This is a genomic window from Bacillus sp. FSL W7-1354, from assembly GCF_038002405.1.
Taxonomy (GTDB): domain Bacteria; phylum Bacillota; class Bacilli; order Bacillales; family Bacillaceae; genus Bacillus; species Bacillus paralicheniformis.
The window spans coordinates 1884969-1942639 of the sequence record NZ_JBBOCL010000001.1; the positions used below are offsets into that span (position 1 = coordinate 1884969).

Annotated in this window: 58 protein-coding genes and 1 riboswitch (2 of these 59 cut by a window edge); of the genes, 11 read left to right on the plus strand and 47 right to left on the minus strand. The window is 47.4% G+C overall.

Translation table 11 applies throughout. The annotated features are described in order from the left end of the window. The 4 genes from MKZ04_RS09590 to MKZ04_RS09605 all read right to left on the minus strand — a co-directional run. A protein-coding gene (locus tag MKZ04_RS09590) for a mannose/fructose/sorbose PTS transporter subunit IIB (RefSeq protein WP_050820721.1) crosses the window boundary here: on the minus strand, nt 1-439 show its 5' portion. 53 nt of this gene lie to the left of the window's left edge; the window shows 439 of its 492 coding nt (coding positions 1-439); it begins with the start codon at nt 437-439; its stop codon lies beyond the left edge, outside the window. After that, nucleotides 439-876 (minus strand): mannose/fructose/sorbose PTS transporter subunit IIA, encoded by a 438-nt coding sequence (locus tag MKZ04_RS09595; protein WP_020452356.1) that lies wholly within the window; start codon nt 874-876, stop codon nt 439-441. The genes MKZ04_RS09590 and MKZ04_RS09595 overlap by 1 nt, the downstream gene beginning before the upstream one ends. A 200-nt stretch (nt 877-1076) precedes the next feature. Further along, the gene (locus MKZ04_RS09600) at nt 1077-3863 is read right to left on the minus strand and encodes a sigma 54-interacting transcriptional regulator (RefSeq protein WP_050820722.1); all 2787 of its coding nucleotides are present in this window, start codon (nt 3861-3863) and stop codon (nt 1077-1079) included. 405 nt (nt 3864-4268) lie between these two features. Beyond that, entirely contained in the window at nt 4269-4727 is a 459-nt protein-coding gene (locus tag MKZ04_RS09605) for a hypothetical protein (RefSeq protein WP_043054414.1), read from the minus strand. A 120-nt stretch (nt 4728-4847) separates the two neighbouring features. On the opposite strand from MKZ04_RS09605, the gene MKZ04_RS09610 reads away from it, so the two are divergent. After that, nucleotides 4848-5108, plus strand: a complete 261-nt coding sequence (locus MKZ04_RS09610) for a YrhK family protein (protein ID WP_023855347.1) — start codon at nt 4848-4850, stop codon at nt 5106-5108. Between the two features lie 82 nt (nt 5109-5190). Here the strand turns inward: MKZ04_RS09610 and catA are convergent, their stop codons facing one another. Then, the gene (gene catA, locus MKZ04_RS09615; RefSeq protein WP_043054415.1) at nt 5191-5841 is read right to left on the minus strand and encodes a type A chloramphenicol O-acetyltransferase; all 651 of its coding nucleotides are present in this window, start codon (nt 5839-5841) and stop codon (nt 5191-5193) included. Nucleotides 5842-6058: 217 nt separating this feature from the next. On the opposite strand from catA, the gene MKZ04_RS09620 reads away from it, so the two are divergent. Beyond that, nucleotides 6059-6619 carry a bifunctional transcriptional activator/DNA repair enzyme AdaA gene (locus MKZ04_RS09620; RefSeq protein WP_023855349.1) on the plus strand — a complete coding sequence of 187 codons (561 nt, stop codon included), beginning with the start codon at nt 6059-6061 and terminating at the stop codon, nt 6617-6619. A gap of 4 nt (nt 6620-6623) precedes the next feature. Further along, nucleotides 6624-7193 carry a methylated-DNA--[protein]-cysteine S-methyltransferase gene (locus tag MKZ04_RS09625; protein WP_043054416.1) on the plus strand — a complete coding sequence of 190 codons (570 nt, stop codon included), beginning with the start codon at nt 6624-6626 and terminating at the stop codon, nt 7191-7193. Here MKZ04_RS09625 and kdpDN read toward each other — a convergent pair. From kdpDN to MKZ04_RS09655, 7 genes are all read right to left on the minus strand, one after another. Further along, on the minus strand, nt 7166-8314 hold the full coding sequence (gene kdpDN / locus MKZ04_RS09630) for a KdpD-like non-kinase potassium sensor (RefSeq protein ID WP_023855351.1): 1149 nt from the start codon (nt 8312-8314) through the stop codon (nt 7166-7168). The two genes, MKZ04_RS09625 and kdpDN, sit on opposite strands and share 28 nt — an antisense overlap. A gap of 69 nt (nt 8315-8383) precedes the next feature. Then, complete coding sequence (gene kdpC, locus MKZ04_RS09635; RefSeq protein ID WP_020452363.1) at nt 8384-8944, minus strand: potassium-transporting ATPase subunit KdpC; 561 nt, start codon at nt 8942-8944, stop codon at nt 8384-8386. Between the two features lie 12 nt (nt 8945-8956). Then, nucleotides 8957-11029 (minus strand): potassium-transporting ATPase subunit KdpB, encoded by a 2073-nt coding sequence (kdpB, locus tag MKZ04_RS09640; RefSeq protein WP_341045777.1) that lies wholly within the window; start codon nt 11027-11029, stop codon nt 8957-8959. Between the two features lie 13 nt (nt 11030-11042). Then, nucleotides 11043-12716: a potassium-transporting ATPase subunit KdpA gene (kdpA, locus tag MKZ04_RS09645; RefSeq protein ID WP_341045779.1), complete on the minus strand. Its 1674-nt coding sequence runs from the start codon at nt 12714-12716 to the stop codon at nt 11043-11045. A gap of 25 nt (nt 12717-12741) precedes the next feature. Continuing rightward, on the minus strand, nt 12742-12819 hold the full coding sequence (gene kdpF / locus MKZ04_RS21815; protein WP_075213487.1) for a K(+)-transporting ATPase subunit F: 78 nt from the start codon (nt 12817-12819) through the stop codon (nt 12742-12744). Nucleotides 12820-13043: 224 nt separating this feature from the next. Further along, a riboswitch (cyclic di-AMP (ydaO/yuaA leader) is annotated at nt 13044-13186 on the minus strand. Between the two features lie 252 nt (nt 13187-13438). Beyond that, the gene (locus MKZ04_RS09650; RefSeq protein WP_023855356.1) at nt 13439-14284 is read right to left on the minus strand and encodes an aldo/keto reductase; all 846 of its coding nucleotides are present in this window, start codon (nt 14282-14284) and stop codon (nt 13439-13441) included. Nucleotides 14285-14314: 30 nt separating this feature from the next. Further along, nucleotides 14315-15535, minus strand: a complete 1221-nt coding sequence (locus MKZ04_RS09655) for an MFS transporter (protein ID WP_035338422.1) — start codon at nt 15533-15535, stop codon at nt 14315-14317. Nucleotides 15536-15692: 157 nt separating this feature from the next. Between MKZ04_RS09655 and MKZ04_RS09660 the strand changes: the two genes are divergently transcribed. Continuing rightward, complete coding sequence (locus MKZ04_RS09660) at nt 15693-16070, plus strand: winged helix-turn-helix transcriptional regulator (protein WP_020452368.1); 378 nt, start codon at nt 15693-15695, stop codon at nt 16068-16070. 19 nt (nt 16071-16089) lie between these two features. Further along, nucleotides 16090-16755 (plus strand): peptidase E, encoded by a 666-nt coding sequence (locus tag MKZ04_RS09665; RefSeq protein WP_020452369.1) that lies wholly within the window; start codon nt 16090-16092, stop codon nt 16753-16755. Nucleotides 16756-17057: 302 nt separating this feature from the next. Here MKZ04_RS09665 and MKZ04_RS09670 read toward each other — a convergent pair whose 3' ends face one another. Further along, complete coding sequence (locus tag MKZ04_RS09670; RefSeq protein ID WP_075213053.1) at nt 17058-17885, minus strand: uroporphyrinogen-III synthase; 828 nt, start codon at nt 17883-17885, stop codon at nt 17058-17060. A 104-nt stretch (nt 17886-17989) separates the two neighbouring features. Between MKZ04_RS09670 and MKZ04_RS09675 the strand changes: the two genes are divergently transcribed. Further along, a complete protein-coding gene (locus tag MKZ04_RS09675; protein WP_020452371.1) occupies nt 17990-18934 on the plus strand; it encodes a hypothetical protein in 945 nt (314 codons plus the stop codon). Between the two features lie 42 nt (nt 18935-18976). On the opposite strand, the gene MKZ04_RS09680 is transcribed toward MKZ04_RS09675, so the two are convergent. Together MKZ04_RS09680 and MKZ04_RS09685 are read right to left on the minus strand one after the other, a co-directional pair. Then, nucleotides 18977-19930 carry an iron-hydroxamate ABC transporter substrate-binding protein gene (locus MKZ04_RS09680; protein ID WP_020452372.1) on the minus strand — a complete coding sequence of 318 codons (954 nt, stop codon included), beginning with the start codon at nt 19928-19930 and terminating at the stop codon, nt 18977-18979. Nucleotides 19931-20007: 77 nt separating this feature from the next. Further along, on the minus strand, nt 20008-20907 hold the full coding sequence (locus MKZ04_RS09685; RefSeq protein WP_020452373.1) for a LysR family transcriptional regulator: 900 nt from the start codon (nt 20905-20907) through the stop codon (nt 20008-20010). 120 nt (nt 20908-21027) lie between these two features. Between MKZ04_RS09685 and MKZ04_RS09690 the strand changes: the two genes are divergently transcribed. Next, nucleotides 21028-22245 (plus strand): MFS transporter, encoded by a 1218-nt coding sequence (locus MKZ04_RS09690; protein WP_025811072.1) that lies wholly within the window; start codon nt 21028-21030, stop codon nt 22243-22245. A 146-nt stretch (nt 22246-22391) separates the two neighbouring features. Further along, nucleotides 22392-22775 (plus strand): YoqO family protein, encoded by a 384-nt coding sequence (locus tag MKZ04_RS09695; RefSeq protein ID WP_039072889.1) that lies wholly within the window; start codon nt 22392-22394, stop codon nt 22773-22775. A gap of 24 nt (nt 22776-22799) precedes the next feature. Here the strand turns inward: MKZ04_RS09695 and MKZ04_RS09700 are convergent, their stop codons facing one another. The 4 genes from MKZ04_RS09700 to MKZ04_RS09715 form a co-directional block, all read right to left on the minus strand. Further along, nucleotides 22800-26024: a bifunctional cytochrome P450/NADPH--P450 reductase gene (locus tag MKZ04_RS09700; protein WP_341045782.1), complete on the minus strand. Its 3225-nt coding sequence runs from the start codon at nt 26022-26024 to the stop codon at nt 22800-22802. A gap of 33 nt (nt 26025-26057) precedes the next feature. Next, entirely contained in the window at nt 26058-26633 is a 576-nt protein-coding gene (locus tag MKZ04_RS09705; protein ID WP_023855364.1) for a TetR/AcrR family transcriptional regulator, read from the minus strand. Nucleotides 26634-26897: 264 nt separating this feature from the next. Further along, the gene (locus MKZ04_RS09710; RefSeq protein WP_341045783.1) at nt 26898-30041 is read right to left on the minus strand and encodes a S8 family peptidase; all 3144 of its coding nucleotides are present in this window, start codon (nt 30039-30041) and stop codon (nt 26898-26900) included. Between the two features lie 170 nt (nt 30042-30211). After that, nucleotides 30212-30817 (minus strand): class I SAM-dependent methyltransferase, encoded by a 606-nt coding sequence (locus MKZ04_RS09715; RefSeq protein WP_025811068.1) that lies wholly within the window; start codon nt 30815-30817, stop codon nt 30212-30214. 281 nt (nt 30818-31098) lie between these two features. On the opposite strand from MKZ04_RS09715, the gene MKZ04_RS09720 reads away from it, so the two are divergent. Further along, nucleotides 31099-31248, plus strand: coding sequence for a YjcZ family sporulation protein (locus MKZ04_RS09720; RefSeq protein ID WP_003183876.1), 150 nt, complete (start codon nt 31099-31101; stop codon nt 31246-31248). 96 nt (nt 31249-31344) lie between these two features. Here the strand turns inward: MKZ04_RS09720 and MKZ04_RS09725 are convergent, their stop codons facing one another. From MKZ04_RS09725 to MKZ04_RS09755, 7 genes are all read right to left on the minus strand, one after another. Next, nucleotides 31345-31494, minus strand: coding sequence for a hypothetical protein (locus MKZ04_RS09725; RefSeq protein ID WP_164468297.1), 150 nt, complete (start codon nt 31492-31494; stop codon nt 31345-31347). 172 nt (nt 31495-31666) lie between these two features. Further along, complete coding sequence (locus MKZ04_RS09730) at nt 31667-31816, minus strand: YrzI family small protein (RefSeq protein ID WP_020452381.1); 150 nt, start codon at nt 31814-31816, stop codon at nt 31667-31669. A gap of 405 nt (nt 31817-32221) precedes the next feature. Next, on the minus strand, nt 32222-32455 hold the full coding sequence (locus tag MKZ04_RS09735; protein WP_011198155.1) for a YrhC family protein: 234 nt from the start codon (nt 32453-32455) through the stop codon (nt 32222-32224). A gap of 87 nt (nt 32456-32542) precedes the next feature. Beyond that, nucleotides 32543-33685: a bifunctional cystathionine gamma-lyase/homocysteine desulfhydrase gene (locus MKZ04_RS09740; RefSeq protein WP_341045784.1), complete on the minus strand. Its 1143-nt coding sequence runs from the start codon at nt 33683-33685 to the stop codon at nt 32543-32545. Nucleotide 33686: 1 nt separating this feature from the next. Continuing rightward, nucleotides 33687-34610 carry a PLP-dependent cysteine synthase family protein gene (locus MKZ04_RS09745; protein ID WP_020452383.1) on the minus strand — a complete coding sequence of 308 codons (924 nt, stop codon included), beginning with the start codon at nt 34608-34610 and terminating at the stop codon, nt 33687-33689. A 51-nt stretch (nt 34611-34661) separates the two neighbouring features. Continuing rightward, a complete protein-coding gene (mtnN, locus tag MKZ04_RS09750) occupies nt 34662-35357 on the minus strand; it encodes a 5'-methylthioadenosine/S-adenosylhomocysteine nucleosidase (protein WP_020452384.1) in 696 nt (231 codons plus the stop codon). A 21-nt stretch (nt 35358-35378) separates the two neighbouring features. Further along, nucleotides 35379-36020 carry a class I SAM-dependent DNA methyltransferase gene (locus MKZ04_RS09755; RefSeq protein WP_020452385.1) on the minus strand — a complete coding sequence of 214 codons (642 nt, stop codon included), beginning with the start codon at nt 36018-36020 and terminating at the stop codon, nt 35379-35381. 189 nt (nt 36021-36209) lie between these two features. On the opposite strand from MKZ04_RS09755, the gene MKZ04_RS09760 reads away from it, so the two are divergent. Continuing rightward, complete coding sequence (locus tag MKZ04_RS09760; RefSeq protein ID WP_341045785.1) at nt 36210-36413, plus strand: YrzA family protein; 204 nt, start codon at nt 36210-36212, stop codon at nt 36411-36413. 39 nt (nt 36414-36452) lie between these two features. On the opposite strand, the gene MKZ04_RS09765 is transcribed toward MKZ04_RS09760, so the two are convergent. The 21 genes from MKZ04_RS09765 to cymR form a co-directional block, all read right to left on the minus strand. Then, entirely contained in the window at nt 36453-37145 is a 693-nt protein-coding gene (locus tag MKZ04_RS09765; protein WP_020452387.1) for a YrrS family protein, read from the minus strand. A gap of 58 nt (nt 37146-37203) precedes the next feature. After that, a complete protein-coding gene (locus MKZ04_RS09770) occupies nt 37204-38958 on the minus strand; it encodes a peptidoglycan D,D-transpeptidase FtsI family protein (protein ID WP_341045787.1) in 1755 nt (584 codons plus the stop codon). A gap of 54 nt (nt 38959-39012) precedes the next feature. Then, complete coding sequence (gene greA, locus MKZ04_RS09775; protein ID WP_020452389.1) at nt 39013-39489, minus strand: transcription elongation factor GreA; 477 nt, start codon at nt 39487-39489, stop codon at nt 39013-39015. Nucleotides 39490-39727: 238 nt separating this feature from the next. Then, nucleotides 39728-40363 carry a uridine kinase gene (gene udk, locus MKZ04_RS09780; RefSeq protein ID WP_020452390.1) on the minus strand — a complete coding sequence of 212 codons (636 nt, stop codon included), beginning with the start codon at nt 40361-40363 and terminating at the stop codon, nt 39728-39730. A 4-nt stretch (nt 40364-40367) separates the two neighbouring features. After that, nucleotides 40368-41636 (minus strand): peptidase U32 family protein, encoded by a 1269-nt coding sequence (locus tag MKZ04_RS09785; protein WP_341045789.1) that lies wholly within the window; start codon nt 41634-41636, stop codon nt 40368-40370. A gap of 14 nt (nt 41637-41650) precedes the next feature. Continuing rightward, a complete protein-coding gene (locus MKZ04_RS09790) occupies nt 41651-42580 on the minus strand; it encodes a peptidase U32 family protein (protein ID WP_341045791.1) in 930 nt (309 codons plus the stop codon). Further along, nucleotides 42577-43239, minus strand: coding sequence for an O-methyltransferase (locus MKZ04_RS09795; protein WP_020452393.1), 663 nt, complete (start codon nt 43237-43239; stop codon nt 42577-42579). Before MKZ04_RS09795 ends, MKZ04_RS09790 begins: the two co-directional genes overlap by 4 nt. A gap of 146 nt (nt 43240-43385) precedes the next feature. Then, nucleotides 43386-44498, minus strand: coding sequence for an endolytic transglycosylase MltG (gene mltG / locus MKZ04_RS09800; RefSeq protein WP_023855374.1), 1113 nt, complete (start codon nt 44496-44498; stop codon nt 43386-43388). Nucleotides 44499-44692: 194 nt separating this feature from the next. After that, nucleotides 44693-44977 (minus strand): DUF1292 domain-containing protein, encoded by a 285-nt coding sequence (locus MKZ04_RS09805; RefSeq protein ID WP_341045793.1) that lies wholly within the window; start codon nt 44975-44977, stop codon nt 44693-44695. A gap of 10 nt (nt 44978-44987) precedes the next feature. Beyond that, the gene (gene ruvX / locus MKZ04_RS09810) at nt 44988-45407 is read right to left on the minus strand and encodes a Holliday junction resolvase RuvX (RefSeq protein ID WP_003183918.1); all 420 of its coding nucleotides are present in this window, start codon (nt 45405-45407) and stop codon (nt 44988-44990) included. A gap of 6 nt (nt 45408-45413) precedes the next feature. Next, nucleotides 45414-45680 (minus strand): IreB family regulatory phosphoprotein, encoded by a 267-nt coding sequence (locus MKZ04_RS09815; protein ID WP_003183920.1) that lies wholly within the window; start codon nt 45678-45680, stop codon nt 45414-45416. A gap of 83 nt (nt 45681-45763) precedes the next feature. Continuing rightward, nucleotides 45764-48400, minus strand: coding sequence for an alanine--tRNA ligase (gene alaS / locus MKZ04_RS09820; RefSeq protein WP_023855375.1), 2637 nt, complete (start codon nt 48398-48400; stop codon nt 45764-45766). 347 nt (nt 48401-48747) lie between these two features. Continuing rightward, a complete protein-coding gene (locus MKZ04_RS09825; RefSeq protein WP_341045796.1) occupies nt 48748-49806 on the minus strand; it encodes an AI-2E family transporter in 1059 nt (352 codons plus the stop codon). An 87-nt stretch (nt 49807-49893) separates the two neighbouring features. Next, the gene (locus MKZ04_RS09830) at nt 49894-50025 is read right to left on the minus strand and encodes a YrzQ family protein (protein ID WP_003183926.1); all 132 of its coding nucleotides are present in this window, start codon (nt 50023-50025) and stop codon (nt 49894-49896) included. 15 nt (nt 50026-50040) lie between these two features. Continuing rightward, on the minus strand, nt 50041-50232 hold the full coding sequence (locus MKZ04_RS09835; RefSeq protein ID WP_016885531.1) for a hypothetical protein: 192 nt from the start codon (nt 50230-50232) through the stop codon (nt 50041-50043). Between the two features lie 15 nt (nt 50233-50247). Next, on the minus strand, nt 50248-50712 hold the full coding sequence (locus MKZ04_RS09840) for a PRC-barrel domain-containing protein (protein ID WP_023855377.1): 465 nt from the start codon (nt 50710-50712) through the stop codon (nt 50248-50250). Between the two features lie 88 nt (nt 50713-50800). Further along, nucleotides 50801-53197 carry an SF1B family DNA helicase RecD2 gene (recD2, locus tag MKZ04_RS09845; RefSeq protein ID WP_341045799.1) on the minus strand — a complete coding sequence of 799 codons (2397 nt, stop codon included), beginning with the start codon at nt 53195-53197 and terminating at the stop codon, nt 50801-50803. A 51-nt stretch (nt 53198-53248) separates the two neighbouring features. Beyond that, nucleotides 53249-53899, minus strand: a complete 651-nt coding sequence (locus MKZ04_RS09850; RefSeq protein WP_025811062.1) for a tetratricopeptide repeat protein — start codon at nt 53897-53899, stop codon at nt 53249-53251. A 94-nt stretch (nt 53900-53993) separates the two neighbouring features. After that, the gene (gene mnmA, locus MKZ04_RS09855) at nt 53994-55112 is read right to left on the minus strand and encodes a tRNA 2-thiouridine(34) synthase MnmA (protein WP_050820726.1); all 1119 of its coding nucleotides are present in this window, start codon (nt 55110-55112) and stop codon (nt 53994-53996) included. A gap of 105 nt (nt 55113-55217) precedes the next feature. After that, on the minus strand, nt 55218-56357 hold the full coding sequence (locus tag MKZ04_RS09860) for a cysteine desulfurase family protein (protein ID WP_103749543.1): 1140 nt from the start codon (nt 56355-56357) through the stop codon (nt 55218-55220). Nucleotides 56358-56377: 20 nt separating this feature from the next. Then, complete coding sequence (gene cymR, locus MKZ04_RS09865; protein WP_023855382.1) at nt 56378-56794, minus strand: cysteine metabolism transcriptional regulator CymR; 417 nt, start codon at nt 56792-56794, stop codon at nt 56378-56380. A gap of 441 nt (nt 56795-57235) precedes the next feature. Here cymR and MKZ04_RS09870 point away from each other — a divergent pair, with 441 nt between their 5' ends. Continuing rightward, nucleotides 57236-57671, plus strand: partial view of a replication-associated recombination protein A gene (locus MKZ04_RS09870; RefSeq protein ID WP_023855383.1) — the 5' portion only. It continues 830 nt past the right edge of the window; the window shows 436 of its 1266 coding nt (coding positions 1-436); its start codon is at nt 57236-57238; the stop codon falls past the right edge of the window.

Genomic DNA, 57671 nt, shown 5'->3' on the forward strand with positions numbered 1-57671 from the left:
ACGGCAGCTGCCTCAGTTCCAGCTTCACGCCCAATCCGTGCAATTGTTCAAAGAATTTGATGTCCTTTTCAGTCACGCTTACCGATTTCGTGATTTGCCTGCGGTTATTCTCGAAGCGCATCCCGCCGACATTGACTGTTTCGATCGGAACACCTGCTTCGATTAAAGAAACAATGTCGCCCGGATTTTCGAATAACAGCATTGCCGTCGTATCTTCGTACCGCGGACTGTGAAACGCTTTGGCCATTTTGGAGATCGAAACGGCGCTGGCTTTCACATTTGAAGGTGCGACAGAAAGGATCAGCGTTTTTCTCATTTCGTCCTGCGCCACCTCATCAGAGACGACGATAATGCGGTCAGCAGCGTGGATTTTAATCCATCTTGTTAATACTTGGCCGTGAATAAAGCGGTCATCAATTCTTGCTAAAACGATTTTCATTACAATTCATCCTCTCTTCCCTGATTAGACTGACTGAATTTTTCCAATTGTTCGCTGCAGATTTGGAAGCATTCCCGGCTCATCTTTTTCAACTGGTTCAGCAGTTGTTTGAGCGGCATATGCTCCCTCAAGCTCAATGCCTCTAACAAAATCGGCAGGTTCACGCCGGCTGCCATATCGAATCTCCGCTCCTTCGCGATGTAAGGAGTCGCTGCGTTGTATGGCGTCCCGCCGAAAATATCCACTAAAAAAAGCACCTCGTGTTCCTCCGGAATGTCCTTCAGCGTCTGATGATATTTTTCTTGCAGTGTCTGAATGCCTTCCCCTTTCAGAAACGGCACCGCGATCAGGCTGTCTTCTTCTCCGAATATCATCCCTGAAGATTCTTTTAATGCTGTGGGAAAGTTTCCGTGGCCGCTGATAATGACTGTAATCATGTACATTGCTCCTTTCTTTTTTCGTTCGCTTATTTATAATGCAAGGATCGTGCCAACAAAGTTGTATTAAGCGCTTTCACTGCATCTCAAGACGAATGATTTTCAAGTTTGAAACACATTCAAGCATAAAAATAAACCTGTATTAAAATGGGATTCCACTTAATACAGGTTTACCTGAAAAAATCGCTCATGGAAAACAGCTATAACTCTTCAGAAAAGATGGTCGCGATAAATATTTTTTCATCTTCGCTGATCGCGAGTCCAAGCTTTTCTTCGTAAGGCTTTAATGTTTTCTCTGTGATGTGAAGAACGTTTTGAAGCTGATCATTCATTTCTTCTTCCTCAGGAAAAGCGATCGGATTCTGTTTGATCACCCTTTCAAAAGCAAAAGCGGTATGCATGATGACTTTGATCAGCACCGCGTTGCTGAATGTGATGCGCAGTTCGTCTTGAACCGTCTGAAGCCACTCCAACAGCATGTCTATCATATGATAGGGATTCAAAAAGACAAGATATTTTTTCAGGCTGTCTTCGCACAGCTCCTTCACCACCACATTTTTACCGGATAATCCGCCGCTCGCAGGGATATTGCCGTTTCCAATCACTTGCTGAATCACTTTTTCTCCTTCGCCTTCAATCAATACTTCTAAAGGCACGTGCGGAGCATCGATTTTAGGATTCTTCGTGCCCACCGTGGCAAGGATCTCATACGTTTTTTCAATTTCTTTCATGCGGCTTGCTAATTTGATCGATGACACCGACAAAATGCTGATTTGTTCATCGGATGTCCTGCTCACGATTGCTGTTAAGATCTCTTCGAGCTTTTTCGCCGTTCCGCCGCCTGTCGTGCAAATGGAGACGATCGCCTTCTTTTTGCCTGAGACCCGCGGTTTATCGGCCCATAAATCGATGAAATCCTTTGTAACCGAATCATAGATGGCGTGCAAATTCAAATTCAAATAATTCACCTTGCGGACAGCATCAAGCACCATCGATGTCGTAACATTGCTGATCGTTTTTATTTTTACGCCCGTTTGTTGTTCGAGCCTTGTTTCCAGCATCGCAAGCGATCCCATGTCGACAAGCATTAATACGCCTTCTCCTTCATCAACCTGCTTCACTTTCTCCGCCAGACTGCTTACGATTTCCGCAGGTGAAACGGTCAAAGGCATATCAACCGCAGCAATCGGGGTGCTCCCCAGCAGTTCAGTGGCTACTTCAACCATAGAGCTCGCCGTGCTGTTTCCATGGGCCGCCACGACAATGCCCGTCCTTTTGTTTTCTTTCCATGATTTAATCGACTGAATCAGCATCGTCAAGTAGATGACTTCGATTTCCGGAACGGTTACTTTAAAATACGCTTGAATTTTATCTTTGAAAATCAGTGCGACCTCATATTCTTTCACATGGGTTTCCCTGATTTCATCTGTTTCCTGCGGGTTTAAAACATCAATCTGTTTTCCGCGCTTTAAAAATGCGGCGATGTGCATGCTCAGGAAATAGATGAATTTACGGTCGAATTTGCAGTCTAACTCATGTTCAGCGACTTCCTTTAATTCTTTCGTCATCTGAATCACGTCGTCTTCAACGAATTTGAGCAAGCTGTGGTTTTGAAGCATTTTCTGATTAAAAAAGCTTCTGACGTGCAAATGAATATCCGTTAAAATATATTGATTGATTTGTTTTTTTGTTAAGCCTTCTTTATTCAGGATTTTCGCTTTTTCTCCTATGACATGGTATAAGTTAAATGAGTCATCGATTTTCGTTGTATCATCTTCCACAATCGGAGAGATGATCGTTGTAATGTTGACGTATTCAGAAATCATTTTGCTCCGTTCGATATTTTTGCTGCTGGACATCCAGTCCTGTTTGATCTCATCGGGAAGATCCCGGACGGTCAGTTCAACAACCTCGTCTTTGTCAAGGTTATTTAAAAATCCGTGCGCACAGACCAGCTGCACATTTGATTTCAGCTGCCCGACATTTCCGAATTTTGCAGAATGAATCAATGCATTATAGACGTCGATATGAACATTTAAGTTTTTCTTGATCCGCTCTGCTTCTTTCCCCAATAAAAAAGTTGTCAGCTCCACTCTTTCTCCAAGGGACCGTTCATCGAGCGACGGAATATGTACGGTCATCGGAATTCTCCGTAAAAATGTCTTCAGCAATGCAGAACTCGGGTTTTCTGTTGTTGCGCAGATAAACAGGACTTTTGCCGTTCGCTTATGCTCTGTTTCACCAAGCCTGTTGTATGTGCCGCTGTCAATGAAATAAAACAGCATTTCCTGCCCCTCCGGCGGGAGACGATGAATTTCATCCATAAACAGAATGCCCCCGTCCGCCTGTTCGACTAATCCTGCTTTGTCTTCGCCGGCACCTGTAAACGACCCTTTTTTATGTCCGAACAATTGCGAGAGCAATAATTGAGGATTGTTATAATAATCGGCACAGTTGAATGTGATGAACGGGGAATCGGGCTTCAATATGTCCGAATAAACGGCGAACTGGTAGATCCGGTTCGCAAACAGCGATTTACCTGAACCCGTCGGACCGAGCAGCAGCATGTGCAAGCCGTGCGGAGGATAAAAGACAGCCGCTTTCGCCTGAGAGATTGCCTTTTTCAAGCTCCCTTTAGCCCCGATCATGAGCTCGAGGGGATCGGCGGACATGTTGCGCGCCGGCTTTTTTTGGCCGTCAGCCAGCCGCTTCAGTTCTTCAACCTCCATCAACTCTGAGTTCCATTTGATGTTCAAGATGTTTTCAACGATTTCCACCGGGACATAGCGCACAGGGAACGTTTTAATCTTGATCACCTTTTTGGCACGAACGAGATTGTTTAATTCAAAGCTGACATTTGAACGCTCCATTTGCAGCTGACCGGCGATTTCCTGAGCCGAATTCCCTTGTATCTTTAAAAGCTGATGGATATTCGTTTCGCGAAAATTATCCAGCAGCTGATGGTAGATTTTATCTATTCTTTTCATATGTATCATCCTTTGTTCTCGATTGATCAGCAAAAAGGCGGCAAACTTCTTGAAGATTCAGAACTTTAAAGCCGAATCACGGGATAAAAAAAAGATCTTTTACAGATTGACAATCCTGACTCTCCTACTTTTATATCGATTTGTTCGTGCTCTCATGACACAGTCTGGTGTTTTTGCTTCATCAGCATCCACAGAAACACCCCACCCAAAGTAGCAGCTTGTCAATAGTGTATCATTATTGAGAAAATATTGGTGAAAACATCCTGTATTTTTCTCTAAATGTAAATGTTTTGTGAAAGCTCTGCTGATCAATGTTCACTTCGATACCATGTTGGCCGAACGACCGGCTGCCTTAACTTTCACAAAAAAGGCCGTTGACGGTTCAACGGCCTCTATCTTTATGATTCATCTCCCTTTGAAAATAAACGATTCCTTTAAAAGTCTGCCTTCGCTCCCTTTTTCCGTCCAAATCAAGTCCACTTCCAATTCGGTCGCATTCTCTGCCAATAGCAAATTCCGGTGCTTGACAGGGCTTCCGTCATTTAAGCTTTTGGCTAAAGAGACCGCATTGTCGTGAGGAATATTCCAAAGCGAAAATTTCGTTGAAGAATTGGGTTCATTCCGATAGAGATAAATTTCCGCCGAAGCTACATCGTGTCCAATGTTTTTGATTTCGACAGCATAAGTATGAAAGCTACCTTTTTCCGGCTTCGCCATTCCGTTTTTTGCTTCGGCTTTACCGATTTGAACTTCCCATTGTTTTGAAGCCTGTTTAACCGGCAATTCTTCAAACGTCAGCGCTTTCGTTTCAAATGTCGGAACAATCATGCCGAACAGGCACAATGCACATATGAATAGCCGCATATTTTTCACTCCTCGATGGTCGATGTCCCCATATGTTTTTCCTTATTCATAAATCCTATGCATACCGACGTTTCATTCCTGCTTCTGGCAGGGTAATAAAAGGACTGGAGGGATCAAGCAATGCCGCAAAACCACAATGATCGATACGAACTCTTTTTCAAAAAAAGATACAAAGTTCTTCATACATTAAACGATTTTCTCATCGGTCTTTTATTCCTTGTCGGGAGCTTCTGTTTTTTCTTCGAGGAACTGAAGCCGGCGGGAATATGGATGTTTGTGATCGGCAGCTTTCAGCTGTTAATCAGGCCGACGATCCGTTTGGTTCATGATTTTCATTACCGGAAGTTTGTTGAGAGCCGGCGTTCCAAATCCCGTGAGTAAATTTAAACAGCAGGGAGAGATGGCAGGAGACCCGCTAAGAAGTGCATATAAAAAAGGCCGAATCCTATCGGCCTTTCCTCTGTCACATAAGCCACTCCTCACAATCGGCGGCAAGCCGTTCCAACTCGTTCATAAAAGCGCCGGCATGATAGCCGTCACACACTGCATGGTGTACTTGCAGGGAAACCGGCAAAAATGTTTCACCGCCTTCTGAAAAGTATTTCCCGTTTGTAATAATCGGCAGCAAGTGTTCGCTGTTATCTAGGTTTAAATTAAAGTTTGTAAAGCGCACCCATGGAATAGAAGAAACTGAAAACGCATTGGGCGGGATGTCCGGCTTAGCCCACAAGCCCTTTTTGTCTCCAAAGCGCTCGGCATCCTGAAGATATTGACGATAAAACCGCGAGAAATCATCTGAGTATTCTGTCCAGAGGGCGGAAAACGTTTGGTCGTCCTGATGAAAAATCGTATAGCACGGGTGCATTTGTTCCCAATATCCCAGCTGTCCTTTGTCGTTAAAAGTTGTTCTAAACTCGGGACGCGAATGAATGGCCCTTGATACGATATAAATAAAAACCGGGTACAGCTTGATCTTCTTTTTCTTGAGCACGGCAAGCAAATTGGTCACATTGACGTTTGCCGTTATACTGAAAGAACATTTCGCTTCCTTCATGTAATGGTCAAAATAAGATTTTCTATACCAAGTGTCGAGATCGATTGTTTGAAAATTCATGTTTTACCTCCTAAAATATAGCTTTTTTATTTTAGGAGGCCTGCTTCTCTGATTTCGGCAATATTCTCACCTCATCCTGTATTGTAAATGAATTGTAGCGCGTTTCGGAGACGCAGGCAACCGTCCCTCCTCTTCTTTGTCTTCTTGCTGTGCCATTCCCCGCCTCTCCACCTCCGGCTGTCATTTAGGTTATACTGACATAGATCGGGGTGAAGATATGAATAGCAAATCACGATTGACGCCTGAAAGGTGGCGGGCGATTACGGAAAACGATTCCGCCTATGACGGAGTTTTTTATTACGCGGTCAAAACGACCGGGATATTTTGCCGCCCTTCCTGCAAATCGAGAGTTCCGCAAATCGAAAATGTGCAAATCTTTTTCAATGCAAAAGATGCTTTATCAGAAGGGTACCGCCCCTGCAAACGCTGCAATCCGGCCGGGATGCTGCTGCCGGATGAAGAGCTGGCACAGCGGGCGGTGCAAATCATCGAGGAATCTTATCGCGATCCGCTGTCTCTGCAAGCTTTGGCAGACAGGTGCCATATCAGCCCTTTTCATCTGCAGCGGACGTTTAAACGAATCAAAGGCGCCTCGCCGGCAGAATACATCCTGCAGAAAAGGATTGAGAAAGCATTCGATTTGCTTGCCCATTCTGAACGAACGATTGCAGAAATCGCCTCAATGGTAGGCATCGGGAATGCGGATTATTTTGCCGCTTTGTTTAAAAAGAAAACAGGGCAATCACCGACGTCATACCGGCAAATGAAACGGAGGTAAACATATGGAAGATCAAATCGTATACTGGCGTACGCTGACTTGCCGCCGCTCGCAGATTCACATTGCGGCGACTACCCGCGGGCTCTGTTTTACAGGGGCATGGAATCAAGGATTCGGGGAGCTGGCCGCTTGGGCCGAAAAAAGGTACGCACAGCCAGTTTTCATTCGGGATGACAAAGGATTGGCAGAATACGCCGAGCAGATTCAGGCGTATTTAGATGGCAAGCGGACTCATTTCAGCTTTCCTGTCGACCTTGCCGGAACGCCTTTTCAGCTGGCCGTGTGGCAGGCGCTCTCCGAAATTCCTTTCGGCAGCACGCGTTCCTATTCCGATATCGCCGGGCATATACAAAAGCGGAACACTGTCCGGGCCGTAGGTACGGCGATCGGCGCAAATCCGCTGTTAATGGTAGTGCCGTGCCATCGGGTTATCGGCAAAAACGGACAGCTCACGGGATACCGGGGCGGATTGGAGATGAAAAAAGAACTGCTGATACTGGAGGCCGCAGGCGCCGCTGAACATCCTTTAACAACGGCATCCCGATCTCAAGCTTTCTCATCCGAGACAATGTGAAGGTCGATTCCGTCTGTATGCCTCATAATGCTGTTGACAATCGAGCCTTTTCTGATTTCTTCCCATCGCGATCGGGCGGATTGGCCGAGCACGATTTGTGTAATGCCGTGCTGTTTCGCTGTATCAGTGATCGTTTCAGAAATGCGCCTTTTGTTTGAGTGTTTAAAAATGAATTCGGCGCCGAATTGTGCACAGAGCGTCTCCCATTGCCCGATTTTATCCCGTTCTGTCGGGGCCAGCTGCTCCTTTGACGTGCGCGACACGTTTAAAACGAGCAGATCGGCCTTCAGCCGGCTTGCGATTCTCCATCCGCGCCGTATCAGTTTTTCGGCATTTTTTCCGTGCTGGACGCACACCAAAATCTTTTCATTCGTTCCCCTCGGCCGGAGGCTGCCGTTCGTCCGCTCCAGACGATCATCCACATCATCTGCAACTTCTCGCAAGGCGAGCTCTCTCAACGCAGCTAAATTATTTTTCGTAAAAAAATGGGTTAAAGCCTGTTGTATCTTATGTTTTTCATATACCTTTCCTTCCTGAAGCCGCTTTTGCAATGTTTCCGGAGTGACGTCAATCAAGATGACTTCATTCGCCAATTCCAACACGCGGTCCGGGATCCGTTCTCTTACTTTCACCCCGGTGACGTGTTGAACGATATCATGGACGCTTTCGATATGCTGGATATTGACGGCGGACAGCACGTTGATGCCTTCCTGTAAAATATCTTCAACGTCCATGTACCGCTTTTCATTTTTCGAACCTGGCACATTGGTGTGAGCCAGTTCATCGACAAGCACAAGGTCTGGCTTCCGGTTAATAATCGCATCGACATCCATTTCTCCCATCGTTATCCCTTTATATGAAATGTTTCGTTTTGGAATGACTTCTAAACCTTTGACGAGTGCGGCCGTGTCTTTTCGATGATGCGTTTCGACAAGGCCGATCACGGCATCGATCCCTTCACGCTTTAAATCGTGCGCTTCCTGGAGCATCCGATACGTTTTTCCGACTCCCGGCGCAGAACCGATATAAATGGTCCAATGCCCTCTTTTCAGCTGTTCAATTTCGGCCAGCAGCTCTCCCGGCGTCTTCCTTCGATAATCACGGGTGTTTTTTGTCCGCATTGCAGCATCTCCGTTTTCTCATCAAGTTTGTTTTTCCCGATGTCGTATGATCAGACACCGGGCAGCATTCTACTTCAGTTTTTCTTTTAAATCGATATTGAGAAGCAGCACGTTGACGCGCGGTTCACTTAAGAAGTCGCTTTTGGTATGCTGATGAACAAGCTGCACAAGCTCTTTCTCCGGCAGTCCTGTCAGACGGCTGATTCTCGGAATTTGCGCCATCGCCCCGTCGGGACTGATATCAGGGTCTAATCCCGAAGCGGAGTTCGTGACTAAATCGACCGGCAGTTTACTGATCGGAACATCAGGGTTTTCCTCCTTCCACTTTTCAATCGATGCTTTCATCCGTTTCAGCAAATCGGGATTTGACGGCGCTTCGTTTGGGGATCCAGATCCTGCGGCATCATACTTGATGCTGGATTCCCTTCCTTGAAAGAGCCGCGGGTCTCTAAACCGCTGGCCAATGAGTTCAGAGCCGATCACATTCCCCTGCCGGTCATACACAAGACTTCCATTTGACTTTCCAGGCATGGCGGCCTGTGAAATCCCTGTCAGCGCGAGCGGATATCCAAGCCCGCAAACCAGCATTAACAGCAGGCTGATTCTGAAGATTACTCCGATTTCTTTCATGACGATTCCTCCTTACAACATAATCTGAAGCAGCATATCGATCAGCTTGATTCCGATGAAAGGGACGATGACGCCGCCGAGGCCATAGATCAATAAATTGCGGGCCAGCAAAGCATTTGAGCTCATCGGTTTATAAGCAATTCCTTTCATGGCTAAAGGCACAAGAAGCGGGATGATCAGCGCGTTAAATATCAGCGCAGATAAGATCGCTGAAATCGGCGAACCAAGCCTCATGATGTTCAGCGCGTTCATCTCGGGAATCGCCAGCATAAACATCGCCGGAATGATGGCAAAATATTTGGCGATATCGTTTGCGATGCTGAACGTAGTCAAAGCGCCGCGCGTCATAAGCAGCTGCTTTCCGATCGAGACGACTTCAATGATTTTTGTCGGATTCGAATCAAGGTCCACCATATTCGCTGCTTCCTTGGCAGCTGTTGTGCCGCTGTTCATGGCAAGCCCGACATCAGCCTGCGCAAGTGCGGGCGCGTCATTGGTTCCGTCGCCCGTCATGGCGACAAGCTTTCCTTCAGATTGTTCGCGCTTGATCACATTAATCTTGTCTTCGGGCTTGCTTTCGGCAATAAAGTCATCAACGCCCGCTTCCCTTGCGATCGTAGCGGCCGTTAACGGATTGTCGCCTGTGCACATCACCGTTTTGATCCCCATTTTGCGAAGCTCGGCAAAGCGCTCTTTCATGCCCGGTTTAACGGTGTCTTTTAAATAGATCAAACCGAAGATTGTTCCGTCTGCCGCTACAGCCAGCGGTGTTCCGCCTTCTTTTGAAATCCGTTCGCTTTCCAGATCGAGATTCGAAGGTATCGTTCCGCCATTGTTGATCACCCACTTTTTCACGGCATCGACAGCGCCTTTGCGAATGTGCCTTCCGTCGGGCAGGTTCACGCCGCTCATTCTCGTTTCCGCCTTGAATTCAATCGGTTCTCCTGCTTCAGCAACGGACGAGTCATAATGAATCGAGAGTTTATCAGCGAGTTCGATGACTGAGCGTCCTTCCGGTGTTTCGTCATGGATGGAGCCAAGCGCCGCATATTCACCAACGGTTTGAAGCGATTCATCTCCGACAGGAACAAATTCCCCGGCCATCCGGTTTCCAAAAGTGATCGTCCCTGTTTTATCAAGAACAATCGTGTTAATGTCGCCCGCAGCCTCGACAGCTTTCCCCGACATCGCCAGAACGTTGAAGCGGGTCACGCGATCCATTCCCGCAATCCCGATGGCTGACAGGAGCCCGCCGATCGTCGTCGGTATAAGACAGACAAGCAGGGCAATCAAGACGGCGGGATCAATTTGAAAACCGAGATAGGACGTGAAAAACGGGAGTGTCGCAACAACGATCAGAAAAATCAGCGTTAAGCTCGTTAAAACCGTATTCAACGCGATTTCATTCGGCGTTTTTTGCCTTTCAGCCCCTTCGACTAAAGCGATCATCTGATCGAGGAACGTTTCACCCGGATCACTCGTGATCTTGACTTTAATCGAATCGCTGACGACCCGGGTGCCTCCCGTAACAGAGCTGAAATCACCGCCTGCTTCCTTTATGACCGGAGCAGACTCTCCCGTGATGGCCGATTCGTCTACTGATGCAAGACCCGCGATGACTTCGCCGTCGCCAGGTATCATTTCTCCCTGGGAGACGATGACGATGTCCCCCTTTCTAAGCTCGGCAGACGCTACCTTCTCAATGCGGCCATCCATTACTTTATTGGCCAAAACCCCTTTTTTCGTCTGTTTTAAAGAATCGGCCTGCGCCTTTCCTCTTCCTTCAGCCAGCGCTTCGGCGAAATTCGCGAATAACACGGTGATCAGCAAAATGAAAGAAACCGCCGGATTGAACCAGGGAGCCGCCGTACTGCCGAAAAACCGGGGAAACACGGAAAGCAGAACCGTTATGAAAAATCCGACTTCTACGACAAACATAATCGGATTTTTGATCATAGTTCGCGGATCTAATTTTAAAAAGGCATGTTTGACCGCATCTTTGATGATCGTGTCGTTCATCGTTTGCTTTGTTGTGTGAACGGCATCCGGTGTGGCCTGTTGACTGGAATGATGCAAATCGTTCATGAGTAAAGCCCCCTTATCGTAATGTTAAATATTCTGCGGCCGGTCCCAACACAAGCACCGGAAAGAATGTTAAAGCCCCGACGATCAGGATCGAAGCGATAAAAATCCCGCTGAACAGGCTTGAATCGGTGCGAAATGTTCCGATTGTTTCCGGAACGGTTTGCTTTTTCAAAAGTGACCCCGCAACTGCGAGCAGTGTGACAATTGAGAAATAACGGCCGATAAACATCACAATTCCCGTTGTTATATTCCAAAAAGGCGACGCGTCTCCGAGCCCTTCAAATCCTGAACCGTTATTCGCGGCTGAAGACGTATATTCGTATAAAATCTGGCTGATCCCGTGAAATCCGGGATTTGAAATTGCAGCCTGACCCGCTTGCGTCATGACGGAAAGCGCTGACGCCCCTAAGATTAACAAAGGATGAATCAGCAGAGTAACGGCTAAAAGCTTCATTTCTTTTCCTTCAATTTTTTTGCCTAAAAACTCAGGCGTTCTTCCGACCATTAAGCCCGACAGAAAAACCGCAACCATCGCGTATAGAAGCATGTTCATCAATCCGGCGCCTATTCCGCCAAACACCGTGTTCAGCATCATATTAAGCAATGCCAACAGACCCGTTAGTGGCGTGAGCGTGTCGTGCATCGTATTGACGGCCCCTGTCTCGCTTGTGGTGGTAACCATCGCATAAAAAGCTGAATTCAATGTTCCAAACCGCACTTCCTTACCCTCCATGCTGCCTTCTGTGTGCTCGATTCCGAGCTGATTGATGACGGGATTGCCTTGCGATTCCGCCATGAAAGCTGCCCCGGCTGAAAGCAAAAACAAAAGACCTGCGGATACAAAAAGAATGCGGCCTTGCTTCAGATTCCCAACCATTTTCCCATACGTAAACGGCAGTGAGATGGTAATCAAGAGCATTAATAAAATTTGAATCGCATTGCTCCATCCATTCGGATTTTCAAATGGATGAGAAGAGTTGACGCCAAAATACCCCCCGCCGTTGTTCCCCAGCTCTTTGATGGATAAAAAGGACGCCACCGGCCCCCGAACAATGGACTGCTCACCTCCGCTCACCGTATGGGCTGTCACGGAACCGTCAAGCGTCTGCGGTACGCCTAGGGCGACGAAAACAAGCGACACCACAACTGTGATCGGCAGTAAAATCCGCGTGATCGAACGGACCAAATCGACAAAAAAGTTGCCGAACGGTTTCCCGGCGAGCCCCCGAATCATCGCAACCGCGGCTGCCAGCGCCGTAGCGGGAGCGGCAAACATTAAAAAGGTGATCGCAATCATCTGCGAAAGCATGGACAGACCGCTTTCGCCGCTGTAATGCTGCAAATTTGTATTCGTCATAAAACTGACTGCCGTATTAAAAGCCAGTGTAGGTTCCATTCCCGCGACCTTTTCAGGATTTAAAGGCAGTACACCCTGCAGACGAAAAACGAGATAAACGATGAAAATCATCGCCGTATTCGTGAGTACCAGCGCGGCGGCGTATTTCTTCCACGATTGGTTTTCTCCTTTTACTCCGCCCAGCTCAAGCAGCAAGCGTTCCGCCGGAAGGAAAAACCGGTCGATTTTGGACGGGGCGCCGTCAAATACCTTCGCTATGTAAAGCCCCATTGGTTTGGCTGCCAGCAATGCGGCAAGCAGGATAAAACAGATGGATATGAGCGACGTCATTTCAACACCCCCAATTTGTGTACAATTAAAATTTCTCAGGATTCAATAAAGCATAAGTCAAATAGACAAACATGGCGGCTGCTCCCGCTGCCAATAGCGCCATGGCAATCACTCCTTTCACATTTATGATTGATCAGCGGTTTTCCCCGCCCATCTCAGCAACAGAAACATCATCCCCGCTAAAAATGCGACAATGGCCAGCATCACGATATCCAGCACTCCGCTCACCTCCTTTCATGTTTTTTGCACGAAAAAAAGCCGCAAGAGAACAAACCTCTTACGGCTTTTTTGGGCACAGTTAAGAAACCGTGCTTTATGCACGTTTTTTGGTTCTCTTTAAACGCTTGCGAGGTTAGCTGTCGGATTCAGGTGCAAAGAGTCACCTTACCTTGAAAAGGATTCACCCCAAGTGGCAGCGCCACAAAAAATTGGTTCCCCCGCTTCCAATTGGAATTCAGCGGTTACGTTAATTGGAAATTTTATTCAGTTTTTTGATGAGATTTATATTACGCCCGTTCAATCATCGTGTAAAGTTTCATAAATGATCAAATTTCCTCGTTTATCAATTTTATAACCTTTTTTACACAGTTTATGACTTATTACCTTCTATTTTCTCTTAATATCTCGTTTTCTCTTTCATGTTATGGCTTTTACCTGTGAAAAACGGCGGATAAAAAATGTGTCGAAGCCCCGCTCGGAAATTCGAACGGGGCCGTTTTTTGTTAAAAGTCAAAGTTATCAGGATCAGGACCGACACGGGTGTTTTCATTCAGCCCGTCAATTTGCTTCATTTCCTCGAGGGTCAGTTCAAAATCAAATACGTCCGCGTTTTGGGCAATTCGCTCCGCTTTTGTCGACTTTGGAATGGTGATGACTCCGTTTTGCAAATCCCAGCGTAAAATGACTTGAGCAGGTGTCTTGCCGTGCTTGTCCGCGATATCTTTCAGCAGCGGGTGGCTGAGCAATTGGCCTTGCATCAGCGGCGACCATGCTTGAAGCTGGATGCTGTGCGAACGGCAAAACGCTTGCAGCTCTTTCTGCGTGAGCCGCGGGTGATACTCGACCTGGTCGATCACCGGTTTGACGGCGGCATCTTTCAGCAAGTCTTCCAGATGGTGAACGTGAAAATTGCTGACGCCGATTGCTTTTACGCGCCCTTGTTCATAAAGAGTTTCAAGGGCTTTCCACGCCGCTTTATAGCGCCCTTCAACAGGCCAGTGGATCAGGTATAAATCCAGGTAATCGAGCCCGAGCTTTTCGAGACTCGCTTCGTAGGCTGCAATCGTTTCGTCATAGCCTAAATCGTCATTCCAGACCTTTGACGTTACAAACAAGTCTTCTCTAGAAATTCCGGCTTCTTTCAACCCTTCGCGAATTCCTTGGCCAACCCCTTCTTCATTTCCGTAGATGGCTGCCGTATCGATACTGCGGTAGCCGTGCTTGATTGCCGTTTTTACGGCTTGCACCAGTTCGGGCCCTTCCTCTACTTTAAACACGCCTAGTCCAAACCAGGGCATGTCCGTCCCGTTATTCAATGTGATTCGATCTTGCAGATTTTTTGCCGTCATCTAATTGGCCTCCTCATATTTTTGTATACATCATGCGCAGTTTTTCTTTAAAGCTTGATTTTGTTTTTGGTCATTTCGTTCCAGCGCCCTGCTCCAGCCCGTCAGCGCGACGGCGCCGAGCACCATCAAAGCTCCGGCCCATGGAGTGTGAATCAAACCGATCGACTGTGTGATGGCGCCTCCTGTATAAGATCCGGTCGCGATCCCGGCGTTGAATGCAGCGATATTGACAGCTGATGCGACATCTACCGCCCCCGGAACAAACCGTTCAGCCAGAATTACCACATAGGACTGGAGCCCGGGGACATTCATAAATGCTAAAAATCCCATCAGCATGATGACGATAAAGCCCGCTGCCTGATAAGGAGCAGCCGCCGTTAAGATGAGAAGCACAACCGCTTGGGCGATGAACATATAGAATAATGCAGTAAGCGGTTTTTGGTTGGCCGCTTTACCTCCGATGATATTTCCGAGCGCGACGGCAATGCCGTAAGTAAGCAAAATGACGGCAACAGCTTCCTGTTTAAAACCTGTCACATGCTGAAGCAGCGGGGATAAATACGTAAAGACAACAAATGTTCCTCCATAACCAAGCGCCGTAATGATGAATAAAAGCAGCAGACGGCCATTGGTTACAAGTTTCAATTGGCTCTTGAAAGACGTTCGGACGCCTTTCGGCAAATCGGCCGGAACAAGAAAGCTGTTGGCGATAAACGCCAGTGCGCCGACAGCGACGATCGCCGCAAAAGCAATCCGCCAGCCGAACAGCTGACCGAGGAACGTGCCGATGGGAACTCCGGTAATCATCGCAATCGTCAGACCGGTAAACATAATTGATATCGCTCCGGCTCTTTTATCCGCCGGAACCAGGCTTGCCGCAATCGTTGAACCGATTGACATAAATACGCCATGAGAAAACGCGGAAATCACGCGGGCGGTTAATAAAACACCGATGCTTCCGGCACATGCCGCAAGCCCGTTTCCGATCATAAAAATAATCATAATCACAAGCAACAGCGCTTTTCTCGGCATACTCGATGTGACAGACGTCAATACGGGTGCGCCGACTGTCACGCCCAAAGCGTATAACGATACAGTCAGCCCCGCGGTCGTCACTGAAATGTTCATGTCATCAGCAATTAAAGGCAGAAGCCCCACGCTGATGAATTCGGTTGTTCCGATGGCAAATGCGCTGGCCGCCAAGGCTAAAAGCGCTAATGTACTGCGTTTTTTATCATGAACAGAAGTCATTCTTTTTCCCCCTTTCGTTTTTAATGTATAGCAAATGTCTGCCGGCAAATGATATTATGGTACATATCATCTATAAAAAAAAGTACGCACTTTTAAGTGCGATAGGAACCAAAAAGTTAGATAGGTACTTTTCGGTTCCTATGGTTTGGAGGAGAACATGAAGCCGAAAAAGTACAATATATCTGTCGAAGCTACACTTGAAGTAATTGGAGGCAAATGGAAATGTGTGATTTTGTGCCATTTGACGCACGGCAAAAAACGCACGAGCGAGCTGAAGCGGCTGATGCCGAACATTACGCAGAAAATGCTGACCCAGCAGCTGCGCGAACTGGAGGAGGACGGCGTCATCAATCGGCTCGTGTACCAGCAGGTGCCGCCGAAGGTCGAATACGAACTCAGCGAATACGGATGGACGCTTAAAGACATATTGGATTCATTGTGCGCCTGGGGAGAAACACATATTACGAAAGTGTATGGAGACAAATTTGCCGTTTTGGAGGACAGCGTGCTGAATGAACAATTAAAGGAAACATAATAAATAGATGGAGGTCAGGATGGGAAAATGGTTTCTTTCCGGGGGCGGAGATGCGCACCAAACTGAACGGCTGGATCGACATTTTGCCGGGAGCCTCTGCCCGCATAAGCCTTTGTTGTATATTCCGATTGCCATGGACGCCGACAGGTATGATGAAGGCTTCGATTGGATCAGCCGGCTCTTTCACCCGCTCGGCGTTAAAAATATCGTGATGTGGACGGATGTCAAAGGCAAAACCGTGCACGATTTAGACGCATTTTCTGCCGTATATATTGGCGGAGGAAATACGTTTCGTCTGCTCAAACAATTCATTGAATCACATTTTATCGAGGTGTTAAAGCGCTATGCCGAAAGCGGCGGCGTCATTTACGGCGGAAGCGCAGGCGCCGTCATTCTCGGAAAGAACATCATGACTTGCTCTTATATGGACCGCAATGCTTGCGGATTGCGCGATTTTAACGGATTAAAGCTTCTGGGAGACTATGCGGTTTGGTGTCACTACAAGGTTGAACATGATCCGCTGATTAAAAGGTATAGGCATGCCTTTGACACTCCCGTCATCGCCTTGCCGGAAGAAACGGGAATCGCCGCAAGCATTTCAGACATCCGGGTCATCGGAACAAAGCCTGCCCGGATTTTTAATGAAGACGGCGCGGTATTCGTTTCAGATCAATTTGTTTTATAAAGCAAAAAACGCTTCGGCTCATCGGCGAAGCGTTTTTCTTGTTTTTGCGGCTGCAAGCCGTTTGACCAGGCTTTCCGTCAGAAAAAACACGGTGAGACTCAAACCCAGCAAAACAGAAAAATTTGACATCAACGGCTCACGATCAACATATTCAAAAGCATGATGCACAAAAAGTATCACAGCCCAGAAAATGATAGCCGCACGGCAAGCTGTGTCTGCGGCTTTTTTCCTTTTGGGTCTGCATACATGACAGCGCCTCCCAAGGAGACTCTCACGCCCCAATCTGCTGATTTCCTTCGCACTTACTGTGTTTTGATTTCCTCTTCCGTTTCATAAAACCGAGCCAGCTCCACAATCATCGCTCCCATTCGTTCGAGGCCGGGAGCGAGCAGGCGTTCAACTCCTTCTTCTCTTAAAGCTTCTGCCGTCACTTTTCCGACAGCGGCTGCCAACACGCTGTCTTCAAAAGATTGGACCATTTTCTCCGCATAGCCGTTTTCTTTCGCAAAATGAAAAAGCGAGCGGACTTGGACGGCTGTTGTAAAGCAAACCGCATCCACTTCACGGTTGATGACCTCGCTGCACAATAAAGCGACGGTTTCCCGGTCCGGTGCAACATGGCGATACGGCAGAAGCGGAAAAACAGCTGCACCTTTCTCTTCCAAAAACTGAAGCAGTGACGGTGCGTTTTCGCCGTGAAGCTGTACCATCACCCGTTTCCCGGAAAAATCATGGGATTGAAGCGAGTCGATCAGTCCTTTGGTGGTGCCGTCTTCATCCGCCGCAACCGGCGTAATGCCGAGCTTTTTTAATGCGGCGATTGTTTTGTAGCCTCTCGATGCCGCCTTCGCCCCGCGGATCGCTTGTAAATAGCGCTCACCGATCCCCAGTTTATCAGCTAGGTTGACAAGCGTCTCCGTCCCGATTCCTGTCGTAAAAATCACCCAGTCGGCTCCCGTTTCAACAAAGGCTCGCAAATCAGGACCTACTTCTTTTTCGGCCAAAAACACGGTACCCTGAAGGGAACGTACGACGGGAACCCCGCCTTGCTTTTTGATTAATGTGCTCATTTCATCCGTTTTTCGCGATGCTCCGATGGCAATTCTTCTGCCGTTCAATCCTTTTCCCAATCCAATCCCTCTTTTCCGTATCTGTTTCTATCAATGTAATGGTTTACTATCATCTTCCAAATGAGATATGATTGAATTATCAAAAAATAACAGGAGGTTTTTCAATGCATTCTCAATTTGAAACCCGAGCCGAGCATTTGACGAAACATGCCCGTTTTTTCGAGTATACCACTGCCTCTGACCCGATTGGAAGCGGAATAATCAGTCCGATTCCTGTGAAAGAGTTCGGACCTGAATTGTATGAAACAGGTGAAACGCGGATCATCCCGCTGGACATCTCAGAAGAACTGAAGACGGAATATCCCGCTTCAAGCCCTTCCCTTCTCGCCCACTTCATCAAGATTCGTTCGGGCGACACCATTCACACCGCCCCCCGCGCGACAAGCGAACTATATTACATTGTCAGCGGCGCAGGGCGTACCGAAGCGGGCGAAGATACGATTCACTGGCAGAAAGGCGATTTTTTGACTTTGCCTGCCGGTTCAAGCAGCCAGCATACCGCAGCAGAAGATGCAGCCATTTATTACATCACCGATTCACCTCTCCTGCATTATTTGGGCGTAAAGCCGTCGGAATCCCGCTTTCAACCAACCATCTACACCGCTGAACAGGCAAAAGCAAAATTGGCTGAAGCGGCCGCCGCTCCTGACGCCCGTTTCCGAAACCGTATTTCCGTTCTTTTAAACAATGATATATTCGATCAAACGCTGACGATCACCCATGTATTGTGGGCGATGTTCGGCATCGTGCCTCCCGGCTCCAATCAAGCGCCCCACAGCCACAAGTCGGTGGCTCTCGATTTTGTCGCCTATGCCGCACCAGGGACGTACACATTAGTCGGAAGCAAAATCGATCCGGCCACAAAGGAAATCATCGATCCGAAACGGATTGACTGGGTAACCGGAAAAGCCTTCATTACACCGCCGGGATTATGGCATTCCCACCATAATGAGTCAGGTGAAGCGGCCTATATCATCCCCATCCAAGATGCGGGCCTGCAAACATACCTCCGGACACTGGATATTCAATTTCAGCATTATGAAAAATGAAAAAGCGGGAAGCCGGATCATTCTTTTCGGCTCCCCGCTTTTCTATTCGTTTTTCGCTTTCTTGGATATCATGTCCGCGATTTCTTCGGCCTGCGCCTGAACAGCGTTTGGATCATACGGCCAGAACCTGTCCGGATCGAGGAAAAAGACCTTGCCTTTTTTCACCGCGTCAAGCGACTTCCAAACCGGATTGTCCTGATCAAGCTTTCCGTTGTATGATTCATCGACAAATATGTAGTCTCCGGCATATTTCGGCAGAACTTCGAAAGATATGGCTTTATATCCGTCAGCTGTATCAATGGCATCCTTTTTAACAGATTCAGGCGGCGTCAGTCCCAGCTGCGTATAGATCGCTTCTCCGCCCCGATACCCGTAGGCCCCGTAGACATACACAGATTTTGCATATGCGCCGATTAAAGAGAACGTTTCACCTTGTACAGATGCATCTTTGATTTTCGCGCGGGCGGCTTTCATTTTTTGATTAAACGTTTTCGTCCACTCCCGAGCCTCCTTTTCCTTGCCGAGCAGCTTGCCAAACGTTTTCATTTCATCGCGTGCATCTTTAAACGTGCCGAACGGATAAACGACAGTCGGAGCGATTTTTGAGAGCTTTTCATATTCTTTTTTATCGTTTGTCATCGATACGATCAAATCGGGTTTAAGCTTAAGAATCTTTTCCACAGATACTGAAAAACCGTCTTTTCCCCCGATATTCTTTATTTCTGAAATATGATCTTTAATATAGGGACTTTCAAGATATTTCCCTGTTTCTCCAAGCGGCTTGATTCCGAATGCAAGCATTGTCCCGGCATATCCTATCGTAACGACGCGCTTCGGATTGGCCGGTACAGTGACATTTCCGTTGATTGTTTTCACCACTCTTGTTTTCGCTTCGTTCTTTGATGCCGTCTGTTTTTGGCCGCTTTGACAGCCTGAAAGAAAAACAGAAAATGCGAGTAAAACGGTCAATATATAAGAATACTGCTTTTTCGTCATGTTCAACCCTCCAATTGATAATAATTATCATTATCAATATACAGGATAATTGTCACCATGAGAAGTCTTTATTTGCTTTACGGCTGATCAGGCCGCTCATTCCGTCGATAGTATTCGATGACAAATTCTTTAAAGTTGCGTGCCGCCGGCGATAAATAATAGTCTTTCAAAACGGCGAGACCGATCGTCCTCTCAGAACGGTAGTCTGACACTCGGCAAAATGCCACCGGAGAATGGATATGTTCCGCCGTTTTCGGCAGGATCGCCGCACCGAGCCCTGCTGACACAAGGCCCAAAATCGTCGACACTTCTTCCCCTTCAAACGCAAGCTTCGGGCTGATGGACAGTTCCCGGCACATTTGATCAAACACATATCGAAGACCATAACCCGGCTTAAAACCGACAAAGTCCTCATGGGCAATGGATCTGATCGCGACTTCTTTCCGATCTGCGAGCGGGTGGTCGGCGGGAAGCACCAGGTAAAGCGGTTCAGTATCCAGCACCGTCCATTCAAGAAGTTCGTTTGGAAGGGGTGGTGAGCTGAGACATATATCAGCCTCGCCCGTCTCCACCATATGCTGAAGATGTTCATTTGCAGCCTGATACAGCCGGAACGCAACATTCGGGTATTTCTTTTTAAAACCGGCAATCAGCTGCGGCATCAGGCGTGAACCAAGCGTATGCAAAAAAGATACCGAGATTTCCCCGGCATTCGGATTGACGCTTTCCCTGATTTGCTGGACGCCTTCGTCAAGAGCAAGGCGGGCCTGTTTCGCTTTGATAAGGAACTGCTCGCCGTACTTTGTTAGGCGGATCGATTTTGTTTTTCGAATAAACAGCGGGACGCCCAATTCTTCTTCAAGCTTTTTGATCGACCTGCTCAAAGCCGGCTGGGAAATCCTTTGTTCCAGGGCGGCTTTTGTAAAGTGTTTATGCCTGCTCACGGCAATAAAATGGTCAATTTGATAGAGTTCCAATGCTCATCCGCTCCTTCATAACTAGAATGCATGATATTGATAGATATTATAAATTAGACACATCACAAATGAAAGCGTACCATGAAACATAGATTGTCATTCTGGAAAAGAGGAGCTACCATGACTTACATACAGCCGCATACGAAAGATTATCAAAAAGCAAGCATCGCTTTATTCATCAGCGGTTTTGTGACATTTGCCACGCTTTACACCACACAGCCGCTCATGCCTCTGTTTGCGGAGGAATTCGGCATATCGGCGGCAGCTGCAAGCTTAACTTTATCCATTTCAACAGGTATATTGGCTTTTGCATTACTCACGGCAGCAGCTTTATCTGACGGATTCGGCCGGAAGACGATTATGGCAATATCCCTGTTTGCGACATCTGTGCTCGGCCTCTTGACCGCCTTTAGTCCGAACTTCGCGGCGCTCTTGGTGATGAGAGGGCTGCTTGGCTTTTTCCTTGCAGGCGTACCCGCGATCGCCATGACTTATGTCGGAGAGGAATTTGATCCGCGAGGGCTCGGGAAAATGATGGGGTTATACATTAGCGGCACAAGCCTTGGAGGAATGAGCGGAAGGCTTTTGACCGGCCTTTTGACAGACTTGTTCAGCTGGCGTGCAGCGCTTGGAATCATCGGGGGATTATCAGTGCTATTAAGCTATTTGTTTTGGATTTTGCTGCCCCGGCCACAGCACTCCGCTAAGCGAAAAACGAGCATGAAAAAGGCGAGCCTCGCCTACTCTGCCGTCTTGATGAACAAACGGCTGCTGTCGATTATTTCACTCGGATTTCTATTAATGGGAAGCTTTGTTACGCTGTTCAATTATATCGGATTTCAATTGATGGGCCCTCCGTACAGACTCTCTCAAACTGTCATCGGGTTCATCTTTATCGTTTATTTGGCAGGGGCAATCAGTTCCGTTTATATGGGAAAGAAAGCCGACCGTTTTGGCAGCCCGCTGATGCTGAAAATCGGGATTGCCATTATCGCGGGAGGCGCATTGCTTACGCTTCTGCCTCAGCTTTCTCTGAAAATCGCCGGAATCGCTGTCTTTACATTCGGATTTTTCGGCTCGCATTCGATCGCAAGCTCCTGGGTCGGGCAGACGGCCGGCGAACAGCGCGTTCAAGCTTCCTCCCTTTATTTGCTGAGCTATTATCTCGGCTCAAGCTTAGCAGGGTCTTTCGGAGGCTTCTTCTGGACTCATTTTAAATGGCCGGGAATCGTCGCCTTCATTACCTTGCTGCTTTTGGCCGCTTATCCGGCAATTTTCTTTGCCGAAGCCAAAAGGAACAGGCGGCAAGACGATACACAGATCCGAAATAAAAGCTAAACTTTCTTCACCGCATGCCGATATTTAAACCAAAGCCAGCATGACGATTCCTCCTGAAGATCAGCCGTTTTTAGAATGAATAAATGCAGCCTGTCATGTTGGCTTTTCCTTTATCTCCCTCTATAATGGTTTGAGGGGGAATCATCTTGCTTAAAACAATTGGATTTAACGGATTTTTGGCATCTGCATGTTTGAATCTTTTTCTCAGGTTTGGGCTCAAAATAAACGGCACAGCGAATGATATCATCTCAATGGTCTCCCTGGTGTTCGTACTGATGTACGTATGGGGAGATTTGAAAAAACGAAGTGCAAAAACGCTCATTTTACAAGGGCTCGCTCTCGTCACCTCTGTGGCGTTATTGGTGTTTGTCATCATGAAAGGGCAAACATTCATTGATTCTCTGCCTTTTTTCGAGGGCTGGGAGACGCCGGCAAAATGGGGATATATTTTGCTCGTTTGGTTCTTGGGATTAAACCTTTTCATCTATATCAATGGAAAAATCACAAACTCTAAAAAAGAGGCATCCTGATAATTCAGAATGCCTCTTTTTGTTTTACGTTCTTGCGATGTGGTCCGCATTCACGTTATGTTGAGAAACGCCGCCGTCCCACACATCCTTTACATAGCGCCCTTCTTCCAAAAGTGCGGACAGCCAGCTTTCCGACTCTTCCTGACGCGCTCCCTGTACAATCCGATATGCCTCGCACAAAGCTTGTTCAACAGCGGGAGCCATGCGGCTTCCGTCTCCGCACACATACAGGCGGCCGCCTTTGTTCAACAAGTGAATCAGCATGTCTGCATCCTCTCTGAGCAAATCTTGCACATATGTTTTCGGACGGCCTTCAAGCCTGGAAAACGCTGTATGCAAATGGACGATTCCGTCCTTTTCCGCTTGCTCCAATTCGTCTCGATACAGAAAATCTTCATTCGGACGGCGGCAGCCGAAGTACAAATGCGCTTCACCGAGCTTTATCCCGGTTTCGCGCTGGATGCGGCGCGCCTGAAGAAATCCGCGGTAAGGTGCGATTCCGGTGCCCGGTCCGACCATGATCATCGGTGTTTCAGGATCTTCAGGAAGCCTGAAGCCTGACTGGGGCTCCCTGATGAAACAAGAAATCGCATCTTTCGGCTCAAGGCCTGCGAGATAGTTCGATGCAACCCCCTTATATTGCCCGCGGCCGCTCAATGCCGGTCCGCTTACGACAGAGACGGTGATGCTTGTTTGCCGAGGGTTAATCTGCGGCGAACTGGAAATCGAGTAATACCTCGGTTTTAGCGGAGGCAGAAGCGCCAGAAAGCGGGCGAACGGCAGTTCACAGGCCGGGTATTGCTCAAGCAGGTCAAGCATTGTCAGCCGTTTTTTCAACACTTGATTCTTATAGACGTCATCTTTCAGCAAATCTTCAAGCTCGCGCTGATGAGGCGGACATACAGTATGTGCCGCCAACTCGCGAATCTGGGCCCTTGCAGCCGGTTCCTGCAACTCGACACAATGTTGAAAAAGATCCTTGACATGAACGGGCCGCTCCAAAGGCAAATGTGATGCTTGACTCCGGCCGCTGATCATAATTTGTTCATTTCCGTTCAGCCCAAACCGCTGAAAAACGCGTTCAATCAGCACCTCGCTGTTTTGCGGAAGCACCCCGAGATGGTCTCCCTCCTGATATGTGGTACCTTCAGGAAGCGATATTTCAATATGCCTCGTGCTTCTCCCGCTCTCTTCACACTGCAGTTCCCGGTTTGCCGATATTTTCGCTGTAAACACTTGATAAGCTTTAGCCAGCGGCGAAGCCGCAGGTGCGCTTACAAACTCGACTGATATGGCTTGTCTGTCTGTTTCTGTTTGATTCGGCTCGGGTTCGGACAATGAAAATTCGGTTCTTAAAAGCGGCCACAGATCGTTTTTCCATGACTCAAACTGTCCTTCAAAATCATCGCCTGCGTCCCCTTCTCCAAGCTTGTGCAGCCTTTGGGCGCCTCTTTTTTCCAATGCGCTGTCAATCAGGCGCGGAATCCGCTGGTAGGTGCTGGCCCAGCTCCGGTTACCGCAGCCGAATACCGCATATTTGACACCGTGCAAATCGCCTGTCTGATCATGCTCAAGCCAATGGACAAATTCCCTTGCGCAATCAGGCGGGTTTCCGTTATAGGAAGCCGTCACAATGATAACAGCCCCTTCTGCCGGGAGGTCGCCTGAATATTGATCAAGCTCCGCCGTCCGGCTTCGATATCCTTGCTCACGCGCTTCTTCAGCAAGCTCCTTTGCAACCTCTTCGGCTGTGCCGAGATTTGAACCGTAGAGCACAAGGAGAGGGGTTCCGTGCGTATTTTCCGCAGCCGGTGCGGAAGGCTTTTCTTCCTGCCGCATGTTCTCTTCAGGTTGAGCACCCGGCGTCACCATCATTGCTTCTTTTTTCCTCGGCCTTACCCTGATTGTGAAGCCATCCGGTTTTAATGTCAGCGATTCTTTGATCTTCAATTGATAGTTTGCATGATCTTCAAGATCAAAGTACTGAAGAATCATGCCGAGCACAAGCGTCGCTTCGTGAAGGGCGAACTGCATGCCGATGCATGCCCTTTGGCCGTTGCCAAACGGTTTGTATGCGTGCGCCGGAATGCTGTCCATCTGCTCGAACCGTTCAGGCCGGAACGCCTCGGCATCTTCTCCCCAGACGCTTTGATCCCTGTGCAGTTTTGGGATGAGCACTGTGACGCTCTGGCCTTTCGGAATCAAGTATTTTCCCCCGATAACTGTTTCGTCTTTTGCGTAAAGAGAAAAAGCCGGCGCCGTCGGCCAAAGCCTTATCGATTCATTCAAAATCATTCGAATGTATTTCAGCTGCTGAACCTGTTTGTAGGAAGGAACGGGATCGGTCAGCACGCGGTCCGCTTCTTCATACGCTTTCTTAAGCTTATCCGGATGCTTCAGGAGCAGATAGATCGCAAACGATAATAAACCGCTCGTCGTCTCGTGCCCGGCGATCAAAAACGTAATGATTTGATAGCGGATATTCTCATCATCCAGTTTTTCGCCGGTCTCAGGGTCTTTCGCATGAAGCATAAGCGATAAAAGGTCATTTCCGCTTTCGCCGCCGGCCTGCTTCCGGTCAGCGATGATCCGGTCAACAAGAGAAAACATCGACTCAACATCGCTGTCAAACTGACGCTTCGTTTGGACCATCAGCTTATCCTGCAGCGGAAAGCGCTTCGTCTGTCTCATCGCTTCGCTCAAACCCCGGACCATGCTCTCGATAAACGGATGCTGCCCTTCGCGGTAGAAGCTGTTAAATCGGTAGTTAAATCCGCATAAGCCGATCGTATCCAGCGTCAGCCGCGTCATATCATCCGGTACGTCAATACTTTCATCCGGATTGAGACGGAACCATTTTTGGATGAGCTGGACGGCGATGTCCTGCATCATGGGATGGTATCCCTTCATCGCTTTTTGGCTGAAGCTCGGCAGAAGGATATTGTGGGCTTTCCGCCAATTGGGTTCCTTCGTCCAGCTCGTAAACAGCCCGTCTCCGCTGAACTCGCGAACTTTCAATAGCCCCTTCCCCATGTTTTTGTCAAACCGGGATTCGTCAGAGACTTCTTTAACCAGTTCATGGCTGGACACAAATACCCCAATCGCATCCGCAAACTTAAATTGAAAGATAGGCCCCATCTCATCCGCGATTTTCCAAAGAGACTGGGAGACCTTGTTTTTGTCAAGCAAAGGCAGGTTGCCGAGCGGTCCGTAAGTTTTAGGGATTGGAATTCCATTTAACGTGTTCATGAAAATCATCCTTTCTGTTTTGAAAAAAGCTTTTCATCCATGATGTTTGACAGCATGCCAGGAACATTCTTCAATCTCTTTGATCAGTCCGGTAGGATCTTCGATTTCCCCGGCCCTTACCAATTTCTGAATATGAACGAACGCCCCGAATACCACAGCCGACAAGATGTGAGAAGGCAAGGGGCGAATCACGCCGGCCGCTTTCCCTTTTTCAAAAAATAAATAGACGAAATCCAGCAGTTCGTTTAAGACTTCACGGCTTTTCTCTGTCAGGTAATGAGAGGTTTTGTCAATTTCCAAAAAATAAAGCGCATGGACATTTTCCTGAGAAAACTCGAAAAGGCAGCGGAAAATATGCTGAAATTGTTTTTTTATCCCTGCTGAATCTTCAGGATAGTCCTCCTCAATCTTTTCTTTAAATCTCTTCACACTGTCTTGGAACAAGACGTTCACAAGGTCTTCCTTGCTGTCAAAGTAGCGGTAGATGGTGCCTGCACCGACGTTTGCCTTCTCGGCAATCATCGGAATGGTTGCGGCGTCAAAGCCACGGTCTGCGAAAAGGACGAGCGAAGCCTCGATAATCTTCTGATATTTGCTTTCCGATTCCATTGATTTTGCCCTCCAAGCCAGCAGAATGAACGTTCATTCCGCTTTTCCAATACATTCACTTTTTGACAGAACACTCGAAAATTCCTTTTTTAATATAAAATTTTTTAAAAGAAAACAAAAAAAGGGAGAATAGACCCAACTGTTGACATGAGTTGAAATTCATAAATCGAATGGAGGCAGTGCGGCTGTTTAATAGTATTCTTATATATTAATTTCGATTAAAAAAGAGGAACTGATATGTCATCAGTTCCCTCTGCCATCGGATTATTTTGCTTTTTTGACTTTTAATATGCTCGCTTTGCTCGTATTGCCGGCTTTATCTTTTGCAGTGACCGCTAAAACAGTGTTTGCCTTTTGTTTTTTTATTTTAACGGAAAACGCGCCTTTTTTATCGGCCTTGCCGGTTCCAAGCGTTTTCTTTCCTGCTTTGACGGTGATGGCGGCGTTTGCCTCTGCTTTCCCCTTAACGGCCGTGCTCTTGTTTGTTACCGTATTCACTTTTGGCGCGGGCGGGGGAGTTTTGTCAAGCACAGTGACGGCTTTCGCTTTGCTGACATTCCCGGCTTTATCCTTTGCTGTTACACTGATGACCGTTCCGGCTTTTTGCCTGCTGATTTTCAGCTTGTATTCACCTTTTCCGTTCGCTTTACCGGAAGCGATCGTCTTTCCTTTTACTTTTGCGCTGACTTGCGCGTTTGCTTCTGTTTTTCCCTGAATCACCGTACTTTTATCGGAAACCGGATAAACTTTCGGGGCGCCTGGCGGGATGACATCAGCAACCGTCATTTTAACATCGCCGCTTTCTCTGTAGTCATCAGCAGATGCGGAGACATACAAAACGGCATATTCTTTTTGCTTATTGATGTTCACTTTAAACGCTCCGGATGCATCCGCTTTGCCTTGCGCGATCACTTTTTTGGACGCGTTTTTCACTTTGATCGTGTAGCCGGCTGCCGTTTTCCCCGTTACGGCAGTATCTTTGTTCGTGATGCGTTTGACAGAAGGGTTTTTCGGCGCTTTTTCCACGACGGTTCTGAGCGAGGCTTCCGCCTGATAACCCGATGCCGCGACATGAAGAACTTGCCCCGCCTTCTGGGCCGGAATTTTCACTGAAAACGCGCCTGATTTTCCGGCTGTTCCCGTGCCCAATACTTGCTTCCCTCGCAAGATTTTGACCGCCACACCGCTTTTGGCTGTGCCTGTCACTGCCGTATGGCGGTTTAAAACGGGATGAACCTTCATGTTCAGCTCAAAAACGCTGGCTGCGTGATAAACATTCAGCCTCCCCCACCCGGAAACGAAATCATAACCAGGGATTTGAGCAGCCGGTTCTACATCCAGATCATAGTCCGGGTTGGGATTATCCTGTTCTTCAAATGCCACATCTGCTGTCGTCTCGGTCAATAGCTTTGCGACTTGCTTTGGTTTCAAAGATGGATTCTGTGACAAAAGAAGTCCTGCTGCAGCTGCAACATGCGGCGCCGCCATGGATGTTCCGCTCATATAAGTGACATTTCCGTCCGGAACGAGGCTTGGAATATCGGTTCCCGGTGCCACCATATCGAGACCTTTTCCATAATTGGAATAGTCCGAGACGAGATCGAGGTTATTGGTCGCCCCGACTGAAAGCGTATATTTCGAAGATGCCGGGTACGAAATCTCCGACACTCCGTCATTGCCGGTGGCGGCAACGATCGTCACATTTTTGGACGCCGCGTATTTGAGCGCATATTCCATCACCCTGCTGTATGGTCCGCCAAGGCTTAAATTAATGACTTTTGCACCGTGGTCGGCAGCATAGATGATGCCGTTGGCAATCTGTTCCGTATCTCCGCTTCCTGAAGAATCCAGCACTTTGACAGGCAGGATTTTGGCATAGGCATTGATTCCCGCCATTGAAAAATGGTTGTCTTGCGCAGCTGCGATGATGCCTGACACGTGTGTGCCGTGGCCATTGTCATCCATCGCGTCCGCGGTGCGGCTGATATAGTTATAGCCTTCGTCTTTTTTGACGCTGCCGCTTAAATCGGCAAGCGTATGATCAACACCCGTATCGACAACGGCGATTACTGTATCTCTCAGCTTTTTGCCTTTCATCAGTTTTTGAAGCTGTTCAAATTGTATGTCTGCATTCGCAGCACGGTTTTTGCCGTTATTTTTGAGCGACCATTGATATGGATACTGGGTGTCCGCTGACAGTGCTTCATATTGCTGAACCTGTTCGACGAATTCCACTTCAGGCATCTTGGCAATCTTGGCTGCTGCCGTCTGATATTGCTTTGCCGCCGTTTTGAATCCGGCTGAACGGCTTTCCTTCATTTCCACAACGTACATATCTTTAAATTTCGTTTTACTTTTACCAAGTGGTTCTAATGCCTTGACGCCGGAAGATTGGGCTTTAGATTTGAAAGAACCCAGTTTTTTGCCGTCTTTCAATTTTACAATATAGCGTTTTTCAGGGGCGCTTGATGTAGCTGTCGCCATCCCCGCTTTCTCCAGCACAGCCGATACTTTGCTGCCTGTTAATTGTTCGATGCCGATGTCTTTTGCCACTTGATCCAGCTGTTTTTTCAGCGACTCGGGAACGGACTCGCGCGATGTTTCGTACAGACGGCTGATCGCTTTTTGATCATCATTCGTAATGGTGTATGCGCTCTCTTTTCCGTTTTTTGCGACATCGGAAAACAGCGGCTTCAGCTGCACCAAGTCTTTGTAGACACTGTCTCTCATCGATTTGTTAAAGAGCATTTTTGCGCTGATGAATGGAGCTGCTTTATAGTAAAGGGAAGACAGCTCTTTTCCTTTTTCAGTTTTTGAAAGAACTTCATCCCTGATCGTTCTTAACTGTTTTAATATGCCCTTGCCGGTTTCCCTTTCGGAGACGCTTAATTCTGCAGGACACTCTTCTTCCGCCTCCTGGTTTGCCGGAGGCAGGGTGACGCCTTCATAGCTGATGGTGTAAGAAATATCTGTAATTGAAGTGGTTTCGTTTTCCTCATCATGGTGATTTTCTACTTTTATGTAGTAAGGACCTTTCCAGGCAATCGGAAAATCGATTAAAGCGGGATTATTTTCATAGGAGTAGCCGTTGTATCTGTCAAACGTTTGGTGATCAGCTGCGTTTTCCAGGCTGGAGTAAACGGAAATGTTCAGCTCTGCATCTGATTTCAGTTTAACGCGGAAATGCGTGTGGTTTGCGATTTCCTGATTTGAAGGATTGATTTTATACCAATGCACCTCATCATCGCTTTGAAATGACGCTACAACTGGGGACGCGCCGGTCAGTGTGGTTTCGTTAATCGGAACGCTGTCTTCGGCCGCCATAGTCTTCGGTAGAGGCAGCTGGCCAAAAATCAATGCAACAAGGAGAAAGAAAGCAATTGAACTTTTCACGATCCTTTTGTTCATAAATACCTCCGGAAAATATAGTAAAAACGTTCACTTTGATATTAAACCATGTTTGCTATGTTATTGGAATACTTTTCTTTAAAAATCAAAAATATGATATTTAAGATCTGGTTTCAACTCTATCAAACATAAAAAATCCCTCTCGTATGAAAGGGATGATCGTACAAAGCTCACGATTTTACCGCAGAAATGCAGCAGTCATTTTCGTTCATATGTACCGTGATGTCTCTGAAATGGCTTTCTTCAAGCAGTTGCTTGATTTGCTCTTCTGAGTATAAGGAAAAGCCTTTTGTTTTTTTCGATTTTTTCATTTGCCCTTCCAGATGGACGGCGAGAAACAGCGTGCCGTCAACCTGTAAAACACGGTAAATTTCTTTTAATGCTTGTTTGAAATCCGTCCAAAAATAAAGGGTGTGGACTGAATATACTTTATGAAAAGAACGGTCCGGATAAGGAATGTTTTCGGCATGGCCGAGCTTCAATTCGGCTTTTCCTTCTTCTTTCATATGACGGATTCGCCGCATCCCTTGCTTGACCATGCTTTTTGAAGCGTCTATGCCGCAGGCTTTGCCGCTTTCAAGCATCTCCGCGATCTGATAAAGCGCCGCTCCGCTTCCCGTTCCGATTTCAAGGATGCGCTCATGCGGACAGACATCCATTAAATTGATGGTCCATTCGTTTATATCATGATTTCCGTTTTCCATATATGACGCGACCCATTTCGACAAAATGCCTCTCGGGCTCCGCAATTGTTTTCCAAGCCATTGTTCAAACACGTTATAACACCTGCTTTAATATCTAATTAGCCCGGTTTTTCAGGTTGCAAATCGTTCAAACGGGCCTTTCACCACTCATATCGGTCAATAAACCGAATATTAAAAGCATTAGCAAAAATAACTGCATTCTTTTGTTACATTCCATAACTAGACGGCTTCAGCTTTGAAAATGTTTCGCTTTAAGAAAACTGTTTTTTTAATGAATTGGTCTATCCGCCCTTTCCACAACTCAAACCCATGCATAGTATATATGGAATTTTCACTAAAAGGTGGTGCTATTTATGGGCTTTGGTTACGGCGGCGGATGCTGCGGCGGCTGGGGTGGCTACCCTGGCGGATACGGCGGCGGATACGGCTATGGAGGCGGATTCGCGCTTGTTGTGGTTCTATTCATTCTGTTAATTATCATCGGCGCTTGTTACGTCTGCTAAATGAACAGGAGGGGGGCTTTAAATCCCCCCTTTTTATTTTGCCATTCAGTTTGTCCACATGAAAAAGAGCAGAAAACAAACGTTTTCTGCTCTTTCTCAATAATACCAATAATGCGGCCAATACCCGAATTGGCGCGCCATCTCCATTCTTTGGCGCCGGTACGGATTACCGTATCCGTGCTTGAAAGAATGAGGCATTGATGTATACCCGTGGCCGATAAAAGGCATTCTGCCGTTTTTCTGCATGCTTTTCACCCGCATTCATTGAATTGCTTGCTTCATATTATGCAGAAAAGCGGAGATGCGGAACTCGTTTCAGCCCCGGCTAAACCTGGTCCTTCTCCCGAGTGTAATGTGCCAACAGTTCCCTTCTATGCATCATCTTGATCTCCTCCTTTATTTTTTTTCGCGCTTTAAGCTAGCGCTGGCTGTTCATGTAAAGATATTTCAGCTGCAGGTCTTTCATTTCGTTGTACATTTGTTCGATTTCGTATTCTCGCTCGTACTCTTCCGGACTTTTAAATCGTCTCTGAATGGTTAGTGTTAAGAAGAATAGATTTATTGTCACATCGCTCACCTCCTTTCAAGTTCGCTAAAAACAAAAACAGCCCGCAGATTATCTGACAAACCTGCGGGCGCAAACAAAAACCGCCAGATAAAAACGAATCGAGTCTTTATCTTGCGGGAGGAGCAGCGTATGATTATGCCTAACTTCCTAACGGACCGGCTGTGCTGAAAAAGCATCGGTTAAGGAAGTGCACAATCTCTCCCACAGGTTTGATGAATCATGATATTGGCGTTCACAAAGTCTAATGTATGTAGTCAGTGCTGGTTTCATGTTCATCAACCTCCTTTGCTTTTTGTTTACTTTGTAAGTATATCCATCAAATTCCTGTTTGTAAACCGTTTTTTTAATAAATGGACGGATTAATCAAACAAAAAAATCGGAGAGCCCCTCTCTGAGTCTCTCCGCTTACGATTCTTCCATCTCATCTAATTGTCTTTTATATTTAAGCGAGCGCTTCACACAATAGAAGGCTCCTCCCAAAAAGCCGCATGTCGCGAGCATCATTGTCATCTTTTGGCCGGTTTCCAAACCTTGTCCGGGAATGACCGATCCGATATATAAAAATGCGCTTACGCTGAGAAGCGTAAAAGCAAACTGCTTATAGTCTTCCATCAGCGATTTGACTTTTTTCTTCTGCATGTCATGATCACCTGCTTTTGTTTCATAATGGATATGATTCAGGATAACATAGATTGACAGATGACCAGACATGTAAATTCAGCCATTTTAAGAAATCGGGGCCAGCGCTTGCTGCAAGTCTTCCAACAGATCGTCAATATCTTCTACCCCGGCGGAAATGCGGATCAATCCGTCTGTAATGCCAAGCTCCAGCCGGCGTTCACGCGGGATCGAAGCGTGAGTCATCCGCGCCGGCACTGAAATCAGGCTTTCAACCGCGCCAAGGCTTTCGGCAATCGTAAACCATTTCAGACGGCCAAGGACAATGTCCACGTTCTCTTCTTTTCCGATATCAAACGAGATCATGCCGCCGAAGCCCGTGCTTTGCCGCTTGGCAAGCTCATGTCCCGGATTGGACGGCAGCCCTGGATAATAAACCTTTTTGACGGCCGGATGATCATCTAAAAAAGCTGCGATTTTCCTGGCATTTTGCTCTTGCGCTTCCATTCTCAAGCCAAGGGTTTTCATCCCCCTCATTAAGAGCCAGGAATCCTGAGGCCCGAGAATCCCGCCTGTAGAATTTTGAATGAAATGGATCTCTTCTGCGAGTTCCTTCGAGGCTGTCACAACCAGTCCGCCGACGACATCGCTGTGTCCGCCCAAGTACTTCGTCGCGCTGTGAAGGACGATATCGGCTCCCAACGAGATTGGGTTTTGAAAATACGGTGTGTAGAAGGTGTTGTCGACAATCAGCAACAGGCCGTGCTTTTTCGCTGTTTCAGCGGCTTTCTTGATGTCCGTGATTTTCAATAAAGGATTTGTCGGCGTCTCAACATAAATCGCTTTTGTATTCGGCTTGATCGCTTTTTCGATGTCTTCAATGCTGCTCGTATCACTGAAGGTCGCTTCAATGCCGATGCGATTCATCACCTTTGTCATCACGCGGTATGTGCCGCCGTATACATCATCTGTCAACACGATGTGATCGCCGCTTTTAAAAAGCATCATGACCGCTGTGATCGCTGCCATCCCAGAGCCGAACGCGTAGCCTGCTTCACCGCCTTCAACATCCGCGATCAAGGATTCGAGCGCCGTTCTTGTCGGATTTCCCGTCCGGGAATATTCGTATCCTGTATGCTGTCCGGCGCGCGGCTGTTTGTACGTGCTGACTTGGTAAATAGGAACCGATACCGCTCCTGTTTTTTCGTCTCCTGTAATGCCGCCGTGGATCATTTTCGTTTTTGGCTTCATCTCATATTCCTCCTTCGTAAATTTTTTTGCTTAAATAGCGGTCGCTGCTGTCGGGGAAAATTGTCACAATGTTTGTGCCGGCTTTCGCTTTTTCGGCTTCTTTCAACGCGGCAAACAACGCGGCGCCTGATGAGCTTCCGATCAGAAGCCCTTCCTTTTCAGCGGCTTCTTTTACAAGCCGGAACGCCTCTTCGTCAAGCACGGTGTAAATCTCATCGAAATGGCTTTCGTCCATATATTCCGGAATGAATTCCATTCCGATTCCTTCGGTTTTATGTCCGTGCGGTTCTCCTCCGTTTAAAATCGAGCCTTCAGGTTCAACAATAACCGTTTTAATGGACGGATTTTTTTCTTTTAGAAACTTGGCGGTTCCCGCAAATGTCCCGCCTGATCCCGCACCGGCGACGAAGACGTCAATCCGGCCCTCAAGATCATCCCATATTTCCGGGGCGATCGTTTTATAGTAAGCCAATGGATTTACTGGGTTTTTAAACTGCAAAATGCAATAAGAATCAGGAATCTCCTTCTCAAGTTCAAGTGCCTTTTCAATCGCACCCTTCATTCCGGCACTTCTGGGGGTATGAACAATTCGAGCGCCGAGCGCTTTCATGATCGACTGTTTTTCCATGCTGAAATGCTCGGGCACGCAAAAAACGGGTCTAATCCTGTGCTTTCTGGCGGCGAGGGCAAGGCCGATTCCCGTATTGCCTGCTGTCGCCTCAATGACCGTTCCACCGGGTTTCAGCTTTCCCGAATCGACGGCTTCAGCAATCATCACTTCTCCGAGCCGGTCTTTAATGCTGCCTCCCGGATTCATCATTTCAAGCTTTGCATATATGTTAACACCGCTGGGGATATGAAAATTCAAAATCTGCAGAAGCGGCGTTTTACCGATCAATTGGGTGATGTCCTTGATCACATTCATGTTCCTTCCTCCTTCAAGAGGTGCAAAACAGAGGGGGGCTCCCCCCTGTTTTTAATTGATTCTTTTGATCATGCGGAGCACAAGATCTGTCGAATGCTTGGCAGCCTGCTCCAAAAATTGGTCAAATGAAATTTCAGACTCTTTTCCGGCGATGTCTGAAAGCGCCCTGATGACAACGAACGGCGTATTAAATTGATAGGAAACCTGTGCGACAGCAGCCGCTTCCATTTCAACCGCGTAAAGATCTGCAAACTTGCCGCGGATGAATGCCACGCGGTCAGGATCGCTCATAAAGGAGTCGCCTGTTGCAATCGTTCCTTTGACAACCTGAATGTGTCCCAGTTCAGACGCTTCGGCTTCCGCCGCTTGGATCAATGTACTGTCGGCCTTGTATGCGGCCGGCAGATTCGGAACCTGTCCATATTCATAATCAAATGCCGTGACATCGACATCATGATGGCGGACTTCGGTCGAGATGACGATGTCTCCGACATTAAGCGAATGATGGAAGCCGCCGGCTGATCCGGTGTTGATGACAACGTCCGGTTTAAAGCGGTCGAGCAGAATCGTCGTGCTCATGGCTGCATTGACTTTGCCGATGCCGGACTTTAAAAGTACGACTTCTTTTCCTTCATAAAATCCGCTGGTAAATTCACAGTTTGCGATGACTTCTTGGTTCGTCTGTTCGAGCTTGCTTCGCAAAATCGTGACTTCTTCTTCCATTGCTCCGATAACTGCGATTTTCATATCTTAAAACTTCCCTTCAAATTACAATTTTGCCGCTTCCATTACCCAGACAAAATCATTATGCTTTTGAAAGGCGATCCTGAATTGTTCTGAGGTAAAGATCATTTCCATTTCCGAAAGCGTCGGATAATGTTCCGTTTCAAGGTCTTCCGCCAATTGCAGGAACCCTTTTTCCTTCGCTTTTTTAACAGCGGCAGAGAAGGCTTCCCGATCCTTGAAGACGGTATCAGCAAACACTATTTTACCATGCTTTCCGAGCATTTTTCCATATCGCTTCACAGCCTCCCGTTTCTCTTCGTTTGTCAGGTGGTGAAACGCATAGGAACTGACAATCGTGTCGGGAGAAAACGGCGGTTCCGGAAAGTCGAGAAAGTCTCCGTCAACGATCACTGCATTCTCCGCTAGCTTTGCCTCGGCAATTTCCCTCATTGCTTTTGAAGGTTCTACACCTGTGACTCCCTTTCCGGCTGCCAGCAATTTTGCAGTCAGATTGCCAGTGCCGACGCCGAATTCAAGAACTTTATGCCCGGAGCGGCTGACGACATCATCCAGAATGCCGTCGTAGTTGCGAAACACTTCTTTGTACTGAAGATCGTGGCCAACTACTGTATCATCATAAGAATTTGCCCAGTTCTCAAATAAAGGAATGAACTCTCTTCCCATTTTATCGTCACTCTCCATCTATTTTTACAATTCCTATAAGTATAGTATGATTTATTTGGTTGATTAGTTCTTATCCTACCACAAGTCATTCGTTTTGGGTACAAAAAAGGCTTGGTTATATTTCCCTTGTCACCCGGACGCTTCTTTGCTTTAATAAAAAATGACTTGAAACGAATGGAGGATTGGTTTATGAACTTCTGGCTCGATCTGATCAAAGATAAAATTGAGTTTTTTGAGGCGCTGAGCTTAGAGGAGCTTGAAAAAAAGATCAGTCAGCAGATTGAAAACAACCAGGCGCTTTTGCTGAGGGTCCATTCGGTTTCCCATCAGACGGCGGTCATTGACGGACGGATCCACTACAGCGCAGTCGTGCATTTTAAAGCCGAATCATAAAAAAAAGCGCCCGGTTGTTAAAACCGGACGCTTTTTTCTTTACTTCAACTGTTCAACTTTTGTCGGCTTCCAGCCTTTCCCGTCAACCCAAGTAATGGCTACCTGGTATTTGACGCCGGTGTCCTTCGCCTGAATGGTTCCTTTCGCATCTTGCGGGCTGCCGTTGTTTCCGAGCCAGATCAACGTCATGTTATCCTGGGAAACCCCTGTCGCATATGAAATGGCTTCAAGCATTTCTTTCCAGTCTTGTGAAGACGAATCATATGTTGCGGTATGCTGTCCGCTCTGTTGTGTGCCGACAGGCTTCCAGTCAGGATTGATGATCGTTTTTTCAACATTGGCGCTTGAACCGCCTTCTTTCACTTCGGCTCCTTCAAACGGATCATCTGATGTTGATTTGTCCTCGTCTGAAGCAGAGTCTTTATCCTTGTCCGAGTCGGAATCGCTGTCTTCTTTGTCGGCAGAATCGCTTTTTCCTTTGTCCTCATCTTTTACATCTTCGTCAGACGTTTGTTTCTTATTGTCGGAAGCAGGTGCTTCTGTCGTCTGTTCAGAATCGTTTTTCGAAGCATCTTGCTGCGCCTGCTCCTTCGGGCTGTTCATCATCAGACTGCTGGCGACGACAACGATTAATACCAATACGATGCCTATTAAAATGTTAAGCACAAGATTCGCTTTCCTGCGCTTATCACGATTTTCAAAACGAGATTCCCTTGTTTCGCTCAAGTTCATTGCACTCCTTTTTCCCTCTTGCCTCGCTTTCTATTTTATCATCACCTGAGGCATTCTTCTATGTCTGGTTCTTTTCAATTTCATATACTTTTTTAACAATATCATAAAATACGGCATTTGTCGCAGCCTTGCTATCAGGCGTATCCATATGGACGACGACGAGCGCATATTTCGGTTTGTCCGCCGGAAAATAACCTGCGAACCATTTATGATAGAGCGATTTTTTGTCATCTGCCGTCCGGCCTGTCTGAGCTGTGCCCGATTTGCCCGCTACTTCGTACGGAAGATCTCTGAAGCGCCGGCCTGTCCCCTTTTCAGACGTGACGACTTTTCTGAGCAGTTTCTGCAGCTTTTGCGCGGTATACTGATCGATTTTCTCTCCGGGGAGCTTGTGATCTTTAAAAGCCGTCATCAATGTGCCGTTTTTATATTCGATCTGGTCTGCGATCTTGACTTGTTTTTTCTCTCCGCCTCTTGCAATGGTCGCCATCATGTTGGCGATTTCCAACGGGGTCAGCTTCACATTTTTTTGGCCGATGGCGGTCTGGGCTACAGCTTTTTTGACTTTTTTGTCCTTTTCATCCCCCCAGATTGATCCGGCAGTTTCATGATGAAACTGTCTGAACTCATCTTCATGATACAGCTTCCCTTCCCAGCCGACCCGTCCGGTCAGCCCAAGCTTTGCGGCGGTATCTTCGATCACGGAGCTGTTTTTTTCAACGAGCTGCCCAGCAAGATTTGTAAACGTGTAGTTGCAGCTTTCCGCAAAACTGTCTTCCAAGCTGAGCTTCCCTTTGTCTTCTCCGGCCTCACCGTACAGGTTCAAATTGCAGTTAAAGGTTTTTGACGGATGGTCCATGCCGTTTTCGATCGCTGCCGCGGCAATCACGGTTTTAAAAACCGAGCCGGGATATACCGGTGTCAGCATATAGTTTTGCCTTGTTTTTTGCGATGCCATGTTGAGATCGGGCTTGCTCGCAATCGCCGCCACGCCGTTCGTCTCGATGTCAATCAGAACCGCTCCGCCTTTATCAAGCTGATGCTCAGCCAGTACATCTTCCATTGCCCGCTGAACCTTTTTGTCGATCGTTGTTTTGACTTGCAGCGGGTAAAACGGATTTGCATCTGCCGTATATTTGACGTCCATACCGAACAAAGGGTTTCCCAATCCGTCCACATGATACAACAGTTTTGTATCTTGTTCAGGCAGCAGGAATTCATCAAATGTCCGCTCCATGCCGAAGGTGCCGATTTTCGTGCTGATGGAGAGGCCCTCTTTATCGGGATATTTTCGTCGGAGAAGGTCCGGGTCTTGATTGGTCATACCGAGCGTATGCGAAGCCAGCCTGTTCTTTTCTGTTTCTTCTATGTATACGCCGTAAACGCCGGGATATTTCAGTTTATTGATTTTTTCGAGAGCCGTCTTTGAAATGGACGCTCCTTCATGTTTTGTAAGAATCACAGGTTTTTTCGCATGCTCAAGCTTATTCTCGAGCTCATCTTTTGTCATGTTTAAAATTTCGGCTGCTTCTTCGGCCGGCCATGGCTGATGTTTTAAAAAAGGAAATAAGACGATGGCCGGTTTTTGGGTGACGGACAAATGTTCGCCGTTCCGATCTAAAAAAGATCCTCTCCCGTCTGAAATCCGAACTTCCTCAGTGCGCTGTTTGACGCTTTCCTGGATTAAGTTCACATTCCGTTTAGAAAAGGATTCGGTAAAAAACAGTTGAATTTCAGCGAGCCTGATCAGCAGAAATAACAGGGCAGCCGAAATGATAATCGACACCCACTTCATGCGCTTTTGCCATTTCATAATAAAAACACCTCATCCACATTGTGGACGAGGTCATCGTTTGCTAAACAAATTTTATGAAATTTTCACAATCTTTACAAGCATTTCGCCGCCCGGTGTTTGAACGGTCACTTCGTCCCCGACCTGTTTGCCGAGAAGGCTTTTCGCGATTGGGGAATCGTTCGAGATTTTTCCTTCAAACGGATCGGCTTCCGCGCTGCCCACAATGGTATAAGATTCTTCTTCACCGTCAGGAAGCTCCGTAAATGTAACGGTTTTTCCGAGGCCGACGATATCTGAGTTTGCACCATCGTCTTCGATGATCTTTGCGTTGCGGATCATATTGTCAAGGGTTGTGATGCGCCCTTCTACAAAAGCTTGTTCTTCTTTTGCTGAATCGTATTCGGAGTTTTCGGAGAGGTCTCCGAAGCTTCTTGCCACTTTAATACGTTCAACAACTTCTTTACGTTTAACCGTTTTCAAATACTCAAGTTCTTCTTCCAGTTTTTTCTTTCCCGTTTCTGTCATAGGAAATACTTTCTCTTGTGCCATGTTCCTTCACTCCTTCTAGTTGGTTCCTCATCACTTGTATGTGAGGTATAGACTTGAATATACAAGAATGAGGACAACCCTTGTCCCCTTCTTCTCTCCCATATTTGTAAAGTATCATATAAACCGGATGGAAGGCTCCGGTAAATGGTGCTTATACAGTTAAAGAAGGGCTCAGGATGAGAACCCTTCAATTTCTATACATAATATGGTCAGAGTTGTGTTTGTCTATGCTATGTTATTATAAAATCGCGTTTTGTTCAAGAATAGTTTGTATTTTTGTTACCATCAGGTCGATGGCGACGCGGTTTTGTCCGCCCTCCGGAATAATGATATCGGCATAGCGTTTCGTCGGTTCGACAAACTGGTTATGCATCGGTCTGACGACTGAGATGTACTGCTCGATGACAGAATCGATCGAACGTCCTCTTTCTTTTATGTCTCTGACCATCCTTCTGATGATCCGCAGGTCGGCATCCGTATCGACATACAGCTTGATGTCCATTAAGTCGCGGAGCCTTTCATCCTCGAGGACAAGGATTCCTTCCAAAATAATAACATCTTTCGGATCGACGTGCACGACTTCCTCTGAACGCGTATGCAGCTTGTAATCGTAAATCGGCTTTTTGATCGGCTTGTAGGCAAGCAATTCGTTTAAATGCTCGATCAAATAGTCATTATCAAATGCAAGCGGATGGTCGTAGTTCGTGTTCAGCCGCTCTTCAAACGGCAGATGGCTCTGATCTTTATAATATAAATCCTGTTCCAGCATCAAGATCGAATGACCTTTAAACTGTTCATAAATGGATCTGGTGACGCTCGTTTTTCCAGATCCGGAGCCTCCCGCTATGCCGATAACTACCGGTTTTTTCCCCATGCCATTACTGCCCCTTTCTCATCATGTTGCTAGGATATATCTTTTTGTCCACTTTAAATTTGACGATCTGCAGGGGATGGCGGGCTGCATCAAGCACATTGCCTTTTTCGTCCCATATCGTGTCAATTTTGCATGTGAAATTTTCGATTTCCGGACCGAAAAATTCGACTTCATCTCCGGTTTTAAAGAAGTTCCGCTGCTGGAGCGTGACCATTTTTGTCTCTTCATCATAATCAAGGACAAGTCCGGCAAAGTCGTATGTTGTCTTTTTGCCGTGAACGCCGAACATCTGCTCTTCATATCCGGGGGTTCCTTCAAAGAAAGCAGGCGCCGTGTCTCTATTGGCGCATTTGTCCAGTTCTTTCAGCCATTCTTCTTTGATGACGAAATTTTCGGGGTCAGCACAATAAGAATCGATCACTTTTCTGTACACACTGACGACTGTCGCAATGTAGTGGATCGATTTCATCCGGCCTTCGATTTTCAGGCTGTCAATACCCATTTCAATCATTTGCGGAATCGATTCGATCAGCTTCAGATCTTTCGGGCTCATCGCAAACGGTGCATCGCCTTCTTCATATAGCGGCAGTGCATTCGCCCCGTCCGTCTGATACAAATCATAGTCCCATCGGCATGACTGGCAGCAGCCTCCGCGGTTAGAGTCTCTGGCCGTCATATGGTTGCTGAGCACGCAGCGGCCGGAATAAGCGATGCACATCGCACCATGTATGAATGTTTCGATTTCAATATCCACTTTTTCTTTCATTTCTCTGATCTCAAGTGCGCTCGTTTCGCGCGCGAGCACGACCCGCTCAAGGCCTTCTTCCTTCCAGAACTGAACGGCTTTCCAGTTTGAAAGGGACTGCTGGGTGCTCAAATGCACTTCCAGCTTCGGCGCGACCCTGCGGCATGTTTCAATGATCAGGGGATCAGCGACGATAATGCCTGACACGCCTGCTCCCTCGAGGTCGCGCAAATAGTCTTCTAGCCCGTCGATATTTTCTTCATGCGCAAAAATGTTTGTCGTCACATAAATTCTGGCGCCGTATTTTTTCGCAAATTCGACACCTTCAGCCATTTCTTCAATTGAAAAGTTATCTGCGTTTGAGCGGAGTCCATATTCACGTCCGCCGATAAATACAGCGTCTGCGCCATAGTGGACAGCGATTTTCAGTTTTTCCAAATTTCCCGCCGGAGCAAGAAGTTCTGGCTTTTTCGTAATGACGCGTTTTCCATCAACGATTTTGGAAATTTTATCTTTTACTGCAGACATGGCTATCCCTCCTTTTAGTATACTGTTTCTTTGAAAAAGAATCCGGTATCGATGCTGCGGTTTGCAGGCTGCAGCTGTTCAATCCGCTCGATCCATTCTTCTTTCTTGTCTTCGTATGCTTCTCTGTCTGCGATGCAAAGGTCGATGGCTTCGCGGTACATGGCCGTTACCTCAGTCATGTATTCGACCGATTTTAAAATCCCTTCAATTTTAAATGAATCGACGCCGGCATCGATTAAATCCTCAAGCTCATCAATGATGCAGACGTCATTCGGACTCATGATGTGCGTGCCGTTTTCGTCTTCGAAAATCGGATATTTGTTACCGCGTTCTTTATCATGAAGATACATGCCTTTTTCTTTTTTCTTTCCTTCGATATCCATGACTTTTCCCTGGTATTCAAAATAGTTGCCGATCAGGGAGCGCTTTGACTGGAACATACATGTCATGCCGTGAACCTGAATTTCGATCTCGACTTCTGCTTTCTCTTTAATCTCAACGATGCTGTCCATGTTGAGCTCTCTTGCGAGCACCGCGCGCTTCGCGCCCTTTCGCCCCCAATAGTTGCAGGAATAATGGTTGGTTGCGGTCGTTTCCGTATTCCAGTGAAGTTTCATATTCGGCGCTGATTCCCGTGCAGCCATAAGTACAGCGGGATCGCCGAAGACAACCGCATCGGCGCCTGCCTCGTCCAAGAAAGAAAGGTAGTCATTCAGTTCTGGAACCCGGTCATTGTGAAAAATCGCATTCACGGCAACATATACTTTTGCGCCTTTTTGATGAGCCTGAATGATGGCTTCTTTTACTTCCTCTCTGGAAAACTCCCCGGCTAAACGCAGACCGAACCTTTGTGCACCGATGATAAACGCATCGGCGCCCGCCTCTGCCAAAGGCTTAATATCCGAAACAGCCGTCGGCGTCACAAGCAGTTCAGGCTTTTTCATATCCGTTCACCTCTTTTTTGACTGACGGCCAATCCGTCGCCCACAGGCAGGATCGCCGTGTGGTAGTCAGGATGCTCCATCAGCCAATGATTGTAATGATCTATTTTCGATACAAGCTTTTTGATGCGCTTGTTTTCGATCTGATTGTAATCTGATGCGACAAGGCCTTTGAAAAGGACATTGTCAGTAAAAATGATGCCGTCATCGGCGAGCATTTTTTCATATATACTGAAAAACTTCTGATACTGGCCTTTTGCGGCATCGATAAAAAGCGCATCATAAGGAGCCATCGATTGAACGGCGTCCGATTCGCTGAGCGCATCGCCGAAGAACACGTGAATTCTGTTTTCAAGCTGGAATGACCGGATGTTTTTCAACGCTTCCCGATACCTGTCTTCATCGCGCTCGATCGTAAAGATTTCAGCTTCGGGAAGGGCAAGTGCCATCCGAATCGCCGAATAACCGATGGCGGTACCGATTTCAAGAATTTTTTTCGGATTTTTGAGTGAAAGAAGCTGCAGGAGCACTTCGATTCCTGTCGGTTCCATAATGGGCACGCCATGCTTTTCGGCATAGGCCTCCAGTTTCATAATTTCAGCCGGCCTTTGCTTCAGCAGCTTTTCAAGATAGCCGGTCAATTCTTCGTGTCCAATCTTCACGGGCAGATGGCCTCCCTTTCATAAAAAAGAGCCTTAGGTCAGATGTGCAGCACTCTCCTAAAGCAGTCGACTGTCTTTTCTCAATAAACAACCCGATATATTTTATCATAAAACCTTTGTATTTGCGAATAAAAGGAGAGTAATTTTTACTCTCCTTTTTCCTCGTCCTGCGTGTTCGTAATGTATTTTGCTTTTGCTTTATTGTGTTCTTCAAGCGTTTTTGTAAAGACGACTTCCCCATTTTTCTTTGCAAGGAAATAAACATAGTCTGTTTGCTCCGGATTTAATGCCGCTTCCCAGGAGCTCTCTCCCGCGTTAGCAATCGGCCCAGGCGGTAGACCGGCATGTTTGTACGTATTATACGGGGAATCCGCTTCAAGGTCTTTGTACATGACACGGTTTTTATGCTCCCCAAGCGCGTATAAAACGGTCGGATCCGTTTGCAATGGCATGTTTTTGCTGATGCGGTTGTAAAAGACGCTTGAGATTTTGTGCCGGTCCGCTTTTTCGGTAGCTTCTTCTTCAATTAACGAAGCCATCGTCAAGGCTTTGTGGACGGACATCTTTTTGTCTTTCATCTGCTTTTCATACTTTTCAGCCAGCTGATCTGTTTGTTTGATCATCGCTTCGATGATTGCGTCCAGCTTCGTCTCAGGGTCGTAAAACGGATATGTCGCAGGATACAGGTATCCTTCAAGCGGATGCTTGATATTCTTGTTTAGCACGTCGTCGGTGATCAGTTTCGGATACTTCTGTTTTAATCGGCTGATGAATTCGCGGTCATCCAGCTTTTTCATAATGTCCGCTGCCGAGTAGTTGGTTTGTCCGGCGATGATAGCTGCGATTTCCTGGAGCTGTCTTCCTTCAGGAACGGTAATTTTAAATGCCGGTACATGCGAAGCGCTCGTCAGCTTTTTGACCATGCCGGCCGCATCCATCGACTGGCTGAGCTGAAAGTTCCCCGCTTGAAAGCCGGAGGCATTTTTAAATTTCACATAAGCGATAAATACTTTTTCGTTTTTAATTAGGTCCTCTTTTTTCAGTTTGGCGGCGATGGACGTAACGGTCGATCCTTCCGGAATATAGACGCTGACCGTTTTTGCATTATTTTTATCGACCGGTTCGAGCGCCGATTTGACGTAGAGCGAAACAGCGCCTGCGGTTAAAATCAGCAGAACCGCGACCACAGTCAGCCAAAACTTTATTTTATGTTTAAGGAGTCTTTTTATAAACGGTTTCTTTGTCTGATCTTCAAACATTGGTGTCCTCCTCTCCTCCCATGGTATATACTACATGATTCGTTATCATTCGGCAATTTATTACAAAATGTTTTAATAAAAAAAGCCGCCTGTCGGCAGCAGGGCGCAAATGATTGCAGATGCCCATTTAAAAAATGACAAAATCCTAAAACGGTTTAAGTTTTAGGATTTTGTCAAGCGGTTCAGCCGCTGCTTTATTCTTCTTCGTCTTCATCCGCTAAAAACGTGTTCAGCGTCTCTTCGATCATATCCCACTCTTCTTCTGTTTGAATCGGCATCAGTTCGCCGTCTTCTCCGGCTTCATTCGGTACGAAGCTTGAAGCATGGATCTCGATCTCTTCCTCATCCTGTGCTTCAACCGGATAATAAAGCACGTATGACTTGTTAAACTGATCGCTGTCAAATGTGAAGAGCACTTCACACAGCTGTTCGTTTCCTTTGTCGTCTACAATCGTAATGTTTTTTTCTCCGTGTTCCATCTTATTCACCTCATGAGTTTAGGCTGTCGAGATATCCTTGAAGGATCATCACGGCCGCCATTTTATCTATTACTTTTTTTCTTTTCTGCCTGCTTACATCTGCTGATATCAGCATTCTTTCGGCCGCCATTGTCGAGAGGCGCTCGTCCCAAAGCACGACGGGAACTTGAAACGTTTCTTCAAGCACTTCCGCGAACTTCTGGCTCGCCTCCCCCCTCGGGCCGACGGTTCCATTCATGTTTTTGGGAAAACCGAGTACAATCTTGTCAATGACATAGTCTTTCGTCAATTCGGCGAGGCGGTTCAAGCCGTAGTCACCGCCCGCCTCGTCGATTTTAATCGTTTCTATCCCTTGAGCCGTCCAGCCCATTTCATCGCTCAGCGCTACGCCGAGCGTTTTCGAACCTAAATCCAGACCTAATATTCGCATGCTTGTTTACGCCTCTTTATGCTGTTCTAAGTACGATTTAACCAATTCTTCGATTATCTCGTCTCTTTCTATTTTCCGAATCAGGTTACGTGCATCTCGATGCCTTGGAATGTAAGCGGGATCTCCTGATAGCAGGTATCCGACAATTTGGTTGATCGGGTTGTAGCCTTTTTCCTGAAGCGCATCATGGACGGTTATCAGCACTTCATTTACATTGGTTTCCATCGAATCGTCGGAAAAGTTAAATTTCATCGTCTTATCAAATGAGCTCACCGTTTTGCACCTCTTTCCCAAATTCGCAGGCAAAGTTTCAGCCTGATTACCTTCTAATCACCATTCTACACCACAACGGCTATTTATAAAACGGATTTTACCCATTCTTCCGCAGATGCTAATGCTTCAGCAAGCCGCTCAGGCTGTTTTCCTCCCGCCTGCGCCATGTCCGGACGGCCGCCTCCGCCGCCTCCGCATGCTTCTGCGACTTGCTTGACAAGCTTGCCTGCGTGGAAACCCCGCTCTATTAAATCTTTTGTAACTCCGGCGGAAATATTCACTTTTTCGTTTTGAACCGCCCCGAGAACGATGACGGCTGAGCCCAGTTTCGCCTTCAGATCGTCAACCATTGTGCGCAGGTGATTCATATCTTTGGCATTCACTTTTTCTGCGAGCAGTTTGATTCCGTCAATTTCTTTTACTTTTTCTAAAATCTCTCCGGCTTCTTTATTTCCCAGTTTCGCCAATAAAGATTCGTTTTCTCTCTGAGCTTCTTTCAGATCAGACTGGAGCGCTTCGATCCGTTTCGGCACTTCCTTCACATTGGTTTTCAGGACTTCTGCCGCCTGCTCGAGAAGCTCCAGTTTGGCGTTCATCTCTTCATAAGCGCCCTGCCCAGTTACCGCTTCGATTCTGCGGGTGCCGGCCCCGATGCCTGATTCGGACACGATCTTAAAGAGACCGATTTCAGCCGTGTTTCTCACGTGGCAGCCTCCGCACAGCTCGATGCTGTAGTCGCCGACTTGAACGACGCGGACGATGTCTCCGTATTTTTCGCCAAACAGCGCCATGGCTCCCATCGCTTTCGCTTCATCAATCGGTTTTAAGTCGATTTGCACAGGAATCGATGCCCAAATTTTCTCGTTCACTTTTGTTTCTATTTGTTCGAGTTCTTCCTTAGTCACCTGTCCAAAGTGAGAGAAGTCAAAGCGCAGACGGCTGTCAGTGACTAGCGAGCCTGCCTGGTTGACATGCGTACCGAGCACATCTTTCAGCGCCTGATGAAGCAAATGTGTCGCGGTATGGTTTTTGACGATGTCTTTTCTTAGCCGCTCCGTGACTTCTGCGGTCACGCTCATGCCTCTTTTAATTGCGCCGCTTTCCACGATCCCTTCATGCAGGTTCTGGCCGTTCGGCGCTTTTTTAACATCTGTGACGCGAATCGCGGCATCCCCGCTTTTAACCCAGCCTCTATCACCGATTTGCCCGCCGCTTTCAGCATAGAACGGGGTTTTTTCCAGGATAAACTGAACTTTCTTGCCTTCTTGAACGAGGTCGGCAAGTTCCCCGTCTTGAAGAAGCTCGGCGATTTTCGTTTCCGTTTTGATATCGGAATAGCCGATGAATTCGCTTTTTGTCATGATATCGCGGAGAGCGCCGCCTTGAACCTGCATGCTGCCGACGTCCTGGCGCGCCTGCCGGGCCCGTTCGCGCTGCTTGTCCATCTCGCGCTCAAATCCGTCATGATCGACTTCCATGCCTTCATCTTCGGCGTATTCTTCGGTCAGTTCAACAGGGAATCCATACGTATCATACAGTTTAAAGACATCTTCCCCGGAAATGATGCGGTTTCCTTTTGCTTTTTCCTTTTGAATCACTTCTGAGAGAATCGCCAAGCCCTCGTGCAATGTTTCATGGAAGCGTTCTTCCTCTGTTTTGATGACTTTCGCGATAAAGTCCGCTTTTTCTTTGACTTCGCCGTAGAATGCGGCCATGATGTCGGCAACTACCGGCACGAGCTCATACATAAACGGACGGTTAATATTGATGGACTTCGCATAGCGGACAGCGCGGCGAAGCAGCCTTCTGATGACATAGCCGCGCCCCTCGTTTGACGGAAGCGCTCCGTCGCCGACCGCAAACGCAGCCGTTCGAATATGGTCAGCCACAACCTTAAATGCCGTATCTTTTTCAGCAGATGTGCCGTACTTTTCTCCTGAAATGGCTTCTGTCGCCTTGATGATCGGCATAAACAAATCCGTATCATAGTTCGTCTTGGCATCTTGAATAACAGATACCATCCGTTCAAGGCCCATCCCCGTATCGATGTTTTTCTTCGGAAGCGGTGTGTATGTTCCGTCAGGATTGTGGTTGAACTCGGAGAACACAAGATTCCATACTTCAAGGTAACGCTCGTTCTCCCCACCCGGGTAAAGTTCCGGATCAGACGGGTCATTTCCATAATCTTCACCGCGGTCATAGAAAATTTCGGTATTCGGTCCGCTCGGGCCTTCGCCGATATCCCAGAAGTTTCCTTCCAGTCTGATGATCCGTTCCTCAGGAACGCCGATTTTTTTTGACCATAATTCATACGCTTCGTCATCTTCCGGATGGACCGTGACTGACAGCCGTTCGGGATCGAAGCCGATCCATTTTTGATCGGTTAAAAATTCCCATGCCCACTCGATCGCTTCTTCTTTGAAATAATCGCCGATCGAAAAGTTCCCGAGCATTTCAAAGAACGTATGGTGGCGGGCTGTTTTCCCGACATTTTCAATATCGTTCGTCCTGATTGATTTTTGAGCGTTGCAGATGCGCGGATTCTCCGGCACAACCCGTCCGTCAAAATATTTTTTCAGCGTCGCAACTCCGCTGTTGATCCAAAGCAGGGAGGGATCTTCATGCGGAATAAGAGAGGCGCTCGGTTCAACGGCATGCCCTTTTTCTTTAAAAAAATCTAAAAACATTTGGCGCACTTGTGCGGATGTCAATGTCTTCATTATTTTTTTCCTCCTTTAAATGATGCACATGCAAATTAAAAAGCCCCCGCCCTATGCAAACAACGTTTACACAGGGACGAGAGCTCCTCTCGCGGTACCACCCTGATTATGGGCGTAACAAAACGCCCATCACCTTGATATCCGAATAACGCCGGATGAAGACGGCAGGTTTTCGCCTGCACTCAGGATTAGCTTCTACTGATCTTCTGTTAAAGCTCTTTCACCGCAATGGAGCTTCTCTCTATAAAACAGGGCTTCAGTATACTCGGATCCGTCAATCGAGATACGTATGTATGTCTATTTCGAAATTATAGACAACGGAAGCCGTTATGTCAAACTTCTGCCGCTCACGCTTTTCTTGCCGCTAAAAAATGGACGAGCATCACTTTGATAACGGCCATGACAGGCACAGCCAGAATCATGCCGATGATGCCGGCAAGCTCCCCGCCCGCCAGCAATCCAAGCATAATGACGACGGGATGCATATGCAGGCTTTTGCCGACGACAAGAGGGCCGAGAATATTGCCTTCGATAAACTGCAGCACCAAAATCGTAATGATCACCACGAAAACGAGCCTCGTCGATAAAGCGGCAGCTACCATAACGGCGGGAATCGCGCCGATGACGGGACCGAAATACGGGATGACATTTGTCGCGCCGATGACAAGGCCGAGGATCAGCGGATAGGGCAGGTCAAAAAACCAAAATGACAGGCTCGCTCCCAAGCCGATGACAAGACAGACAAAAAGCTGGCCTCTGATGTAGTCTCCAAGAGAATCATCGACATCGCGGATGAATTCGCTGCCTCTCGCCCTCCATGAAGAAGGCGTCAAATACCATACCGCCTTCTTCATCGTATCAATATCTTTCACCATGTAGAATACTAAAAAAGGAATAATCGCCGCCACGAGCATATAATCAAAAACGAACCGGATGCTTCTGATCGTCCGTTCTACCCAGCTTGCTACGAATTCCTCCGTCTGATTGACGAACCTGTCGATCCTGTCGTTCATGCCGTCGGGCCAGCCGTCTGTATGATGATGCAGCTGATCCAGCATGCTTTCGTAAGATGCGGCAAGAAACGGAATTCCCTCTGATAGCTCTGTCAGCTGTTTAATGAGGATCGGCACCCCTTTGTAAAAGGCGTAGCCGAGACCGGCAAAAAACAGAACATAAATCAGCAAAATACTCAAAGTTCTCGGCACGCCGGCCCGATGTATCTTTTCAACGACAGGCAAAAGCAGATAGGTGATAAAAACCGCAATTACAAGCGGGATCAGAATCGACTTCAGCAGCACACAGACAGGCTCCCAAATCATTCTCAGCTGCAAAAAGATATAGACGGTTAATAGCAAAAGCATGAAGATCGAGACCCACATTAAAAGCTGCAGCGGTTTTTTCAGCATTTTTTTCACCCCTTGTTAGCTTTTGATTTCTGCTTGTAATTATTCCCGAAGAAAAAAGGGACACCCTTTTAAGGGTATCCCTTCTGCTTAAAACATTTTCATGACGCGTCTTCTCAGCTTTCTCATGTTTCGCTTGTTCATCATATCGTTCTGAGACGCCATGTAGTACATCAAAGCCCCGGCTCCTAAAGAAATGAGAGAAGTCATTGTACGATTCAACTTTCTAACCTCCATTCAAAGGTTAATCGTTCGTTCGTCATCTGAAAACAGATCGTCCAGGCTGCTCAATGTTCCGTCCTCTTCGACTTGATGAGTCGAAATTTTTCCTTTTGAAAGGGTCAGCTCAATAAAGCATCCCCAGCAGTAATATTGATTTACACCGATTTTGCCGATGTTTTTGCTTTTGCAATTCGGGCAAACGAGCATTTGAACACACACCTCTTATTCGTTCAAGACGATTGTGCTTCTGCCTACTTCAAGCGGTTCCCCAGATGAGTGAATCTGCTTTTTGTCGCCTGACAAATCGGCAAAAAAACCGTCTGATAGTTCATATGCTACGATTATGCCCGTGTCGGAAGAAAAGTATACATCTTCCAGCATGCCCAGCGTATCTCCTGCTCCGTTTTTGACCATTTTTTGTTTCATCTGGTCATAAGAAAGACTCTGCTTCGGGATTTGCATCGGCTTGAATTCGGTGAAATCAACATATACGCTGTCACGTCCGATTTCGGTGACAGCGGGAAGCGGAAGAAGCGAACGGGGATTGTAAAAGCGCCGCTTCTCTTCCATAATCAATCCGAGACATGTCCCTTCATTGGAAAAACAGATATCTGTTACCACCCCAAGCGGGAGAGAAGATTGTCTGTCGTAAACATTGAGTCCTTCCAGCTCATTGCATGTTCTCAAAGTGTGATCAACCACCTTTTTACGAACATTCTTATGATCTGCTGTTGCGACGAGACTCATACGATGAAATGGATTCCATGAAAAACACTTATTCTGCTTCCTTTTCCATAAAATCAAAAGGTGTAATGCCTTCCATCCCGATATTGGCGTCATAGACGCTAAAAGGCAGCTCTTTTTGCAGCGCCATGAGCTCTTCATCCTCTTCATGCGCCGCCTGCTGAAGCCTTCTTTTAAGCGATGTCTGCCTTTCCGATGATTCCTTATTTTTCACGCCCCATTCAAGGGCCTCCTCTTCCCCGCACAAAATCAGGAATTTCTTGCTTCTTGTGATGGCCGTGTAAAGCAAGTTCCTTCTCAGCATGCGGTAATAGCTTTTGACGACCGGAAGGATGACGATCGGAAATTCGCTGCCCTGCGATTTGTGGATCGAACAGCAATAGGCGTGCGTAAATTGGTTAAAATCTTTTTTTGTAAAGGTGATTTCATTCCCGTCGAAAGAGACGACGGCCATATCTTCTTTTTCCGTATTTTCTTTTGCATAAAAAATCGAGACGATCTCACCCATATCACCGTTAAACACGTTGTGTTCCGGCTGGTTGACGAGCTGAAGCACTTTATCCCCGGTACGGTACACGACATCGCCGTACTTCATTTCCCTGCCTTTCGGCTTCGGGGGATTCAGGATGCCCTGCAAAAGCGCGTTTAACTCGTTGATACCGGCTGCTCCCCTGTACATCGGAGCCAAAATCTGAATATCCCTGGCCGAATACCCTTTTTGCAGCGCGTTTTTGACGACTTTTTCGACGACTTCTTTAATCTGCTGCTGGCGGCAGAGAATGAAAGAACGGTCTTTTGTCGGCGCGGTCAAGTTTTCAGGAAGCTTTCCTTGTTTCATTTCATGCGCCAGTTCAACGATGGAAGAGCCTTCAGCCTGCCTGTAAATATCGGTTAATCTGACAGAAGGAATGACATTCGATGCCAAAAGATCCCTCAGCACCTGTCCGGGACCGACGGACGGAAGCTGATCTTCATCTCCGACCATGATGACCTGAATCCGGTCGGGAATCGCCTTGAACAATTGGTTGGCGAGCCATATATCAAGCATGCTCGTTTCATCAATGATGAGCAGCCGTCCGTCAATCGGATTGTCTTCATCGTGCGTAAATCCTTCGGCTCCATTCCAGCCGAGAAGCCTGTGAATCGTCACGGCCGGCAACCCGGTCGACTCGCTCATCCGCTTAGCGGCCCGGCCGGTCGGTGCTGCGAGCACAAACGGAAACGTTTCATCCTTTTTGTAATCAGCCGGATTTAAGCTTAAGCCGTGCAGCTCACTGTACAACTCGACGATTCCCCTAATGACGGTCGTTTTCCCGGTTCCCGGTCCGCCTGTCAAAAGCAGCATCGGCGACATCAGCGCTTTTTGAATCGCTTCTTTTTGACTTGGCGCGTACTGCACTTTCATCCGTTCTTCAAGCTCCCCTAAAGCGAGCAGGAATTCCGATTCGGGAAACTGGTCATCGTATTCGGTCTGTCCGGCGATTTTCTGCACCCTTTTGGCAAAGCTTTGTTCAGCGTAGTAAAGGGACGGATAATAACACCTTTCATCTTCAATGAACAGCTCTTTTTGCTCCCCTAAAGAAATGATCGCGTCCGCCACATCCATCTCGGTTACTTTTTCATCACCTGCAGACTGGTTTAACAGTTTTTGCGTCTCGATGATGAGCTGTCTCGTGTCTATGTATGTATGCCCTTCTTGAAGGCATGTCGCTTCAACCGTGTATAAAATCGCCGCCTTGATCCGCTCTTCATGTTTGCCTGAGATCCCCATTCTGCCGCCCAGTTCGTCCGCCTTGATAAAGCCGATTCCTTCGACATCCTTGACAAGCTGGTAAGGATTTTCGCGGATTTTATCAAGCGTTTCCGCTTCATACGCCTGATAAATTTTCATGGACAGCTGGGGGCCGAAGCCGAATTCGCTCAAGGAGATCATAATCTGTTCGAGCCCCTGATGCTGCTGCAGGGCAGCGGCAAGCTTATCCGCCTTTTTTTTGGAGAGCTTCGGAACATCATACAGGACGGCGCCGTCGCTTAAAATTTTGTTGATCGCACCTTCCCCAAGCTTATTAACAATTTCCTCGGCCGTTTTTTTGCCGATTCCTTCAAATAAATCGCTGGCCAAGTATTGGATCACACCTTCTTTCGTTGTCGGCACTTCTTTTTTAAAATGATCCGCTTGAAATTGCAGGCCAAATTTCGGATGGGAGGCGGTTTTTCCGTAAAAAGTGTAGATATCGTCTTCATGGATCAAAGGAAAGTAACCCGTGACAGAAACGGTTTTGTCTTCAAAAGACTCCGATGTTTCTTCCACTTTTACTTTTAATACGGTATACAGGTTTGTTTCATTATGATAAATGACAGCCGCAACCGTTCCTTTTACAAATGAAGCTTCTTCCATTTCAATTTGGTCCGGGTTATGGCGCTGCATCACTGTTCTCCCCCTCTCCATTCAAAATCCGTTATGACGGCCCTTGATCAATCAAGCTTCTTCCAAAAGCTGCTTGGCGCGAATGCTGAGCATATGGTCCGGCTGAATGTCCAGCGCCTTGTTCAGCATGGCAAGCGCGGTTTCCCGATCTTCCTTAAACGCATAGGCAACGCCTAAATTATAAAAAGCATCTGCATGGGACGGATCGCGCTCTGTTACATTTGAAAACTCCGTGATCGCTTCGTCCAGCATCCCTTCATTGGCAAGGCACATCGCGTATTGAAAACGGGCTTCGACATCCGTATCGTTCAGCTCAGCGGCCCTTTGCAAATACGGCATCGCGAGCTTCGGCTGCTCAAGCTTCACAAGCGTCGTCCCGAGCATATAATATAAGTCGCTGTTTTCCATGCCCGTCCGATGCGCTTTTTCAAACATGTCCTTCGCTTCTTGATACCGTTCTTTCATGACATAGACATTCCCGGCTCCATAATAAGCTGCTCCCGCTTTCTCGTCCAAAGCAGCCGCCCGGTCGTAAAACTTAAGCGCCCTGTCCAGTTCCCCGACTGCCGAAAGCAGATTGGCAAAGTTGATATAAGGCACCGGATCGCCGCTGTTTTCATCAATTGCCTTTGTAAAGGCTTCTGCGGCTTTTTCAAAGTCGCCTTTTTGCATAGCATCTATTCCAATTTGATTGTAATCCAAAAGCCCTCTCCCTTTCACGAACTATTTTAAAAAGGCCGCCGACATTGCCGGCAGCCGTTCGAGAAGCTCCGGGGTGTTATCCAGAGCCCCGGTTTTATACATACCAAAGTTGTTGTCCGTCTTTAAACACATCATCAATCGTTCCGCCGCCTAGGCATTCTTCACCTCTGTAAAAGACAACCGCTTGTCCCGGCGTAACGGCGCGGACCGGCTCTTTAAAGACGACCTCTGCTTCATCTGTCCCGGTCATTCTGACAGTGACTTCGTGATCGGCTTGGCGATAGCGGAATTTGGCCGTGCAGGCGAGCTCGTCTTCGCCGCCGAAGACGCCGTCATGCACAAAGCTTACGTTTGTCGCCGTGATCTTATCGGAGAAAAGAAGCGGATTGTCGAATCCTTGGTCAACATACAAGATGTTTTTTTCAAGGTCTTTTCCGACGACGAACCAAGGGTCTCCGCTTCCCCCGATGCCGAGGCCGTGCCTTTGTCCGATCGTATAGTACATTAAACCGTCGTGGCGGCCTTTGAATTCGCCTTCCATCGTCCGCATATCTCCCGGCTGTGCTGGAAGGTACTGGCTGAGAAACGTTTTGAAGTTCCGTTCTCCGATAAAGCAGATGCCTGTGCTGTCTTTTTTGGCAGCTGTCGCAAGCCCCGCTTCTTTTGCGATTTCCCTGACGCGGCTTTTTTGAAGCTCGCCGATCGGAAACAGCACTTTGCTTAACTGCTCTTCTGTCAGCTGGTTAAGAAAATAGGTCTGATCTTTATTTTCGTCCAGCCCTCTGAGCATTTTAACACGCCCGTCCGTACGGTCGACCCGCGCATAGTGGCCGGTGGCCAAATAATCGGCTCCAAGCGACAAAGCGTGCTCCAAAAAGGCTTTAAATTTAATCTCTTTGTTGCACATCACATCCGGGTTCGGCGTTCTGCCCGCTTTATATTCATCAAGGAAATATTGAAAAACCTTTTCCCAATACTGCTTTTCAAAATTTACCGCATAGTACGGAATTCCGATTTGATTACATACCTTTATAACATCTTCGTAATCTTCCGTCGCTGTGCAAAAACCGTTCTCATCTGTGTCATCCCAGTTTTTCATAAAAATTCCAATGACATCATAGCCCTGCTCTTTCAAAAGCAAAGCCGCCACAGAGGAATCAACGCCTCCGGACATTCCGACGACCACCCGTGTATCTTCAGGCCGCTTCGTCATTTTCATCAACTCCAATAAATCAATTCAAAAACTTGTCCTTTCAGATCATATCATCATTTTCGGGCAAGATGCGAATCTTTAGCTCGGAGCGTCGCTTCCCGACACTTATGACAGGCGCTGAACAATTGCCGCAAGTTCTTTCGCGGCCCGCTCCACCTGCTCCTCTGTATTGCCAAAGCCGAAGCTGATCCGTATGGATGACGTCAGCCGGTCATCTTCCTCGCCAAACATGGCGGAGAGAACATGAGACGGAAGCACAGATCCGGCCGTGCACGCCGATCCGCTCGATACTGCAATTCCCGCCATATCGAGATTAACGAGCAGCGATTCAACAGATACTCCCGGAAAATACAGATTTAAAATATGCGGCAGGCTGTGCTCTCTGCTGCCGTTCACATCGAAGGAGACGCCATCTGCTTCCAGCGTACGAATGACGATGTCTTTAAACCGGCGGTAAAGCGCCGATTTTTCTTCTCTTTCCTGACCTGACAGCAAAACGGCTTCACCGAGTCCCGCGATTCCCGGGACATTTTCCGTTCCCGCCCGGCGTTTGCGTTCCTGCTCTCCTCCGAAAAGCAGCTGGCTGAGCTTCACCTTTTCGTTGACGTATAAGAAGCCTGTCCCCTTCGGCCCGTTCAGTTTATGTCCGGAGACTGACATCATATCGATACGGCTTTTTTGCACATCAATCGGCAAAAAGCCGAAGGCTTGTACCGCATCTGTATGAAACAGCGCCCGATGGTCTTTTAGCAGATCGCCGATCTCATCTATCGGCTGAATCGTTCCCACTTCATTGTTTCCATACATTACCGTCACCAGGATGGTATCGTCCCGCAGCGCGTCTTTCACCTGCTCAGCGGAGATTCTTCCGCTTTCGTCGACATCAAGATATGTGACGTCAAATCCCATTTCTTCAAGCCTGTTGCACGTATGCAGAACGGCGTGGTGCTCGATCTTTGTCGTGATGATGTGGCGGCCCTGCTGCTCTCTCGCCAGTGCGGTTCCGAGAATCGCCATATTGTCGGCTTCGGTTCCCCCGCTCGTAAAAACGATTTCATTGGGATGCGCTCCGATTTCCCGAGCGATCAGCTCCCTCGTGCCGTCAAGCCATTTTCGGCTCTCCCTCCCAAAGGAATGAATGCTTGAAGGGTTTCCGAAGTTTTCCGTTAAGTAAGGCAGCATTTTTTCCACTACCCGGGGGTCAGTCGGAGAAGTCGCTGCATGGTCTAAGTAAATCCGTTCCATCCTACCATTACACCTCGATCTTAAATGTAAAACATATACGCTTCTTGCTCGCCCTCTGTATAGCTGGCCAAGTCTTCAAGCGTCGTGGAGTCCAGCACTTCCTTGACAGCGTCGCGAATCTTGATCCACAGCTCGCGCTTTGCCGGCTCCTCATTTTCAAGTACTTCCACCGGGCTGATCGGTCCTTCCAGAACGCGAATGATATCGCCCGCCGTAATCGCCTCAGGCTCGTCACCCAGAATATAGCCGCCGTACGCGCCGCGGATGCTTTTCACAAGTCCTGCGTTCCGCAAAGGTGAAACAAGCTGTTCCAAATAATGTTCCGATAAATCGTTTGTCTGAGCAATACTTTTCAAAGAAGTCGGGCCTTCCCCATGCTTTTTAGCAAGCTCAATCATAATCGTCAGCCCGTATCTGCCTTTAGTTGATATTTTCAAAATAAACACCTCTAACCTATAATAAATCATGCCTTCAGGACGAAGGTACTCGGCGTTTTTCGCAGGACGCGAAAGCCTTTAGCCGAGTCTTCTTTCTCACCAGGACGAAGCACTCGGCGTTCCTCGAAGGAGGAAAAAGCACGCAGCCGAGTCCCGTTCGGACGCAGGAGGCGCCCAGCACATCCTAACAAGGCATAAGCCGTTCTCCAAATGAAATTACCGGTGCAAGCCGGCTGTTGGTTTTTAAGCATCTGTTATATATTAAAAACTCGGTTAAGGCAAGGTTCCAGCCTTGCCCTTCTGATAGATTACAGGTTATTATAGCACACTTTATATAAACTTTCATTTTCGGCCCTATATTCAGCTTGCCATATTCATTTCTTTTCTAATCGTCTTTTTTCCGTTACTCTATAAAAAGAATACATTCGGGAGAGATCAATCATGAAACCACTCGCATTTCGAATGCGCCCTACAAAAATCGAAGAGGTTCTCGGCCAGGATCATCTGGTCGGAGAAGGAAAGATCATTCATCGGATGGTGCAGGCCAAACACCTCTCATCGATGATTCTGTACGGCCCCCCGGGCATCGGCAAAACGTCGATCGCCACGGCGATTGCCGGCAGCACAAGCATCGCTTTCCGAAAGCTGAACGCTGTCATCAATAATAAAAAGGATATGGAAGCCGTTGCCGCCGAAGCCAAAATGTCGGGGCAGGTCATCTTAATCCTTGATGAAGTGCACCGGCTTGACAAAGGCAAGCAGGACTTTCTCCTTCCGTATTTGGAAAACGGCATGATTATTATGATCGGGGCGACGACAGCCAACCCGTACCATGCGATCAATCCGGCGATCAGAAGCAGAACGCAGATTTTCGAGC

Coding starts and splice junctions, on each gene's coding strand:
- MKZ04_RS09595 (WP_020452356.1), bottom strand. CDS start 876: ATGATTACAGTCATTATCAGCGGCCACGGAAACTTTCCCACAGCATTA.
- MKZ04_RS09600 (WP_050820722.1), bottom strand. CDS start 3,863: ATGAAAAGAATAGATAAAATCTACCATCAGCTGCTGGATAATTTTCGC.
- MKZ04_RS09605 (WP_043054414.1), bottom strand. CDS start 4,727: ATGCGGCTATTCATATGTGCATTGTGCCTGTTCGGCATGATTGTTCCG.
- MKZ04_RS09610 (WP_023855347.1), top strand. CDS start 4,848: ATGCCGCAAAACCACAATGATCGATACGAACTCTTTTTCAAAAAAAGA.
- catA (WP_043054415.1), bottom strand. CDS start 5,841: ATGAATTTTCAAACAATCGATCTCGACACTTGGTATAGAAAATCTTAT.
- MKZ04_RS09620 (WP_023855349.1), top strand. CDS start 6,059: ATGAATAGCAAATCACGATTGACGCCTGAAAGGTGGCGGGCGATTACG.
- MKZ04_RS09625 (WP_043054416.1), top strand. CDS start 6,624: ATGGAAGATCAAATCGTATACTGGCGTACGCTGACTTGCCGCCGCTCG.
- kdpDN (WP_023855351.1), bottom strand. CDS start 8,314: ATGCGGACAAAAAACACCCGTGATTATCGAAGGAAGACGCCGGGAGAG.
- kdpC (WP_020452363.1), bottom strand. CDS start 8,944: ATGAAAGAAATCGGAGTAATCTTCAGAATCAGCCTGCTGTTAATGCTG.
- kdpB (WP_341045777.1), bottom strand. CDS start 11,029: ATGAACGATTTGCATCATTCCAGTCAACAGGCCACACCGGATGCCGTT.
- kdpA (WP_341045779.1), bottom strand. CDS start 12,716: ATGACGTCGCTCATATCCATCTGTTTTATCCTGCTTGCCGCATTGCTG.
- kdpF (WP_075213487.1), bottom strand. CDS start 12,819: ATGGCGCTATTGGCAGCGGGAGCAGCCGCCATGTTTGTCTATTTGACT.
- MKZ04_RS09650 (WP_023855356.1), bottom strand. CDS start 14,284: ATGACGGCAAAAAATCTGCAAGATCGAATCACATTGAATAACGGGACG.
- MKZ04_RS09655 (WP_035338422.1), bottom strand. CDS start 15,535: ATGACTTCTGTTCATGATAAAAAACGCAGTACATTAGCGCTTTTAGCC.
- MKZ04_RS09660 (WP_020452368.1), top strand. CDS start 15,693: ATGAAGCCGAAAAAGTACAATATATCTGTCGAAGCTACACTTGAAGTA.
- MKZ04_RS09665 (WP_020452369.1), top strand. CDS start 16,090: ATGGGAAAATGGTTTCTTTCCGGGGGCGGAGATGCGCACCAAACTGAA.
- MKZ04_RS09675 (WP_020452371.1), top strand. CDS start 17,990: ATGCATTCTCAATTTGAAACCCGAGCCGAGCATTTGACGAAACATGCC.
- MKZ04_RS09680 (WP_020452372.1), bottom strand. CDS start 19,930: ATGACGAAAAAGCAGTATTCTTATATATTGACCGTTTTACTCGCATTT.
- MKZ04_RS09690 (WP_025811072.1), top strand. CDS start 21,028: ATGACTTACATACAGCCGCATACGAAAGATTATCAAAAAGCAAGCATC.
- MKZ04_RS09700 (WP_341045782.1), bottom strand. CDS start 26,024: ATGAACACGTTAAATGGAATTCCAATCCCTAAAACTTACGGACCGCTC.
- MKZ04_RS09705 (WP_023855364.1), bottom strand. CDS start 26,633: ATGGAATCGGAAAGCAAATATCAGAAGATTATCGAGGCTTCGCTCGTC.
- MKZ04_RS09710 (WP_341045783.1), bottom strand. CDS start 30,041: ATGAACAAAAGGATCGTGAAAAGTTCAATTGCTTTCTTTCTCCTTGTT.
- MKZ04_RS09720 (WP_003183876.1), top strand. CDS start 31,099: ATGGGCTTTGGTTACGGCGGCGGATGCTGCGGCGGCTGGGGTGGCTAC.
- MKZ04_RS09725 (WP_164468297.1), bottom strand. CDS start 31,494: ATGCAGAAAAACGGCAGAATGCCTTTTATCGGCCACGGGTATACATCA.
- MKZ04_RS09735 (WP_011198155.1), bottom strand. CDS start 32,455: ATGCAGAAGAAAAAAGTCAAATCGCTGATGGAAGACTATAAGCAGTTT.
- MKZ04_RS09740 (WP_341045784.1), bottom strand. CDS start 33,685: ATGAAGCCAAAAACGAAAATGATCCACGGCGGCATTACAGGAGACGAA.
- MKZ04_RS09745 (WP_020452383.1), bottom strand. CDS start 34,610: ATGAATGTGATCAAGGACATCACCCAATTGATCGGTAAAACGCCGCTT.
- mtnN (WP_020452384.1), bottom strand. CDS start 35,357: ATGAAAATCGCAGTTATCGGAGCAATGGAAGAAGAAGTCACGATTTTG.
- MKZ04_RS09755 (WP_020452385.1), bottom strand. CDS start 36,020: ATGGGAAGAGAGTTCATTCCTTTATTTGAGAACTGGGCAAATTCTTAT.
- MKZ04_RS09760 (WP_341045785.1), top strand. CDS start 36,210: ATGAACTTCTGGCTCGATCTGATCAAAGATAAAATTGAGTTTTTTGAG.
- MKZ04_RS09765 (WP_020452387.1), bottom strand. CDS start 37,145: ATGAACTTGAGCGAAACAAGGGAATCTCGTTTTGAAAATCGTGATAAG.
- MKZ04_RS09770 (WP_341045787.1), bottom strand. CDS start 38,958: ATGAAATGGCAAAAGCGCATGAAGTGGGTGTCGATTATCATTTCGGCT.
- greA (WP_020452389.1), bottom strand. CDS start 39,489: ATGGCACAAGAGAAAGTATTTCCTATGACAGAAACGGGAAAGAAAAAA.
- udk (WP_020452390.1), bottom strand. CDS start 40,363: ATGGGGAAAAAACCGGTAGTTATCGGCATAGCGGGAGGCTCCGGATCT.
- MKZ04_RS09785 (WP_341045789.1), bottom strand. CDS start 41,636: ATGTCTGCAGTAAAAGATAAAATTTCCAAAATCGTTGATGGAAAACGC.
- MKZ04_RS09790 (WP_341045791.1), bottom strand. CDS start 42,580: ATGAAAAAGCCTGAACTGCTTGTGACGCCGACGGCTGTTTCGGATATT.
- mltG (WP_023855374.1), bottom strand. CDS start 44,498: ATGTTTGAAGATCAGACAAAGAAACCGTTTATAAAAAGACTCCTTAAA.
- MKZ04_RS09805 (WP_341045793.1), bottom strand. CDS start 44,977: ATGGAACACGGAGAAAAAAACATTACGATTGTAGACGACAAAGGAAAC.
- ruvX (WP_003183918.1), bottom strand. CDS start 45,407: ATGCGAATATTAGGTCTGGATTTAGGTTCGAAAACGCTCGGCGTAGCG.
- alaS (WP_023855375.1), bottom strand. CDS start 48,400: ATGAAGACATTGACATCCGCACAAGTGCGCCAAATGTTTTTAGATTTT.
- MKZ04_RS09825 (WP_341045796.1), bottom strand. CDS start 49,806: ATGCTGAAAAAACCGCTGCAGCTTTTAATGTGGGTCTCGATCTTCATG.
- MKZ04_RS09835 (WP_016885531.1), bottom strand. CDS start 50,232: ATGCTCGTTTGCCCGAATTGCAAAAGCAAAAACATCGGCAAAATCGGT.
- recD2 (WP_341045799.1), bottom strand. CDS start 53,197: ATGCAGCGCCATAACCCGGACCAAATTGAAATGGAAGAAGCTTCATTT.
- mnmA (WP_050820726.1), bottom strand. CDS start 55,112: ATGACGAAGCGGCCTGAAGATACACGGGTGGTCGTCGGAATGTCCGGA.
- MKZ04_RS09860 (WP_103749543.1), bottom strand. CDS start 56,357: ATGGAACGGATTTACTTAGACCATGCAGCGACTTCTCCGACTGACCCC.